This is a genomic window from Asanoa sp. NPDC049573, from assembly GCF_040676615.1.
GTDB lineage: Bacteria > Actinomycetota > Actinomycetes > Mycobacteriales > Micromonosporaceae > Asanoa.
Genome location: NZ_JBFAPI010000010.1, coordinates 232,109 through 279,714 on the forward strand (window position 1 = coordinate 232,109; position 47,606 = coordinate 279,714).

At 72.5% G+C, this 47,606-nt stretch carries 45 protein-coding genes and 1 pseudogene (1 of these 46 cut by a window edge); 28 read left to right on the top strand and 18 right to left on the bottom strand.

Annotated features, from left to right (window positions below):
• Together AB0J74_RS23135 and AB0J74_RS23140 are read left to right on the top strand one after the other, a co-directional pair.
• Positions 1 to 552, top strand: partial view of a sortase gene (locus tag AB0J74_RS23135; RefSeq protein WP_363451160.1) — the 3' portion only. Its footprint begins 72 nt before the window's first position; only the last 552 of its 624 coding nucleotides appear in the window; its start codon lies beyond the left edge, outside the window; the stop codon is at positions 550 to 552.
• Positions 549 to 1,040 carry an LPXTG cell wall anchor domain-containing protein gene (locus AB0J74_RS23140; protein ID WP_363451162.1) on the top strand — a complete coding sequence of 164 codons (492 nt, stop codon included), beginning with the start codon at positions 549 to 551 and terminating at the stop codon, positions 1,038 to 1,040. Before AB0J74_RS23135 ends, AB0J74_RS23140 begins: the two co-directional genes overlap by 4 nt.
• A 124-nt stretch (positions 1,041 to 1,164) precedes the next feature.
• Here AB0J74_RS23140 and AB0J74_RS23145 read toward each other — a convergent pair whose 3' ends face one another.
• From AB0J74_RS23145 to AB0J74_RS23155, 3 genes are read right to left on the bottom strand one after another with little or no spacing between them, the layout of a single operon-like run.
• The gene (locus AB0J74_RS23145) at positions 1,165 to 1,941 is read right to left on the bottom strand and encodes an ABC transporter permease (protein ID WP_363451164.1); all 777 of its coding nucleotides are present in this window, start codon (positions 1,939 to 1,941) and stop codon (positions 1,165 to 1,167) included.
• Positions 1,938 to 3,440, bottom strand: a complete 1,503-nt coding sequence (locus AB0J74_RS23150; RefSeq protein ID WP_363451166.1) for an ABC transporter permease subunit — start codon at positions 3,438 to 3,440, stop codon at positions 1,938 to 1,940. The genes AB0J74_RS23145 and AB0J74_RS23150 overlap by 4 nt, the downstream gene beginning before the upstream one ends.
• Positions 3,437 to 4,366 (bottom strand): ATP-binding cassette domain-containing protein, encoded by a 930-nt coding sequence (locus AB0J74_RS23155; protein ID WP_363451168.1) that lies wholly within the window; start codon positions 4,364 to 4,366, stop codon positions 3,437 to 3,439. Before AB0J74_RS23155 ends, AB0J74_RS23150 begins: the two co-directional genes overlap by 4 nt.
• Positions 4,367 to 4,501: 135 nt before the next feature.
• Between AB0J74_RS23155 and AB0J74_RS23160 the strand changes: the two genes are divergently transcribed.
• From AB0J74_RS23160 to AB0J74_RS23180, 5 genes and pseudogenes are all read left to right on the top strand, one after another.
• Complete coding sequence (locus AB0J74_RS23160) at positions 4,502 to 5,608, top strand: histidine kinase (protein ID WP_363451170.1); 1,107 nt, start codon at positions 4,502 to 4,504, stop codon at positions 5,606 to 5,608.
• Positions 5,605 to 6,282, top strand: a complete 678-nt coding sequence (locus AB0J74_RS23165; protein WP_363451172.1) for a response regulator transcription factor — start codon at positions 5,605 to 5,607, stop codon at positions 6,280 to 6,282. The genes AB0J74_RS23160 and AB0J74_RS23165 overlap by 4 nt, the downstream gene beginning before the upstream one ends.
• Positions 6,283 to 6,451: 169 nt before the next feature.
• Positions 6,452 to 6,814: a hypothetical protein gene (locus tag AB0J74_RS23170; protein WP_363451174.1), complete on the top strand. Its 363-nt coding sequence runs from the start codon at positions 6,452 to 6,454 to the stop codon at positions 6,812 to 6,814.
• 458 nt (positions 6,815 to 7,272) lie between these two features.
• A pseudogene (locus tag AB0J74_RS23175) lies at positions 7,273 to 7,503 on the top strand (diaminopimelate decarboxylase); the annotation flags it as partial.
• Between the two features lie 52 nt (positions 7,504 to 7,555).
• Positions 7,556 to 7,699, top strand: coding sequence for a hypothetical protein (locus AB0J74_RS23180; protein ID WP_363451255.1), 144 nt, complete (start codon positions 7,556 to 7,558; stop codon positions 7,697 to 7,699).
• Here the strand turns inward: AB0J74_RS23180 and AB0J74_RS23185 are convergent.
• Positions 7,696 to 8,118, bottom strand: a complete 423-nt coding sequence (locus AB0J74_RS23185) for a hypothetical protein (protein WP_363451257.1) — start codon at positions 8,116 to 8,118, stop codon at positions 7,696 to 7,698. The two genes, AB0J74_RS23180 and AB0J74_RS23185, sit on opposite strands and share 4 nt — an antisense overlap.
• Positions 8,115 to 8,684 (bottom strand): sigma-70 family RNA polymerase sigma factor, encoded by a 570-nt coding sequence (locus tag AB0J74_RS23190; protein WP_363451176.1) that lies wholly within the window; start codon positions 8,682 to 8,684, stop codon positions 8,115 to 8,117. The genes AB0J74_RS23185 and AB0J74_RS23190 overlap by 4 nt, the downstream gene beginning before the upstream one ends.
• Positions 8,685 to 8,775: 91 nt before the next feature.
• On the opposite strand from AB0J74_RS23190, the gene AB0J74_RS23195 reads away from it, so the two are divergent.
• Positions 8,776 to 9,405, top strand: a complete 630-nt coding sequence (locus AB0J74_RS23195; protein ID WP_363451178.1) for a LysE family translocator — start codon at positions 8,776 to 8,778, stop codon at positions 9,403 to 9,405.
• Positions 9,406 to 9,465: 60 nt separating this feature from the next.
• Here the strand turns inward: AB0J74_RS23195 and AB0J74_RS23200 are convergent, their stop codons facing one another.
• Positions 9,466 to 10,437, bottom strand: coding sequence for a LysR family transcriptional regulator (locus AB0J74_RS23200; protein WP_363451180.1), 972 nt, complete (start codon positions 10,435 to 10,437; stop codon positions 9,466 to 9,468).
• Positions 10,438 to 10,480: 43 nt separating this feature from the next.
• Here AB0J74_RS23200 and AB0J74_RS23205 point away from each other — a divergent pair, with 43 nt between their 5' ends.
• The 4 genes from AB0J74_RS23205 to AB0J74_RS23220 all read left to right on the top strand — a co-directional run bounded on the left by AB0J74_RS23205 (position 10,481) and on the right by AB0J74_RS23220 (position 13,573).
• The gene (locus AB0J74_RS23205; RefSeq protein WP_363451182.1) at positions 10,481 to 11,368 is read left to right on the top strand and encodes a serine hydrolase; all 888 of its coding nucleotides are present in this window, start codon (positions 10,481 to 10,483) and stop codon (positions 11,366 to 11,368) included.
• 74 nt (positions 11,369 to 11,442) lie between these two features.
• Positions 11,443 to 12,402, top strand: coding sequence for an MBL fold metallo-hydrolase (locus AB0J74_RS23210; protein ID WP_363451184.1), 960 nt, complete (start codon positions 11,443 to 11,445; stop codon positions 12,400 to 12,402).
• The gene (locus tag AB0J74_RS23215; RefSeq protein WP_363451186.1) at positions 12,399 to 12,947 is read left to right on the top strand and encodes a DUF4232 domain-containing protein; all 549 of its coding nucleotides are present in this window, start codon (positions 12,399 to 12,401) and stop codon (positions 12,945 to 12,947) included. Before AB0J74_RS23210 ends, AB0J74_RS23215 begins: the two co-directional genes overlap by 4 nt.
• Positions 12,944 to 13,573 (top strand): LysE family translocator, encoded by a 630-nt coding sequence (locus AB0J74_RS23220; protein ID WP_363451188.1) that lies wholly within the window; start codon positions 12,944 to 12,946, stop codon positions 13,571 to 13,573. The genes AB0J74_RS23215 and AB0J74_RS23220 overlap by 4 nt, the downstream gene beginning before the upstream one ends.
• A gap of 10 nt (positions 13,574 to 13,583) precedes the next feature.
• On the opposite strand, the gene AB0J74_RS23225 is transcribed toward AB0J74_RS23220, so the two are convergent.
• Positions 13,584 to 14,372, bottom strand: coding sequence for a class I SAM-dependent methyltransferase (locus tag AB0J74_RS23225; protein ID WP_363451190.1), 789 nt, complete (start codon positions 14,370 to 14,372; stop codon positions 13,584 to 13,586).
• Positions 14,373 to 14,740: 368 nt separating this feature from the next.
• On the opposite strand from AB0J74_RS23225, the gene AB0J74_RS23230 reads away from it, so the two are divergent.
• From AB0J74_RS23230 to AB0J74_RS23245, 4 genes are all read left to right on the top strand, one after another.
• Positions 14,741 to 17,818: a family 16 glycoside hydrolase gene (locus AB0J74_RS23230; protein WP_363451193.1), complete on the top strand. Its 3,078-nt coding sequence runs from the start codon at positions 14,741 to 14,743 to the stop codon at positions 17,816 to 17,818.
• Between the two features lie 16 nt (positions 17,819 to 17,834).
• Positions 17,835 to 19,022 (top strand): multicopper oxidase domain-containing protein, encoded by a 1,188-nt coding sequence (locus AB0J74_RS23235; protein ID WP_363451195.1) that lies wholly within the window; start codon positions 17,835 to 17,837, stop codon positions 19,020 to 19,022.
• A 35-nt stretch (positions 19,023 to 19,057) separates the two neighbouring features.
• The gene (locus AB0J74_RS23240) at positions 19,058 to 23,044 is read left to right on the top strand and encodes a ThuA domain-containing protein (protein ID WP_363451197.1); all 3,987 of its coding nucleotides are present in this window, start codon (positions 19,058 to 19,060) and stop codon (positions 23,042 to 23,044) included.
• Positions 23,045 to 23,147: 103 nt separating this feature from the next.
• The gene (locus AB0J74_RS23245) at positions 23,148 to 24,287 is read left to right on the top strand and encodes a multicopper oxidase domain-containing protein (RefSeq protein ID WP_363451199.1); all 1,140 of its coding nucleotides are present in this window, start codon (positions 23,148 to 23,150) and stop codon (positions 24,285 to 24,287) included.
• 3 nt (positions 24,288 to 24,290) lie between these two features.
• On the opposite strand, the gene AB0J74_RS23250 is transcribed toward AB0J74_RS23245, so the two are convergent.
• Complete coding sequence (locus tag AB0J74_RS23250) at positions 24,291 to 25,424, bottom strand: anhydro-N-acetylmuramic acid kinase (protein ID WP_363451200.1); 1,134 nt, start codon at positions 25,422 to 25,424, stop codon at positions 24,291 to 24,293.
• 93 nt (positions 25,425 to 25,517) lie between these two features.
• On the opposite strand from AB0J74_RS23250, the gene AB0J74_RS23255 reads away from it, so the two are divergent.
• Positions 25,518 to 26,069 (top strand): peroxidase-related enzyme, encoded by a 552-nt coding sequence (locus AB0J74_RS23255; protein ID WP_363451253.1) that lies wholly within the window; start codon positions 25,518 to 25,520, stop codon positions 26,067 to 26,069.
• A 68-nt stretch (positions 26,070 to 26,137) separates the two neighbouring features.
• Complete coding sequence (locus AB0J74_RS23260; protein WP_363451202.1) at positions 26,138 to 26,980, top strand: NmrA family NAD(P)-binding protein; 843 nt, start codon at positions 26,138 to 26,140, stop codon at positions 26,978 to 26,980.
• On the opposite strand, the gene AB0J74_RS23265 is transcribed toward AB0J74_RS23260, so the two are convergent.
• A complete protein-coding gene (locus tag AB0J74_RS23265; protein ID WP_363451204.1) occupies positions 26,943 to 27,458 on the bottom strand; it encodes a hypothetical protein in 516 nt (171 codons plus the stop codon). The genes AB0J74_RS23260 and AB0J74_RS23265 overlap by 38 nt on opposite strands.
• 217 nt (positions 27,459 to 27,675) lie before the next feature.
• Between AB0J74_RS23265 and AB0J74_RS23270 the strand changes: the two genes are divergently transcribed.
• The 3 genes from AB0J74_RS23270 to AB0J74_RS23280 all read left to right on the top strand — a co-directional run bounded on the left by AB0J74_RS23270 (position 27,676) and on the right by AB0J74_RS23280 (position 31,080).
• Entirely contained in the window at positions 27,676 to 29,187 is a 1,512-nt protein-coding gene (locus tag AB0J74_RS23270; protein ID WP_363451206.1) for a M1 family metallopeptidase, read from the top strand.
• A gap of 64 nt (positions 29,188 to 29,251) precedes the next feature.
• A complete protein-coding gene (locus AB0J74_RS23275) occupies positions 29,252 to 29,767 on the top strand; it encodes a sigma-70 family RNA polymerase sigma factor (RefSeq protein ID WP_363451208.1) in 516 nt (171 codons plus the stop codon).
• Positions 29,764 to 31,080, top strand: a complete 1,317-nt coding sequence (locus tag AB0J74_RS23280) for a hypothetical protein (RefSeq protein WP_363451210.1) — start codon at positions 29,764 to 29,766, stop codon at positions 31,078 to 31,080. The genes AB0J74_RS23275 and AB0J74_RS23280 overlap by 4 nt, the downstream gene beginning before the upstream one ends.
• A gap of 12 nt (positions 31,081 to 31,092) precedes the next feature.
• On the opposite strand, the gene AB0J74_RS23285 is transcribed toward AB0J74_RS23280, so the two are convergent.
• The gene (locus tag AB0J74_RS23285; RefSeq protein ID WP_363451212.1) at positions 31,093 to 31,461 is read right to left on the bottom strand and encodes a hypothetical protein; all 369 of its coding nucleotides are present in this window, start codon (positions 31,459 to 31,461) and stop codon (positions 31,093 to 31,095) included.
• Between the two features lie 117 nt (positions 31,462 to 31,578).
• On the opposite strand from AB0J74_RS23285, the gene AB0J74_RS23290 reads away from it, so the two are divergent.
• Genes AB0J74_RS23290 through AB0J74_RS23305 form a run of 4 tightly spaced genes read left to right on the top strand, consistent with a single transcriptional unit; the run spans position 31,579 to position 35,623 of the window.
• Positions 31,579 to 33,111, top strand: a complete 1,533-nt coding sequence (locus AB0J74_RS23290; protein ID WP_363451214.1) for an arylsulfotransferase family protein — start codon at positions 31,579 to 31,581, stop codon at positions 33,109 to 33,111.
• Positions 33,112 to 33,161: 50 nt separating this feature from the next.
• Positions 33,162 to 34,334 (top strand): glycoside hydrolase family 3 N-terminal domain-containing protein, encoded by a 1,173-nt coding sequence (locus AB0J74_RS23295; RefSeq protein ID WP_363451216.1) that lies wholly within the window; start codon positions 33,162 to 33,164, stop codon positions 34,332 to 34,334.
• 18 nt (positions 34,335 to 34,352) lie between these two features.
• Positions 34,353 to 35,096 (top strand): phosphotransferase, encoded by a 744-nt coding sequence (locus AB0J74_RS23300; RefSeq protein ID WP_363451218.1) that lies wholly within the window; start codon positions 34,353 to 34,355, stop codon positions 35,094 to 35,096.
• 29 nt (positions 35,097 to 35,125) lie between these two features.
• Positions 35,126 to 35,623: a YcxB family protein gene (locus tag AB0J74_RS23305; protein WP_363451220.1), complete on the top strand. Its 498-nt coding sequence runs from the start codon at positions 35,126 to 35,128 to the stop codon at positions 35,621 to 35,623.
• 7 nt (positions 35,624 to 35,630) lie between these two features.
• Here AB0J74_RS23305 and AB0J74_RS23310 read toward each other — a convergent pair whose 3' ends face one another.
• The 8 genes from AB0J74_RS23310 to AB0J74_RS23345 form a co-directional block, all read right to left on the bottom strand.
• A complete protein-coding gene (locus AB0J74_RS23310) occupies positions 35,631 to 36,641 on the bottom strand; it encodes a Gfo/Idh/MocA family oxidoreductase (protein WP_363451222.1) in 1,011 nt (336 codons plus the stop codon).
• A 74-nt stretch (positions 36,642 to 36,715) separates the two neighbouring features.
• Positions 36,716 to 38,551: a xylan 1,4-beta-xylosidase gene (locus AB0J74_RS23315; protein WP_363451224.1), complete on the bottom strand. Its 1,836-nt coding sequence runs from the start codon at positions 38,549 to 38,551 to the stop codon at positions 36,716 to 36,718.
• Entirely contained in the window at positions 38,548 to 40,086 is a 1,539-nt protein-coding gene (locus tag AB0J74_RS23320) for a glucoamylase family protein (RefSeq protein ID WP_363451226.1), read from the bottom strand. Before AB0J74_RS23320 ends, AB0J74_RS23315 begins: the two co-directional genes overlap by 4 nt.
• Before the next feature lie 8 nt (positions 40,087 to 40,094).
• Positions 40,095 to 40,946 carry a carbohydrate ABC transporter permease gene (locus AB0J74_RS23325; protein WP_363451228.1) on the bottom strand — a complete coding sequence of 284 codons (852 nt, stop codon included), beginning with the start codon at positions 40,944 to 40,946 and terminating at the stop codon, positions 40,095 to 40,097.
• Positions 40,943 to 41,902 (bottom strand): sugar ABC transporter permease, encoded by a 960-nt coding sequence (locus AB0J74_RS23330; RefSeq protein WP_363451230.1) that lies wholly within the window; start codon positions 41,900 to 41,902, stop codon positions 40,943 to 40,945. The genes AB0J74_RS23325 and AB0J74_RS23330 overlap by 4 nt, the downstream gene beginning before the upstream one ends.
• Position 41,903: 1 nt before the next feature.
• A complete protein-coding gene (locus tag AB0J74_RS23335) occupies positions 41,904 to 43,169 on the bottom strand; it encodes a sugar ABC transporter substrate-binding protein (protein WP_363451232.1) in 1,266 nt (421 codons plus the stop codon).
• A gap of 27 nt (positions 43,170 to 43,196) precedes the next feature.
• Complete coding sequence (locus tag AB0J74_RS23340) at positions 43,197 to 44,267, bottom strand: LacI family DNA-binding transcriptional regulator (protein ID WP_363451234.1); 1,071 nt, start codon at positions 44,265 to 44,267, stop codon at positions 43,197 to 43,199.
• 64 nt (positions 44,268 to 44,331) lie between these two features.
• Complete coding sequence (locus AB0J74_RS23345) at positions 44,332 to 45,258, bottom strand: endonuclease/exonuclease/phosphatase family protein (RefSeq protein WP_363451236.1); 927 nt, start codon at positions 45,256 to 45,258, stop codon at positions 44,332 to 44,334.
• Between the two features lie 121 nt (positions 45,259 to 45,379).
• Between AB0J74_RS23345 and AB0J74_RS23350 the strand changes: the two genes are divergently transcribed.
• The 3 genes from AB0J74_RS23350 to AB0J74_RS23360 all read left to right on the top strand — a co-directional run.
• Complete coding sequence (locus AB0J74_RS23350) at positions 45,380 to 46,198, top strand: ABC transporter ATP-binding protein (protein ID WP_363451238.1); 819 nt, start codon at positions 45,380 to 45,382, stop codon at positions 46,196 to 46,198.
• Positions 46,195 to 47,169 carry an iron-siderophore ABC transporter substrate-binding protein gene (locus AB0J74_RS23355; protein ID WP_363451240.1) on the top strand — a complete coding sequence of 325 codons (975 nt, stop codon included), beginning with the start codon at positions 46,195 to 46,197 and terminating at the stop codon, positions 47,167 to 47,169. Before AB0J74_RS23350 ends, AB0J74_RS23355 begins: the two co-directional genes overlap by 4 nt.
• On the top strand, positions 47,169 to 47,606 hold a 438-nt coding region (locus AB0J74_RS23360), incomplete at its 3' end, for an iron chelate uptake ABC transporter family permease subunit (protein ID WP_363451242.1). The genes AB0J74_RS23355 and AB0J74_RS23360, both read left to right, overlap by 1 nt.

The window sequence follows — 47,606 nt, forward strand, 5'->3', positions numbered from 1 at the left end:
CCTGCGACCGGGCGCGGGCGCGACCTGGCCGCGACACAGCGGGCCCTCGACGCCCGCCTGACCGCGACACAGCGGGCCCTCGACGCCCGCCTGACCGCGACGCCTGCGCGTCCCACGACCGGCGCGCCGTTCGCCCGGCTTTCCATCCCGAGGCTCGGCCTGCGGTGGGCGGTCGTCCAGGGCGTGGACCCGGCCGAGATCGAGGACGCGCCCGGCCACTACCCGCAGACCGCGCTGCCCGGCCAGGTCGGCAACTTCGCCGTCGCCGGTCACCGCGTCAAGGGGCTGTTCTGGGACCTCGACCGGCTCGTGCCGGGCGACGAGGTGTCCGTCGAGTACGGGCCGCACACCTTCACCTACGCCGTGACCCGCACCCGGGTGGTCGCGCCGACCGCGGTCGAGGTGCTCGCGCCGGTGCCGGGCGCGCCGGCCGAGAGGGCCACCACGGCCGCGCTGACCCTGACGACCTGCGAGCCCAACTGGGCCGACGACCGCCGACTCGTCGTCACCGCCGCGCTCCGCGACACCACCGACCACCCTGGAGAGACATGAGCCTGCTGCGTACGGCGGTCGCCCTGGGCGCCGCCGCGGTCACCCTCGGCCTGACCGGCGCCGCGGCCTCGGCGGTGGACATCACCACCCCGGTCGGCGGCGCGACCGCCTCGGGCGACGAGGTCCTGGTCACCGGCACCGCCGCCCGGCCCGGCTCGACGGTGGTCGTCACCGCCGCCGCCGGCACCGGCCCGGACATCGACGTTGCCTCCTGCGACGCCCCGGTCGGCGACGCGGGCACCTGGTCGTGCGCGCTGACCGGTCTCGCACCCGGCTCCTGGACGCTGAACGCCGCCGGCACCAACCCCGACGGCGCCGCCGAGACGACGCCGCTGCGCGGCTTCCGGGTCGGCCCGGGTGCCCAGGCCGACGCGCCGCCGGCGCTGGCCACCACCGGCGACGCCCTCAACACCCCACTCGCGACCGCCGGCGCCGCGCTGCTCGCACTCGGCGCCGGCCTCTTCTACCGCGGCCGCCGCCGCGCCTAGGCGTCTCGCGGCCGCGCCTGGGCCGCCACGCGGCCGCCGCCGCGCCTAGGCGTCTCGCGGCCGCGCCTGGGCCGCCACGCGTCCCGCCGCCGCGCCTGGGCGTCCCGTAGCCGCGCCTGGGCCGCTACGCGTCCCGCAGCCGCAGGAGCAGCCCGCCGAGCAGGAGCGCGCCGGCTGACCAGAGGGCCAGCACACCCAGCCCGGCCCACGGCCCGATCGGCAGGTCGGCGACGCCGATCGTGTGCTGGATGGACAGGCCCGCGTTGCTCGGCGTGAGCTGCCGCAACCGCTTCTCCCAGTCCGGGTCCGAGACGACCGTGATCAGCACCGGCGCGAGGTAGAGAACACCGAGCACCGTGCCGACGCCGGTGGGCGCGTCACGTACCGCCGCCGCCAGGCCCAGGCTCATCAGCGCGACCAGCGTCAGGTAGAGGACCGAGCCGGCCACCGCCCGCAGTGTCGCACCGTCGGTCAGCGACAGCGGGGGGTAGCCGTGCGCGGCGGTGAACCCCCGGCCGGGCAGCATCAGCCGCCCAGCCAGGTAGGCACCGAGCACGCCCGGCACGGCCGCCGCCAGCGTCGCGCCGGCCACCACCGCGCCCTTCGCCGCCAGCACCGTCACCCGGGACGGGACGGTCGCGAGCGTGGTGCGGATCAGCCCGGTGCGGTACTCGTCGCCGATCACCAGCACCGCGAGCACCGCCACGATCGCCTGGCCGAGTTGGACGCCGGTGAGGCTGGTCCGCACCGCGTCCTGGCCGCAGCCGGTCGCGGGGCACTCGGCCGCAGCGACGGCCGCCACGCTCAGCGCCGCCGTCAGCGCCGCCGCCCCGACGACCAACCACAACGGACCGGCCACCGTACGCAGCTTGGTCCACTCGGCGTGCAGCGCGCCCGTCATGCGTCCCGCCTGCGGAGGAGTACGGCGGCGATCGCGAGCGCGGCCGCGGTCCAGCCGCAGAGCACCGCGAAACCGCCCCACGCCGACAGCGGGAAGTATCCGAACGCCGGGGTGTAGGCCTGGTAGACCTGCGGCCAGACGTGCAGCGTCTGCTGCACCGCGAACGCCGCCGCGGGGGTCAATCGCAACACCCATTGCGCGGGTACGGCCGGCAGCACCGCCGCCACCGAAAGGATGTAGGGCAGCGTGATCAGGACGACGACGGCCGCGACGGCTCCCGCGCCCCGCCGCAGGATCGTGCCGATCGCGAGAGCGAAGACAGCGGCCACGGCGAGCAGCGCCGCGGTGCCCACCACGAGGCGCACCTGGGTGCCGACCGTCGCGCCGTAGTCCTCGCCCAGGATCGCCTTGCCGAGCAGCAGCGCGCCGGTCGAGGCGACCAGGCCGACGGCGAAGGTGATGGCGCCGAGCACGACCGCCTTGGCGGCGAGCACCCGGATCCGGCCCGGCGTCGTGGTGAACGTGGTGCGCACGAGGCCGCGCCGGTATTCGGTGGTCACGAACAGGACCCCGAGCACGGCCACGACGGTCAGCGCGGCGAAGCTGCCGACCAGCGTCTGCTCCAGCTTGGGTCCGGGGCCCCCGGTGGCCGGCGCGACGTCGCCGCTGCCCTGCACGGTGAAGGTGTCGCCGTCGTGCTCGGACAGCAGCGGCGGCGCCTGCGGGTCGTTCTCGTTGGCGACCGCCCTCGTCTCCCAGCCGGCACCGGGCCGGCCGCCGGCGATCACGAGGTTGTCGAAGGTGCCGGTGGCGATCACCTTGCCGCCGATGCTGCTGGCGCCGCCGGGGTACTGGTCGAACTCCTCGTGCCCGGGCGTGGCGACGAAGATCCCGGCCGTCGCTTCACCGGCCGCGAGCGCCGCCGTGCCGACCTGGGTCCAGGCGGTGCCGTCGGCCGACGCGTACCCGGTGACCGTCCCGCCCGCGCGGACCAGCCGCAACCAGCGGGCGTCGGCCGGCCCGGCGGTGTCGTGGACGAAGTCGTGCTGCATGCGTACCCCGTGCCCGCCGGTGACCATGACCGCCGCGTAGGGCGAACCGGGCGCGGTGCCCGACTTCACGATCAGGCCCGCCTTGGCCCACGGCTCGGGTGCCGCGGTTGGCGGCGCGGCCGGCCGCTCCGGCGCCGTGGGAGCGGCGCCGTCCTGGGGGGGCTCCGGCGGCTCCGAGCCGACCAGCGACGCCACCCGCACGGTGAGCGAGCCGTCGCCGTCGAGCGGCTGGTGCACGAGGGTGAGGCCGTCGAGGACCCGCGTGCCGTCGGGCCCGACCGGCAGCGCGCCACCGCCCGGGCCGTTGCCGGTGTGGCTGTTGCCGGCACCGGCCAACCCGGCGAACAACAGCATCAGGAAGACGGCCAGCCCGCAACCGATCACCCAGCCGCGAACCGAGCGGAACTTGGTCAGTTCGGCGTGCAGCAGTCCGACGAACCCGCTCATCGCGCGACCTCCGTCGGCTCGGCGCGGAACTCGACGGCGTCGCGGGTGAGGTCCATGTACGCCTCCTCGAGCGTCGCCCGGTGCGCGGCGACCTCCGAGAACGGGACGCCGGCACCGCTCAGCACGACCACCACCCGGTCGGCGGGCAGCCCGTCGACGGTCAGCGTGTCGCGGTCGGTCACGGCGACCGTGGCGCCCTCCCGGGCCAGCGCGGTCATCGCCTCGGTCCGGGCACTGGTGCGCAGGGTGACGCGGTCGCCGGAGGCCGCCGCGATCAGGTCGGCGACACTGGTGTCGGCGACCACCCGACCCCGGCCGACCACGACCAGGTGGCCGGCCGTGTCCTGCAACTCGCTCATCAGGTGGCTGGAGACCAGGACGGCGCGGCCCTCGGCGGCCAGCGCGCGCAGGAAACCGCGCATCCACCGGATCCCCTCCGGGTCGAGCCCGTTGAACGGCTCGTCGAGCATGAGCACCGGCGGGTCGCCGAGCAGCGCGCCGGCGACGCCGAGGCGCTGCCGCATGCCGAGCGAGTAGCCGCCGGCCGAACGCCGGCCGACGTCGGCCAGCCCGGTCAGCCGGAGCACCTCGTCGACCCGCTTGCCGCCGAGCCGCTGCGAGTGCGCCTGCCAGAGCAGGTGGTCGCGGCCGCTGCGGGACGGATGCAGGGCGGACGCGTCGAGCAACGCGCCGACGTGCCGCAGCGGTGTGCGCAGGCTGCGGTACGGCCGGCCCCCGATGAGCGCGGTGCCCGCGTCGACCCGGTCGAGACCGAGGACGACACGCATGGTCGTGGACTTGCCGGCGCCGTTGGGCCCGACGAACGCGGTGACCCGACCGGGGTTGACGGTGAACGTCATCCCGTCCAGCGCGACGGTCGACCCGTACGTCTTGCGCAGGCCGTCGACCTTGATGGTGGCTTCCATGACACGTCACGCTACGAAGCGCGGCGCTCCCGGTCGTCCCGCGTGGGAGCCATCTTCGACGTCCCTGGCGGGAGGGGTGCGCACATCCCTGGTGCGAGGGACGACCCCGCTTCGGCCGGCGGCGAGAATGGCAGCGTGACCTCGCCCGCGACCCGCCGCGCGGCCGCCGCCGTGCTGGCGGTGGCCGCGCTGGTCGAGGTGCTCGTCCGGTCGGCGTCACCGCAGGTCACGACCCTGTTCCTGGTCGCCGTCGGTGCGCTCGCGGTGGCGTCGACGGCCCCGCTGGCGTTGCGCAACCCGACCGCCGGCGCGCTACTGGTCACCGCCGCGTCGGTCGTCGCGCTGGCCGGTTTCCGGCTGGCCATCGTGACCGGCCTGCTGGCCCAACTCGTGGCCGGCTACCTGGTCGGGCGCCGGGGTGCGCTGGCGGTGGCGGTGCCGCTCGGGCTGCCGTACCTGGTGCTGGCCGTCTTCTTCCCGGTCGCGGTGGTGCTGGCCGGCCTGCTGCCGATGTGCGTGCTGGCCGGCGCGGCCCTGCGGGTCAGCCGCGCCGACGCGGCACACCTCGCGGCCCGGGACGCGTTCGCCGGCACCCTGGTCGAGCACACCGCGCGCGGCGAACGGGCCCGGATCGCCCGGGAGTTGCACGACGTCGTGGCACATCACATCTCGATGATCTCGGTGCAGGCGGAGAACGCGCGACTGACCACGGCCGGGTTGCCGGAGGCGGGCGCGCAGCGATTCGAGGCCATCGGGGGTACGGCACGCGCCGCGCTCACCGAGATGCGCCGGCTGCTGGGCGTGCTGCGCTCGGACGCCGACGTCGGCGTCCCGGAACGGCGGCCGCAGCCTGGGTTGCGCGAGTTGACCGCGCTGCTCGACGAGGCCCGCGACGCGTCCGGGTCGGGCACCCGGCTGATCCTGCGCGGTGCGCCGGTCTCGCTGGACCCGGGCGTGGAGTTGGCGGCCTACCGGATCGTGCAGGAAGCGCTGACCAACGCCCGCCGGCACGCTCCGGGTGCCGCGGTCGACGTCGAGATCACCTATCGTGCTGACGCGCTGTGCCTGCGGATCCGCGACAACGGGCCCGGTCCGGGGCCCGGCGGTGCCGGCCACGGCCTCTCGGGCATGCGCGAGCGGGCCGCGGCCGTCGGCGGCGAGTTGCGCACCGGCGCCGGCGGCGCCGCCGGCGGCTTCGTCGTCGAGGCCACCCTGCCCACCTGCGTCCAGGAGGACCGATGATCCGCGTGGTGGTGGCCGACGACCACGAGGTGGTGCGCGGCGGGTTCGCCGGCCTGCTGGCCACCCAGCCCGACATCACCGTGGTCGGCACCGCCGCGGACGGCGCCGAGGCCGTGCGGGTCTGCGCCGGGACCGCGCCCGACGTGGTGCTGATGGACGTGCGGATGCCCGGCGTCGACGGCATCGAGGCGACCCGGCTGCTGACCGCGTCGCCGGCACACCCGCGGGTGCTCATCCTGACCACGTTCGACCTGGACGAGTACGTCTACGACGCGATCCGCGCGGGCGCCAGCGGCTTCCTGCTCAAGGACGTGCGGGCGGAGTCGCTGTTCGACGCCGTCCGGGTCGTCGCCGCGGGGGAGGCCCTGCTCGCGCCGACCGTGACCCGCCGGCTGATCAGCGAGTTCGCCCGCCAGCACCGCCCGTCGGCACCCGACCCGGTGGCGTTGTCGGCACTGACCCCGCGGGAGACCCAGGTGCTGCGCCTGGTCGCCGAGGGCCTGTCCAACCCGGAGATCGCCGCCCGGCTGGTGGTGACCGAGGAGACGGTCAAGACCCACGTCAGCCGGATGCTGACCAAGCTCGGCCTGCGCGACCGCACCCAGGCGGTGGTCGCCGCCTATGAGACCGGTCTGGTCGTGCCGCGGGCGCGTGGCGACGGGACGCGACCGTGACGACGGATCTCCGGCATCGGCGGGACGCCGCCGCCGGATTCGGTCGAGCGGTCCGTTCGGGTGCACCGGGGCGCCGATCGGGCTGACCCCTGACGACGGGGCGTACAGGATCGCGCACAGGTTTCTAGACTCCGGGCCGGTTGATCATGATGCAGAAAGGCGTACGCAAATGGCCCTGCGCGACAAGCTCATCCAGCGGACCCAGCCGCTGCTCCCCAACGAACGGATCCACCAGATCTTCCTCGCCCAGTCGGGCGCCTCGCCGTGGCTCGGCGGACTCACCGGCCTGCTCGGCCAGGCCGCGGTCCGGCGCCGCATCGTCGCCGTCACCGATCAGTCCATTGTGGTGCTGAACGCCAACTTCAACGGCACCACCCCGAAGGAGGTGCTGCGCCGGCTGCCTCGCCAGACCGTGATCGGCCCGGCCAAGGGCATCTGGGCGCGGATCAACGTCGGCGACGAGAAGACCTGGTCGCACGCCAAGTTCCGCAAGGAGATCCAGGCCGCCGACGCGGCCCTGGGCCACCGCTAGCCGGCCCGGGGTGAGGCCGAGCGGTCGCCACCCCGAGCCACCGGCGTGATCGCGGCCGAAGAACCGAGCCGGCGTCAAAAACGAGTCACAGGCGGGCGCGACGGCGTATCGACCGCGTCAAGGGCGGTGCATCCGCAGCCCGGGCGGGTCCACGATCGGTGGCATGAGCGGAGAGACCGAAGCGGTGGTCCTGGTGCTGGTCGGCCTGGACTGTTACGTCGGCTCGCAGATCAGCCGGTTCGGCGGTTACGAGCGGGCGATCCAGCGACTGGTCCAGGTGGCCGGATATCGGCCGTACGACGGGAATCGTGGTCCGGGAGATCAACATCGGTGGGGGTTGCCCCGCCCCCGCCGTCGACGGCGAGTCCCCCTTCGCCGTCGCCGCGTTCGCAGGCCGGGCCCGGGCGGTCCTGGGCCTGGCCTGCGAACGCCAGGGCGTGCCGGAACCGGGGCTCGTGATGACACCGGGCCGGGCGGTCGTCGCCCGGGCCGGGGTGGCCCTGTACCGGGTCGTGGCGGTTCGCCGCGAACCGGAGGGCACCCAACTCGTCGCCATCGACGGAGGGCTGAGCGACAACCCCCGGCCAGCTCTCTACGGAGCCCGGTATACGGCCGTCCTGTTGGGCCGGGCCGGCACCGGTCCGGCGGTGTCGAGCACGATCGTCGGTCGTCACGACGAGGCCGGCGACGTGCTCGCCCGGGCGGTGCCGCTGCCCGCCGACCTGCGCCCCGGGCGACTTGTTGGCCGCACCCGGTGCGGGTGCCTACCACCTGCCGTCGGCGTCCAACTACAACCTGGTCGGGCGACGACCGCTGATCGCGGTGCGCGACGGCGCGGCCCGCGTGATCGTACGGCGGGAGACGATCTGCCGGGACGTCGCCTAGATCGTGATCCATTCGGTGACCACGACGGCGTCGCCGGCGCGCAGGTGCAGCCGGAACATGCCGCGCGGCAACGGGCCGAGCACGAACCAGCCGACGTCGTCGACCTGCGCGACCGCCACCACCCCCGAGCGGTCGCGCAGTTCGATCTCGCCGCGCTGGGGCGGCACGACCTGGCCGTGCAGCGCGTCGTCGGTGACCTCGACCTCGATCGTGAGGTCGCGGGCCGCGAAGGTCAGCGCCCGGACCGCGGCCGGTTCGGCTCGGGCGCCGACCGCCGGGTCGGGGGTGAGGGCGGCCAGTTCGGCGTCGACCGTGCGCCAGGCGAACGCGGACCGCCCGATCTCGCGGATCCGCTCGGGCACCGAGGTGGCCGACCTGCGGGCCGCGGCGAGGGCGGCCAGGATCTCGTCGTCGTTCATGGCCGCTCCGCTCCGGCGACCGCGGCCAGCACCGGGTCGCTCCGCAGCTTGTCGAGGCAGCGCCGGCGGGTCGGCCCGATGGCGCCGACCGGGGTGCCGGTGCTGCTGCTGATCTCAGCATAGGGAGCGGGCGGATCGTCGAACAGCAGCGCGAGCAGCCGCCGGCAGTGCTCGGGTAGGTTGCCGAACGCGGCCCGCAACGCGATGTGCCGCTCCTCGGTCACCAGCAGTTCCTCGAAAGCCGGGTCGTCGACGGTGTCGAGCCCGGCCTCGTCGCCGACCAGCACCTGCCGCCGCCGGGAACGAAGCAGCGCCAGGCACTCCCGGCGCACGGTGGTGGCGAGCCAGCCCGGCAACGCGGCCGGCTCGCGGATCGTGTCGAGCCGCTCGACCAGCCGCAGCCACACGCACGCGGCGACGTCTTCGGCATCGGCGCCGGCCAGCCCGTAGCGCCGGCAGATCGCCCACACCAGCGGCGCGTAGCGCTCGACCAGATCGTCCCAGGCCCCGGCGTCGCCGTGCCTGGCCTTCTCGACCAGCCCGACGACGGTGGGATCGTCTCGCATGGTTCCTCCAGGTGGCCGAGTGGACGCCGCCGCTCGACACACAGACACATTAACGGTCGCGGTTGATACACCCGCGGCTATATTTTCCGAGGTGGACACTCACCTCCTGCTCGCGTTCGTGGTCGCGAGCGCCCTGTTGGCCATCGCGCCGGGCCCCGACCTGTTGTTCATCGTCGCCAACGGGGTGGCCGGCGGTCGCCGGGCCGGGGTTCTCGCCGCCCTCGGCATGTCGACGGGCCTGGCCATCCACACGGCGGCGGCGGCATTCGGCCTGGGCGCGCTGATCCGCGCCGCGCCCGAGGCGCTGTCCGCGGTCCGCATCGCCGGCGCGCTGTTCCTGCTCTACCTGGCGGTGACGACGTGGCGCAACAGCCGGGCCACCGCGTCGCCGATCGAGCTACCTGCCCGGCGCTCGCTGCGCCGCACCTACCTGATGGCGACGCTGACCAACCTGGCCAACCCGAAGGTGATCCTGTTCTATCTGGCGTTCCTGCCGCAGTTCGTCGGCACGGGCGCGGGCGCGTGGCCGGTCACCGCCCAACTGCTCCTGCTCGGGTTGGTCTTCATCGTGGTCGGCCTGGCCGTCGACGGAACCGCCGGCCTCCTCTCGGGCACCCTGTCCGAGAAGATCGCCGCCCGGCCCGGCTTCCGGCGGCGGATGGAGCGCGCCTCCGCGGCGGTCTTCGCCGGCCTCGCGGCCCGCCTGGTCGTCGACAACTAGCCGGGGTTCCGCCACACCGACCCGCCCCCGGTCAGGAACCCATGCGGTCGGGCCGGTTGTTCAGACCGCGTCGGCGCCGGGGGTTCGAGGGTCGAAGACGACCGCCCAGGGTTGAGGGGTCGCGGTCGGTGGTGCAGTCGGAGCCGGGCCGGCCAGGATGCGAGCGGCCACCGCGCTGAAGGTTTCCGCCGCCGGGTGTGGTGAAGCGGCCGGCCAGACTGCCGACGTCCGGCGGGCCAGCGGCGCGCCGGTCAGGGGGCGCCACGCCACTCTCGGCTCGCGGCGGGCGGTGGATTCCGGCTCGAAGGCCACGCACCGGCGGGCCAGCACCAGGCCGAGCAGGAAGTCGGGGTTGTGGGCGTGGCGGATCCGGGCCGGGGTGAAGCCGGAGCGACGGCAGTGGTCGAGGATTTCGTCGTACCAGGCCGGGGCCGTCGCCCGGGGGAAGATGGCCAGGTCGTGGCCCGCCAGGTCGGCCAGGTCGAGTTCCCGGAGTTGGGCCAGCGGAGACGCCCGGGGTAGGACCACGCCCAGCCGGACGCTGACGGCCGGGCCAGCGAGCAGGCCGTCGGACAGGTCGACCGGGTGGTGGACCAAACCGACGTCGAGCCGCGCCTCGGCCAGACCCCGCAGCTGCTCGGCGCTGGTCAGTTCGTGCAGGTCGACGTCCAGCCCGGGCGCACGCTCGGCGATCCCGGCCAGCAGCGCCTGCAGGGTGACCGCCGGCAGCTCGGGGGGCACGCCGGCCCGCAACGTGCCGAGCTGGCCGTCGCGCACCTTGCGCATCACCACGCGGACGCGGTCCTCCGCGGCCAGCATGGTGGCCGCCTCCGCCGTCAGCAGGCGGCCGGCGACCGTCAGGGTGATCTGCCGGCGGGACCGGTCGAACAGCGCCACACCCAACTCGCGTTCCAGGCGTTGGATGGTCTGGCTCAGTGGCGGCTGCGCGATGCCGAGCCGCTCCGCGGCGCGACCGAAGTGCATCTCCTCGGCTACGACGAGGAACTGCCGCAGGTGTCGGGCCAGGTCCATCCGGCCGAGGATATGCGTTCGGATATCGGTAGCCTCGGTCACCGTGTCAACACCGCAGCGGATCGCCGGCATCTTCGACGCCGTCGGGGTCGACGCCCACCTGCACGCCGTCGACATCGACAGTCGGGCGGAAATCGGTATCAAGGCGGACGAGCACGTCGTGCTGGCCTCCATTTTCAAGATCCTCCTCGTGCTGGAGTTCGCCCGGCAGGCCGCCGCCGGGCAGCTCGACCCGACCGAGCGGGTCGTCGTGCGGGCGGCGGACCGGCTCGGTGGGTGGGGGACCGGGGGCTGCGCCGACGACGCCGAGCTCTCGTTGCGCGACCTCGCCTACTTCGCCATGGCCTTCACCGACAACACCGCCGCCGACCTGCTGATGCGCCGGGTGGGTGCCGATGTCCTGCCATTGCTCGCGGCCGAGCTCGGCCTGACCGCGACGCGGATCACCGGTGGGCCGCGGCAGCTGCTCGAGTCGATGTATGCCGACGTCGGTGCCCGCGACGACGCCGAGTTCGTGGCCATCTTCCCGACGCTCACCGAGGAGCGGGTCCGCGCGCTGAGCGTCTTCGACCCGGCCCGGACCACCTCCAGCACGCCCCGTGAGGTCAACCGGCTGCTCGGAATGATCTGGCGGGACGAGGCCGGCCCGCCCGCGGCGACCGCGATAGTGCGCGGCCTCTTGGCGCGGCAGATCTTCTGGACCCGGATCCAGTCCGGCTTCCCACCCGACGTCCGCGTCTACGCCAAGACCGGCACGCTGCCGGGGCTGCACATGGAAGCCGGCGTGGTCGAGTACCCGGACGGCGGCCGCTACGCCCTGTCGATCTTCGCCCGGGCCCGCTCGGGCCAGCAGGCCCGCCGGATCGACATCGACCTTGCCATGGGCGAAGCCGCCCGGACAGCCGTCGAAGGGCTGCGCGACCAGCACTGATACGCGTACGCCTATCAGCGATTTTAGATCTTGGTCTTGGACGCGGGCCGCCCGGTGATGATGGGCTGCACCTCATGACTGACACCCGCATCCACCGCCGAGGACTGCTGCGCACCGCCGCCGCCGCGACCGGACTGGCCGCCGCGGGGGCGGCCGGATTGACGAGCCCCGCCGACGCCGCGCCGCGCCCATGGAACAAGGGGGCGGCCACCTTCCGCTGGTTCGGCACGGCCGGCTGGCGGATCGACATCGGCGCCCGGACGGTGCTCGTCGACCCCTACCTGAGCCGCTACCGGACCGGGCTGTTCGACGGCGCGATGGACCCCGCCACCCCGCTGACCGTCAACGCCGCGACCGTCGACGCCCACGCCGGCCGCCCCGAGACGGTGCTGGTGACCCACTCGCACTGGGACCACTTCAACGACGTGCCGCACATCGCGACCACCACCGGTGCGCGGGTGCTGGGCACGCTGACGACCTACCAGCTCGGCCTCGCGTCCGGCATCCCGGCCGCCCAGCTCGGCCCGCTCAAGGGCGGCGAGGTGCTCGACTTCGGCGACTACACCGTCGAGGTGGCCGCGTCGCTGCACAGCCGCAACGCCGGCTACTCGGTCGGCATCCCGGGTGTGCGGCTCAGCCAGCCGCCGCGACCGACGACGGTGGCCGACCTGCCGGAGGGTGACACGCTCGCCTTCCTACTCACGATCGCCGACGGGCCGTCGGTGTTCTTCATGGGCGCCAGCGACTTCGTCGCCCGCAACGTCGACGGGATGCGGCCCGACATCGCGATGGTGGCGATGGCCTCGAGCACCGCGACCCACGACTACGTGCCGCGGCTGCTCGACGCCCTGGGCCACCCGGGCGTCGTGGTGCCGGTGCACTGGGACAACTTCGAGACGCCGCTGACCAACCCGCCGGCGGTGGCCCCGGCCGACCGCGAGCGGCTGTCTGCGATGATCAACGAGATCCGGCGGGTCGCGCCGCGGACCCGGATCGTCGTCCCCGACTACCTGACCCCGTACACGTTCGCATGACATCTCGCACCACCCGGGCGTTGCTCGCCGCCGCCAGCCTCGTGCTGCTGGCGGCGTGCGACGCCGCGCCACCGCTCCCGCCGCCCGAGCCGCCACCGGCGTCGCCGAGCGAGCCGGCCTGCCCCGACGGCTACCAGATCTCCGGCGACCAGGTCGAGGCCGCAGCCGGCCTGCGCGCGCTCGGCATCACGTTGCGCAACTGCGGCACCAGCCCGTACCAGGTCGACGGTTTCCCGGTCATCACCATGCTCGACATGTACGGCCGGCCCATGAAGATCACCGTCGGCACCGGCTCGGAACCGGTGAGCTCGCCCGACGTCTGGGACCGCCCGCCCAGGCCGATCGACGTCGCACCCGGCGAGACCGTCCGGGCCCGGGTGCTGTGGCGCAACACGGTCACCGACGGCGAGTCGGTCACCGGCGCACACCTGACCGTCGCGCCGGCGAAGGGCGCGCGGGCCCAACTGCTGACACCCGACGGCGGGATCGACGTGGGTACGACGAATCGCCTGGCCGTCAACGCCTGGACTAGGGTCGACCGGTGAACTGGGGTTCCTACGCGTCCTTCGTGGTGTTCGCGCTGATCCTGATCGCCATACCCGGCGCCGACTTCGCGGTCACTGTGCGCAGCACGCTGGCCGGCGGCCTGCGCCAGGGCCAGTGGAGCGCGGCCGGCATCGCCACGTCCAATGTGGTCCAGGGGTTGCTCGCGGTGGCCGGCCTGGGCGCGGTCATCGTGCACATCGAGCCGCTCTTCCAGGCCGTCAAGTGGGCCGGCATCGGCTACCTGCTCTACCTGGCCGCCCAGTCGTTCCGGTCGGCCTGGCGGGGCGAGTACGCGTCGCTCGGCGGCACCGCGTCCGGCGCCGCCGGTAGCGCCTGGACCGGCTGGCGGCAGGGCTTCCTGTCCAACATCACCAATCCGAAGGTGCTGGTCTTCTACCTCGCCGTGCTGCCGCAGTTCCTCGGCTCCGGCACCCCGGTCGTGGTGCTCCTGGCGTTCGCGCTGACCCACGCCGCCCTCGGCCTGCTCTACTCGCTGCTGGTCGTCGCCGGGCTGCACCGGGTGCGCGGGGTGCTGCGCCGCCGCCGCGTCCGCCGCGCGATGGACGTGGCCACCGGCACCGCCCTGACCGCGTTCGGCGCGAGGCTGGCCGCCGAGAACGTCTAGCTCCTCTCGATCACTCGGGACCCGGCCTGACGGGGCGACCCCACACGACCGTCGCGATCGTCGGCAACGACAGCGTGCCGTCGGGTAACACGTGGTCGCGCACCAGGCCCTCGATCGCCGCGTCGAAGGCGCGGGCTTCGTCAGCCGGCATAATCTCCCTGGCCAGCGACGATGTTGAATGGAACTGCTCGATGTAGGCCGCGACATCCTGCACGAACGGTGTCGGCGGCGTGTCGTGTCGTCCGATGATTTCCCAGTGGCCCTGCCGGGCCAGCTCGGCCGGCAGCGAGAAGCCGCGGTCGTAGGCCTGGTTGCGCGAGTAGCGGGCGATGACCGGGACCAGCGCCTCCTGCCACGGCAACCGGTGGTAGGACTGCTCGACCACCGCCAGCACCGCGCCCGGTGCCAGCACCCGGCCCAACACCGCGAAGGTCCGCGGCCAGTCCATCCAGTGCAGGCTCGCCCCGGCGGTCGCCAACCCGAACGGCCCGTCCAGCGACTGCGACTCGACGGCCGTGACGTGCCAGACGGGGAGGTCACCGCCGGACCGGGCGCGCCCGGCCGCCACCATCGCCGCCGAGATCTCCAGCGCGTCCACCCGGTCCACGAGGGACGCCAGCGGCCGCGCCAGGGCACCCTCGCCGGCACCGAGGTCGAGCACGACCCGCGGCGACCCGACGACCAGCGAGGTGAGCAGATCGAAGACCGCGGGCGGGTACGGCGGCCGGTGTGCATAGGCGGCGGCGACGCCGGCGTGCTGGAACGACGCCGCGAACAGGCTCCTGTCGGCCGAGGTCACGGGTCCACTGTGCCAGATGGACGTCGGATGAATCCTCCCGACGGATGCTAACGATCGACGAGGGCCCCACTTTTGTCGGTGAAGATGAAAGTCTGCTCTAGACAATCGAAAGATGTGGACATGTTGATGATCAGCGATTAGGGTCGGCTCCAGACCACGTTGTTTCATCGATGTGACGAACGTGTGAGCAGTGCACCTCGCGCGCCGTCGCGGTCCGTCCCCGACCCCCCACCAGACATCGCCGACCCGCAGCCCGGGTGGGTGAGGTCTGCCTTGCCATGTCCTCTGTCGGTCGACTTGCGGAAGGTATGCCGGACATGCCCATTTTCTCCAGGCGCAGTTCCGTGCGACGTGGCACGCGAACGCGTTTGCTCGCCCGCCTCGTCGGCGGTCGGTTCAGCCGGCCCTCGGCGGCGTTCGCGGCCGTCACCGTCATGCTCGCCAGCGGGGTGCTGGCCGGGCTCCTGTCGGGCACCGGCCCGGCCGGCGCCGACCCGAAGGCCGCCGCCCCGGCCCAGTTGCAGGCCCAGGTGCTCACCTGGACGGCCGCCGACAGCTTCCAGGCCTACGCGTCCGTGCCCACCACCGCCGTCGCGGGCCCCACCACCATCGTCTTCGAGAACAGCGCGGCGACCGGCAACACCACGGGGATGCAGCACACGCTGACCTTCGACACCGGCGACCCGCGCTACAACAACGACGTCAACATCAACATCGTGGCCGATCCGTCCGACGGCAGCGGGGGCCGGCACACCGTCGACGTGGTGCTGACACCGGGCACCTACCACTACTTCTGCTCGATCCCCGGGCACGGCCAGATGACCGGCCTGCTGGTGGTCACCGGCGGCGGCGGCGACACCACCGCGCCAACCGTGTCGGCGCAGGTCGCGGGGGAGCGCGACGGCGACGGCAACTACATCGGGGCGGCAACCGTGACGGTCGACGCGACCGACGCCGACTCGGGCGTGGCCCGGGTCGAGTACGCGCTCGACGACGGGCCGTTCGGCACCTACTCGGCGCCGGTCACCGTCAACAGCCCGGGCGCGCACACGGTGCGGTTCCGCGCGACCGACGTCGCCGGCAACACCTCGCAGATCGGCTCGACCCAGTTCACGGTCGTGCAGCCGAACGACGACACCACCCCGCCGACGGTGACCGCGGCGGTCGACGGCGACCAGGACGAGAACGGCGCCTACATCGGCACCGCCACCGTCACGATCACCGCCACCGACACCGGTTCCGGTGTCGCCACCGTCGAATACTCGCTCGACGGCGGCGCCTTCGCGGCCTACACCGCGCCGGTCACGGTCAGCGGTGCCGGCCAGCACACCGTGCAGTTCCGTGCCACCGACGAGGCCGGCAACACCGCCAGCCCGCAGTCGGTCGCGTTCGCCGTGGTCGACGCTCCCGGCCCGGACGACACCGCGCCCGAGGTGACCGCCACGGTCGCCGGCGAGCGCAACGACGACGGCGCCTACGTCGGCACCGCGACGGTCACCGTCGCCGCCACCGACGCTGACTCGGGCGTCGCCACGATCGAATACTCGCTCGACGGCGCGCCCTACGCGGCCTACACCGCGCCGGTCGCGGTCACCCAGCCGGGCGCACACACGCTCAGCGCCCGCGCCACCGACGAGGCCGGCAACACGTCGGAACCGGAGACGGTCACCTTCACCGTCGCCGACACCACCGGCCCCGACACCACCGCGCCGACCGTGACCGCCGCGGTCACCGGCGACCAGAACGAGAGCGGCGCCTACCTCGGCAGCGCGACCGTCACGATCACCGCCGCCGACGCGGAGTCCGGTGTGGACATCGTGGAGTACGCGGTCGACGGCGGTTCCTACGCCGCCTACCTGGCACCGGTCACGGTCAACACGGTCGGCCAGCACACGGTCACCTTCCGGGCGACCGACGAGGCGGGCAACACCTCGGCGCCGGGCAGCGTGCGGTTCGCGGTGGCCGACGCGCCCAACCCCGATAACACTCCGCCGGCGGCCACGGCGACCGTGACCGGCACCCGCGACACGGCCGGCGCTTACGTCGGCGCGGCCACGGTGACCCTGGCGGCCACCGACGAGGGCTCCGGCGTCGACAGCATCGAATACTCGCTCGACGGCGCGCCCTACGCGGCCTACACCGCGCCGGTCACCGTCAACCAGGTCGGCGCGCACACCCTGAGCTACCGGGCGACCGACAACGCCGGCAACGCCTCGACGCCGCGGACGGCAACCTTCACCGTGGTCGCGGTGCCCAACCCGGACACCACGGCGCCGACCGTCAACGCCGCCATCGCCGGACAGCTCGACGGCAGTTGGTCCTACGTCGGCAGCGCCACCGTCACGCTCACCGCCAGCGACACCGAGTCCGGCCTGCTGCGCGTCGAATACGCCCTGGACGGCCGCGGCTACCTGGTCTACACCGGCCCGGTCACGGTCAACAGCGCGGGCGTGCACACGTTCAGCTACCGGGCCACCGACCGGGCCGGCAACGTCTCCGGCACCGCGTCGACCACGTTCACCGTGGTCGAGAGCGGCCCGCCGGCGCCGACCTGCACGGTCGCCGACAACCGGACCACGGTCTGGATGGGCACGCATAACACCGGCGTCGCCAACCGGGTCGTGGAGCGCGGTTGCAGCATCAACGACCTGGTCCTCGACGAGTCGCCGTGGGCCAGCGCCGCCGAGTTCGTCGCGCACGTCACCGAGCTCGCCGACCGGTTGCACAGCCGGGGCTTCATCCCGCTCAAGGACCGCAACGGCCTGGTCAGGGGTGCCCGGGAGAGCAACGTGGGCAGGTCCGAGGCGGTGCAGGGCTACACACCGCTGCTCGACACCAAGGCGGCCTCGTTCAAGCTCTGGGAGCAGGTCGGCGCCGGTGGCTTCCGCCGCAACGCCGACGGCTCGATCAGCAGCCAGCCGGTCGACGGCCTGGGCATGCTCTGGTTCCCGGTCCGCACCTACGGCGACTTCTCGCTCAAGCTCCAGTGGCGCGACGACGCACCCGGTGAGGGGCGCGCCAACAGCGGCGTCTTCGTCCGCTTCCCGCAGGTGCACCAGCACCCGCAGGAGCCACGGCCGGAGTGGGTGGCCATCAAATACGGCCACGAACTGCAGATCTTCGACAGCCCGAGCGGCGACCAATACAAGACCGGCTCGGTGTACGGCTTCGACCAGGTCAACCTGGCCGACGCGGGAGTGACGGCCAAGGGCACCTGGAACGACTACGAGGTCCGGGTCGTCGGGCAGCACTACTCGGTCTTCCGCAACGGCAAGCTGATCAACCAGTTCACCAACGGCCCGGGCCAGCTCTTCAGCCCGCCGCGGGCCGACGACCCGGGCACCGACGGGCGGCAGAACGCCGAGGGCTACATCGGCCTGCAGAACCACAGCGCGGCCGACGCGGTCAGCTTCCGCAACGTCCGCATCGCACCGCTCACCCCGTAGGCAAAGGACAGGACCAGTGGAGAAGGAAACCTCACGTCTGGGTTCGGTGGGCGGTCCGCGGCTGATGGCCGTCGCGATCCTCGCCGTGACGCTGGTCGGCGCGGGGGTCCTCCGGTTCGGCGGCCTGTCGGCCGCCGCGCCGGGGGCGCCCGCCGCGGTCCCAGCGGTCAGCGCACAGCAGAAGGCGGAACTCGCGGCCCTCGCGCCGGGCGACCGCCCGGACGGCTGCGTCCAACCCGACCGGCGCATCCAGCTGTACGCGGTCGAGTTGCCCCGTGACAACAACCAGATCCGGCTGGGCTACGGCCTGACACCGGAGACCGCCTCGTACCCCGGGCCGCTGATCGAAATGATCGAGGGGGAGTGCCTGGCGATCACTTTGCACAACGACGTCCCGGCGGCGACCCTGGAAGCGCTCCGCCAGGATCCCAACCACCCGCTCGGTGTCTCGCTGCACACCCACGGCGTCAAATACACGCCGGCCTCCGACGGCACCATCCACACCGACTCGTGGGTGCCGCCGGGCGGGCAGCGCACCTACATCTGGTTCGCCAAGCCCCGCAACGCGACCACCGGATCGCAGGGCACGGCCGGCTACTGGTGGTACCACGACCACATGGTCGGTGGTCCACATGGGACCCGCGGCCAGGGTTCGGGCCTGTTCGGCGGGCTCGTCGTGCGCCGGCAGGGCGACCTGCGGCCCAACCGCACCTACGTCACCGCGTTCGGCGACCTCCAGTCGATCAACCTCAAGCGCGGCGCGGCGACCGACACCTGCGACCCCGCCAACCCGGTGCCCGGCCCCACCTGCCTGATCGCCGAGCCCGGCGAGCGGGTCGAGTTCCTGGTCATCGGCATGGGCAACGACATGCACACCTTCCACCTGCACGGGCACTCCTGGGCCGACACCCGCACCGGGATGCTCGACGGCAGCAACAAGGCCCTGGCCGACTCGGTGCCGGTCATCGACAACAAGGCCCTCGGGCCCGGCGACTCGTTCGGCGTGACCGTCGTCGCCGGCGACTCCGTCGGAGCCGGCAACTGGATGCTGCACTGCCACATGCAGTTCCACTCCGACCAGGGCATGGCCACGATGCTGCACGTCCTGCAGCCGGACGGCACGCTCGCGCCGCACAGCGCCGACCACGTGCCGGCGGCGGACGCGGCGGACACGACCGCGGCGCACGCAGGACATAACCAATGACCACAGGATTCCGCGAGCCTCACGAAGGAGCAGGAATGGCCTACCGAAAGCGGCGTCGGGTCGCCGCAACGGCGCTGCGTCGCGCGTTCGCGCTGACGTCGGCCGCCGTGCTGACGCTCGGCATCTTGTCCGGGCCGGCATCCGCGCCGGCCGCCGCGGCAGCGGCGCCGACCTGGGGTGCCAGCGCGGTCAACGTGCTGGTCTTCCACGGCCCGTCCGACCAGCAGGACGACCCGATCGCCAAGGCGGTCGCCGCGGTCCGCAAGCTCGGCACCGAGAACGGGTTCACCGTCAAGGAGTCCAGCGACCCGGCCGTGTTCACCGCCGACAACCTGGCCAGATATCGCGGCGTCGTGTTCCTGTCGGCCAACGGCGTCACGCTCGACGACGGCCAGGAAGCGGCGTTCCAGGCGTACGTCAAGGGTGGCGGCGGTTTCGTCGGCGTCCACGACGCGGCCCGGGCCCAGCCCGCGTCCGAGTGGTTCACCGGCCTGATCGGCAGCCGGCCGGCGCCGAGCCTGCCCAACGCCGAGAAGGTCGTGGAGCGCGCGGCCAGCGGCGAGAACGCGCCCAACGAGGGCATCGCCCAGCTCTTCGACGGCTCGACCGGCACCAAGTGGCTGGTCCGCACCAACACCGGCTGGGCGCAGGGCAAGCTGGCCGCCCCGACCGTGGTCAACCGCTACGCCCTCACCTCGGCCAACGACTTCCCGGGCCGGGACCCGAAGAACTGGAAGCTCCAGGGCTCCAACGACGGGCAGAGCTGGACCGACCTCGACACGCGTACGAACGAGGTCTTCCCGCAGCGGTTCCAGACCCGGCAGTTCTCGTTCACCAACACCACCGCCTACCAGTACTACCGGCTGGACATCTCGGCCAACAGCGGTGAGCCGCTGATCCAGCTCGCCGAGCTGTGGCTGATCGGGCCGGACGCGGGCCCCCCGCCGGAGAGCAACGTGCAGCAGGCGACGGTCAGCGTCACCGACCGGCAGCACCCGGCCAACAAGGGCCTGCCGCTGACCTGGACCCGCTCGGACCAGTGGATCAACTGGGACCCGAACCCCACCGGCACGGTGCAGACCATCGCCCAGGTCCAGGAGAACACCTACAACGCCGGGCTGAGCGGCAACGGCGCCTTCCACCCGATCTCCTGGTGCCGCGACTACGACGGCGGCCGGTCCTTCTACACCGGCATGGGACGCACCGAGGCGAGCTACACCACCGACACGAAGTTCCTCGGCCACCTGCTGGGCGCGATCCAGTGGACCACCGGCCTGGTGCGCGGTGACTGCCAGGCGACCATCGCGTCCAACTACAAGGTCGAGCGGCTGACCGCGGCCAACCAGCCCGGCCAGCTCGACCAGATCGGCGAGCCGCACGGCCTGACCATCGCGCCGGACGGCACCGTCTTCTACATCGGCAAGGCGGCCTGCCCGAGCGGCCCCGTCGTCGACTGGAACGACCCCAACGTGGGCCTCGGCTGCGGCACGATCCACTCCTGGGACCCGCGGACGAAGCAGGTCAAGCTCCTCACCACGCTCAAGGTGATGGGCAACCGGGGCAGCGGCAGCGAGCTGGTCAAGAACGAGGAAGGTCTGGTCGGCATCACGCTCGACCCGAACTTCACCGACAACGGCTGGTTCTACGTATTCTGGATGCCGCACGAGTCGATCGACCGGGTCAAGCGGGTCGGCCAGCGGACCGTGTCCCGATTCACCTACGACAAGGCCACCCAGAGCATCGACCAGGCCACCCGCAAGGACCTGCTGCACTGGGACACCCAGATCCACAGCTGCTGCCACGCCGGCGGCGGCATGACCTTCGACGAGTCCGGCAACCTGTTCATCGGTTCCGGTGACAACAACTCGTCCGGCGGCTCCGACGGCTACTCCGGCAACAACTGGACCGAGGAGTTCGCGGGGCTGTCGTTCCAGGACGCCCGGCGCACCGCCGGCAACACCAACAACCTCAACGGCAAGATCCTGCGGATCCACCCGGAGGCGGACGGCACCTACACGATCCCCGACGGCAACCTGTTCACCGGCCAGGAGGGCGGTGGCGGCAAGGCCCGCCCGGAGATCTACGTGATGGGTGTGCGCAACATCGCCCGGATCGCCTGGGACAAGGTCAACCACTGGCTGACCGCCGCGTGGGTCGGCCCCGACGCCGGGGCGCCGAGCCCGGAACTGGGCCCGGCCAAGTACGAGACCGCGACGATCATCACGCAGCCCGGCAACCACGGCTGGCCCTACTGCATGGGCAACCGGCAGCCCTACCGCGACCGCAGCAACACCGACGCGACGGTCCTCACCGGCTGGTACGACTGCGACAACCCGAAGAACGAGTCGCCCCGCAACACCGGTCTGGTCAACCTCCCGCCGGTCCGCGACAACATGATCTGGTACTCGCCGCAGGGCGGTGGCCCGGTCTTCCCGAAGCGCTCCGACGGCAGTGGCCTGCCGACCTACGTGCAGTCGCAGACCACCTACACCCAGCCCTACCTCAGCGGCGGTGGTCAGGCCATCATGGACGGACCGACCTACCACCGCTCGCAGGTCGACGTGAACAGCGGCGTCGCCTGGCCGGCACACTGGGAAGACAAGTGGTTCATCGGTGACGAGTCCAACGGCAACAACCGCGTCGCCATCACGGTCGACCCGGCCACGGCCAAGCAGGCCGGCGCGCCCGCGTTCGCCGAGGACCTGCGCCGGATCATCCCGCCGGGCACCAACGGCACCACCCAGCTCCAGTCCTGGATGGACGCCAAGTTCGGCCCGGACGGCGCGCTCTACATGCTCGACTACGGCGGCGGCTTCTTCACCCTGCACGGCAACCAGAAGCTGATCCGGATCACCTACCAGGGCGGCCAGGCGACCCCGAACCCCAGCTTGGCCACCGCGATCTCGGCGACCCCGGGCACGCCCCGCACCATCGCGTTCTCGAGCAACCGGGTCGGCGGCGTCGCCTGGCAGTGGGACTTCGGTGACGGTACGGCGGGCTCCACCGCACCGCACCCCAAACACACCTACAAGCGCTACGGCACCTTCGAGGCCACGCTGAAGGTGACCTACGCCGACGGTGAGGTCGTCACGTCGAAGATCCCGGTCACCGCCGGCTGCACCGCGCCCGACGCCCGGCCGACGGTCTACATGCTGGAGACCGACACCGGTGTGGCCAACCGCCAGGTCGGCGGCGGCTGCACGATCAACGACCTGATCGACGACGAGACCACCTGGCCCAACCGGGGCGCCTTCGCCGACCACCTCGAGACGGTGATCGCGGAGCTCACGGCCGCGCATGTCGTCGACACCAAGGAGGCCAACACGCTGCGGCGGGTCGGCACCCAGTCGCCGATCGGCGCGACCAACGGCTACCAGACCCTCTTCGACGGCACGGCCTACTCCCTGGCCGGCTGGCGGCAGGCGCCCAGCGGTGGGTTCGGCCTGCGGCCGGACGGTTCGATCCGGAGCACCGGCGGGCTCGGCATGCTGTGGTACGCGAACCAGCAGTTCGCCGACTACTCCATCCGGCTGCAGTTCAAGGACGTCGCACCGGAGGGCTTCCGGGCCAACGGCGGTGTGTTCATCCGGTTCCCGGACCCGCGGACGCCCTTGGAGCAACGGCCACCGGGCAGTTGCGGCACGGTCGGGTCGGCGCGTTCGTCGCAGGCCTGGGTGGCGATCTACTGTGGACACGAGATCCAGATCTACGACGGTGACACGGGCGAGCCGCAGAAGACCGGCTCGGTCTACAACTTCGACCCGAACACGCTGGCCCAGGCCGGCGTGACGGCGAAGAACGTCTGGAACGACTACGAGATCCGGGTGGTCGGCCAGCACTTCACGATGATCCGCAACGGCGTGGTGATCAACGAGTTCGACAACACGCCGGGCAAGCAGTCGTCGCGTGCCGGCGACCCGCCGACCGACCTGCGCCAGTTCCTCAGCGGCTACATCGGTCTGCAGAACCACAGCAACAACGACCTGATCGAGATTCGCAACGTGCGGGTGCGCACCTACTGATCCAACACCGGTGATGGCCGGGTACGGGCGACGCCCGTACCCGGCCATCTTGCCGTCGGCGCGGCAAACGGTGCAGGTCAGCGGCGTCGTCGTAGGCTCGGACGTGGCACGTGCGCAGAAGGAAATCTCACGTCTGGGATGGGCGAGCGCGCCCCGGCTGCTGGCCGTGGCGACCCTCGCCGTGACGCTGGTGGGCGCGGGGGCGCTCCGCTTCGGGGCTCAACCGGCAGCCGGGCCACCCGCCGGGGTTCGGGCTCGACAGGCGGTCGCGGCGGCGCCGGCCGCCCAGCCCGACGGCTGCGCCAAGCCGACCCGGACGATCCAGCTCTACGCGGTCGAACTGGCCAAGGACCCCACCACCAGGCAGGTCCGGTTGGGCTACGGCCTGACGGCGAAGACGGCGTCCTATCCCGGGCCGACGATCGAGATGACCGAGGGGGAGTGTCTCGCGGTCACCCTGCACGACAACGTCTCGTCGGCCACGCTGGAGTCGCTGCGCGGTGACAGCGTCCACCCGCTCGCGGTGTCGCTGCACGCCCACGGCGTCAAATACACCGCGTCGTCCGACGGCACCCTCGGGACCAACTCCTACGTCGCGCCGGGCGGCCAGCGCACCTACTACTGGTACGCCAAGCCGCGCGACCCGGCCACCGGCGCGCAGGGCACGGCCGGCTACTGGTGGTACCACGACCACATGGTCGGCGGTCCACACGGGACGGCGGGGGTGGGAGCGGGCCTGTTCGGTGCACTGATCGTGCGCCGGCAGGGCGACGTCAAGCCGGCCCGGACCTACGTGACCGCCTTCGGCGACCGGCAGACCATCAACCTGCGGCGCGGCTCCGCGACCGACACGTGCGACGCCACGAAGCCGGTCGCCGGCCCGACCTGCCTGATCGCCAAGCCCGGCGAGCGGGTCGAGTTCGTGGTCATCGGCCTGGGCAACGACATGCACACCTTCCACCTGCACGGGCACTCCTGGGCCGACACCCGCACCGGGACGCTGGACGGCACCGACAAGGCGCTGGTCAACGCGGTGCGGGTGATCGACAACAAGACCGTCGGCCCCGGCGACTCGTTCGGCGTCCAGGTGGTCGCCGGCGACTCGGTGGGCGCCGGCAACTGGATGCTGCACTGTCACATGCAGTTCCACTCCGACCAGGGCATGTCGACGATGCTGCACGTCCTCAACGCGGACGGCACGGTCGCGCCGCACAGTGCCGACCACGCGCCGTCGCACCTGTGACGGTCATTCCATCTCCAGCCGCCGGGGGAGTGTCGCCAGCGGTGCCGGAAGCCGCAGCGGCACGGCGCCGGGGGTGATCGCGCCGAGCAACCGCCCGCCGGTGGCGCCGGTCGCGGCCGGCACCGCGCCCGGCAGCCCGTGCCAGGTGAGCCAGCCGATCAGCGCGAAGAGCACCGCCTCCTTCGCGTCGGCCGGCAGACCCAGGTCGTCGGAGGGCACCAGGGTCACCCCGGGCGCGCGGGCGGCGAGGCGGGCCAGCAGCGTGCGGTTGCGTACGCCGCCGCCGGAGACCAGCACACGGTCGAGCCGGTGGCGGCGGATCTCGGCGCCGACCGTCTCCGCGGTCAACTCGGTCAGCGTGGCGAGCAGGTCGGCCGGCGGGTAACCGCCGGCACCGTCGAGATAGGCCGCCGAGAACAGTTCCTTGCCGGTCGACTTCGGCGGCGTACGCGCGTAGTAGGGCTCGACCAGCAACCGGTCGAGCAACTCGGTCCGCACGGTGCCGCTCGCGGCCAGGGCACCGCCCCGGTCGTAGGGCTCGCCGGTGACGGCCAGCGCGGCCGCGTCGATCAGCGCGTTGCCCGGCCCGGTGTCGTAGGCGCACGCCTCACCCGGCACCGCGACCGTGAGGTTGGCGATCCCGCCCAGGTTGACCGCGCCCCACCGCCCCTCCCGGCCGGCGAGCAGCATCAGGTCGAGCACCGGCACCAGCGGCGCGCCCTGGCCCCCCGCGGTCACGTCGCGCACCCGCACGTCGGCCACCACCGGCAGCCCGGTGCGCTCGGCGATCCAGGCGGGCTGGCCGAGTTGCAGGGTGCCGTCGGTGGCCGCGTGGAACAGCGTCTGCCCGTGCGAGCAGATCAGGTCGGCCGGCCCGGCCGCGTCGAGCACCGCTGTCGCCGCTCGGGCGAACGCCTGCCCGAGCATGGTGTCGAGCGCGCAGACATCCCCGAGGCGGACCTTGCCGGGTGGCAGTGCGGCCCGGATCGCCGCCCGCAACCCCGGCGGGTAGGGCGCGGTCGCGTGGTGCAGCAGCCGGGCGCGTAGTGCGTCGCCGCCCGGTGGCACCGAGAACGCGACCAGCGCCGCGTCGATGCCGTCGTGCGAGGTGCCGGAGCTCAGACCCAGTACACGCATCGACCCACCCTGTTCCCCCTCGGTGCTGCGCGTCAATCGGTCACGGGCGGAGAATGGGCACCGTCAGCGTGCCGGCCGGAGGAGAGTGACGTCATCGCACACATCGACCTGGGTTTCGACGAGAAGCAGGCGCCCGGGATCACCGGGCTGCTGCGCTACCGGCCGGAGACCGCCGGGCCGCTGAACGCGCTCGCCGACGCGCTGCTGCGGGCGCCCAACTCGCTCTCGCGGGGCGAACGGGAGTTGATCGCCGCGCAGGTGTCGGCCCTCAACGAATGCGCCTTCTGCCGCGACTCGCACTCCGCGTTCGCCGCGGCGCAACTCGAGCCCGGCATGGCACTGGTCGAGCAGGTGCGGGCCGATCCCGACGCGGCACCGATCTCGGCCAAGCTGCGGGCCCTGCTGCGGATCGCGGCGGCGGTGCGCGACGACGGCCGCGCGGTGACGCCGGCGCTGGTCGCCGCCGCGCGGGACGCGGGGGCGACCGACGTGGAGATCCACGACACCGTGCTCATCGCGGCCGCGTTCTGCATGTTCAACCGCTACGTCGACGGGCTGGGCACGTTCGCGCCGGACGACCCTGGCGCCTATGCCGCGTCGGCCCAGCGGATCGTCGAGTTCGGCTACGTGCCGCCGCCGGCATGAGACGCCCGCGTATGCGGGCGAGCGTCTGAGCCATTCAGGCGCGCGCCCGCGCGGGCTGTACTCGACGCATGACATTTCTTGTGATCGGCGGAACCGGCAAGACGGGCCGGCGGGTCGTGGACCGGCTGACCGACCGCGGCGTCGCGGTGCGGGTCGGTTCGCGCACCGGCACGCCCCGCTTCGACTGGGCCGAGCGGGACACCTGGGCACCAGCGTTCGCCGGCGTCCGGGCCGCGTACGTCACCTTCTATCCCGACCTGGCCGTGCCGGGCAGCCCGGCGCTGATCGGCGACCTGGCCCGGGTCGCGGCCGCGGCCGGCGTCGAGCATCTCGTGCTGCTCTCCGGGCGCGGCGAGGAGGAGGCGCAGGCCAGCGAGGCCGCCTTCGCGGCGGCGGTGGAAGGCACCGGCACGGCGTGGACGGTCGTGCGGGCCAGTTGGTTCATGCAGAACTTCAGCGAGGCGTTCATGGCCGACGGCGTGCGCGACGGCACGCTCGTGCTGCCCGCCGGCGAGGTGCCCGAACCCTTCGTCGACTGCGACGACATCGCCGACGTGGTGGTCGCCGCCCTCACCGGTGACGCGCCGGCGGGCCGGGTCTACGAGGTCACCGGGCCGCGGGCGTTGACCTTCGCCGAGGCGGCGCGGGAGATCGCGAAGGCCGGCGGGCGCGAGGTGACGTTCGTGCCGGTGCCGCTCGACGCCTACGCGGGCGAGTTGCGCGGGTACGGCGTACCCGAGGAGGAGATCGGTCTGATCGTCTACCTGTTCGGTGAGGTGCTCGACGGCCGCAACGCACGCACGACGGACGGCGTGCGCGACGCCCTGGGCCGGGCGCCGCGCGACTTCGCCGACTATGCCCGCGACGCGGCGGCTAGCGGTGCGTGGGAACCGGCGACCGCCGGCGGGTGAACAGGAGCGCCAGCCCGCCGGCGAGGGTCAGTGCCGTTCCGGCCAGGAGGGTCGGCCAGACCGGGCCGCCGGTGACCGGGAGGCCGGCGGCGCCCTCGTACGCGTAGACCACCGAGGCCGATCCCGTCGGCGTGGTGACGAGGAGTTGGGTCTGGATCCGCGAGCACGGCGGAGCGGTGAAGGTGAGCTGGTTGCCGGCCTGGTCGACCTCGACGTCGGCCGGTGGAATGTCGACGTCGCAGAGGCGGACGCCGGTCTGGCCCGGCACGAACCCGACGCCGTCGACGGTGATGACGAAGCCGCCCCGGGCCGACCCGAAGTCAGGGTCGACCATGTTGATGCCCACGATGGGTTCGGGCGACGCCGAGGTCGCGGACGGGGTGGGGCCGGGATGGGCGGCGGCCGCGGCCGCCGGGCCCAGGCTGGTGAGTGTGAGCGCCAGCAGGGCGGTCGACAACGCCCGCCTGAAGTTCCTCATGGTTTCCCCCGTTGTGTCAGGCCGAGTGCTGCTGACCGGAACAACGAGGAGGTGAATGCGGACGTTACGGGCAATTCGCGCCGCCCAAAGCCCCAGCTCACCGGGGTAGGGATGTCCCTCGTCCTGGCCCTCGACCGTCCGGCTGCGGGCAACCGGCCGCGCCACCCGGCGGGTTCCCTGGTTGCACGGACCCAACACCCCCCATGGGAGGACGTCTATGCACAGGCAGCGCACCAGGGCCGTCGCGGCTGTCGCCGCCGGCCTGCTCATCGCGGCCCTCGCCGCACCAGCGTCCGCGTCGGCCGGGCCGCGCTTCACGCCCGGCGCACCGGGCGTCGGTGATCCCTACTACCCGACCTACGGCAACGGCGGGTACGACGTCAGGCACTACGACCTCGACGTCCGCTACGACCCGGCGACCGACCGGCTCACCGGGCGGGCGACGATCCGCGCCCGGGCCACCCAGAACCTCTCCTCGTTGAACCTCGACCTGGTCGGCCTCACCGTCGACGCGGTCAAGGTGGACGGTCGCGTGGCGACCTGGTCGCGGGACGGCCACGAGCTGACCGTCCGGCCGCGTAGCGGCCTGCGCGACAACCGCCTCTTCTCCGTCGAGGTGCGCTACCACGGCGTACCCGAGACGTTCACGCTTCCCGGCACGCCCTTCGAGGCCGGGTTCATGCACACCGACGACGGTGCGGTGATCGCCGGCCAGCCCGAGGTCGCCGCCGCGTGGTTCCCGGTCAACGACCATCCCCGCGACCGGGCCACCTACTCCTTCGCGATCACCGTTCCCGCGGGCCTGGAGGTGATCTGCAACGGCCTGCCGCTCGGCGACACCACCCGCGGCGGCTGGACCACCTCGCGGTGGGTGCAGCTGACTCCCATGATCAGCTATCTGGCGACGGCCACGATCGGCCGGTTCGACGTGGACACCACCTGGCACGACGGCCGGCCGACGATCATCGCGATCGACTCCGACCTGCCGCCCGGGTTCGCCGACGACGCGGTGGGCCGCACCGACGAGATCACCAACTTCCTGGAGACGAGGTTCGGGCCGTACCCGTTCGAGTCCAACGGCGCGATCGTCGACGACCACCCGCCGCTCGCGTTCGCGCTGGAGAACCAGACCCGCTCGATCTACGCCGCGAGCTGGTTCGCGCCGGGCGTCGACCCGTTCGAGACCGTGGTGGTCGCGCACGAACTGGCCCACCAGTGGTTCGGCGACCTCGTCGCGGTCGACCGCTGGCAGGACATCTGGCTCAACGAGGGCTTCGCGACGTACGCCGAGTGGCTGTGGCTCGACCACCTCGGCGCGGCGACGCCGCAGGACATCTTCGACGACCTCTACGCGGCGCCGCTGTCGGCGGCCTACTGGGACCCGCCGCCCGGCGACCCCGGCATCGACGAGCTGTTCGACGACTCGGTCTACACGCGCGGCGGGATGACCCTGCACGCGCTGCGGGTCACCGTCGGCGACGACGCGTTCTGGCGGATCGTGCGGGCCTGGCTGGCGAAGAACCGGCTCGCGACCGGCAGCACGGCCGAGTTCATCGCGCTGGCCGAACGGATCTCCGGTCGGCAGCTCGACGCGCTGTTCGACGCGTGGTTGTTCCAGCCCGGCAAGCCGCCGCACCCCGGTGGGCCAGCGACGGCGGCACGCAAGGCCGAAACCGGCGCGGCCGGATACGTCGAGCGGCTGCTGTCCGGCGGGCGGCGCGCGCACTGACGTGGGTCGGGCGGTGCCCCCAGCCGGGCTCGGGGGCACCGTCGCCGATTTCCACTGCCACCATGTGCAACGAAACCCGACGCTCGGGCGACTATGCGAGGTGGTGGTGGAGACCAGTGCGCGGGCCGACGTGTTCGACACGGTCTACGCGGCGCACTATGCCTCGTTGATCCGGCTCGCCTACGTGACGATCGGCAGCATGCCGGCGGCCGAAGACGTCGTGCAGGACGTCTTCGTCGAGTGGTACCGGCGGATCGAGCATGTCGACTCGCCGGCCGCGTATCTGCGTCGTTCCGTGGTCTTCCGGTGCTCGTCGTGGATTCGCCGCCGGGTCCTCGAACGCCGGCACGCCGGCACGTTCGACCAGCCGGCTGTGGTGCCGCCCGACCCGCGAGCGGTCGCCGTCCGCGCAGCGCTGGCGCGGGTGGCGCCGCGCTACCGGATGGCGCTGTTTCTGCGCTACTACCTGGACCTTTCCGTGGCGGAGGTCGCCGAGACGCTCGACTGTCCGCTCGGCACGGCCAAGTCGCTCCTCCACCGCGGCCTGGCACTCATGCAGGAACACCTGGAGGACAGATGATCTCCGAAGACCGGGTCGCGGAGAGCATCCGGGCCGCCGTCGACGCGATTCCGGTCGAGCCGCCCCCGGCCGGAGCCATCCGGGCCCGCGCCACTGTTCGACGCCGCGCACCGCGCCGGACCGCGCGGATGTGGCCGGCCGCGGTCGCGACCGCCGGCGTCTTCGCGATCGTGATGGCGGCGACGGTGGCCCTGTCGGGCCCGGCGACCGCGCCCGGCCCGGCGACCGGTTCCAGCGCCTACCGGCTGCCGCGCAGCGTCACCGGAGCGGCCGAGACGGCGCCGGTTTCGACGGATCCGCCCGGCCGCGCCATCGTGCTGTTCGTCCGGGGCGGTCAGAAGGTCGTGCTCGCGACCGACGGGGTCAGCTTCCGCCGCCTCGACGTCGCCGACGAGAACCAGGCCGCGCTGCTGTCGCCCGACGGCCGCGCGGTGGTGCTCAGCGACCCGACGGCAACCACCGGGAGGGTTGACGTCGTCGATCTCGGCACCGGCGCGGTCACGCGGTACGCCATCGCCGATCCGCTGGCTCTGCGTCCGTTGGCGTGGTCGCCCGACGGTCGCCGCGTCGCGTTCGCGACGCAGGTCGCGCCCCCCTGGAACGGCGCGGGGCCGGCCGGTGTGAGCGTGCTCAACCTGGACACCCGGGCCATGGTCGCGGTCGCCGACCCCCGACCGGATACCGGCCTCGGCCATGTCTACGGGGCGTTCACCCCGACCGGCACGGGCGTGCTCGTCTCGGCCGGGGCCGAGCCCGGCTGCAGGCTTCGGCTCTATCGGGTGGACCAGCCGATGCCGGCGGATCCGATCGCGGTCGAGGCGCTGGACGACCGGTGTGGCGAGGTGGCGGCCTTGAGCGTGCATCCGGCGCCAGACCGCGCCGCGACCGACGGCGTGCCGCCGATGACGGTGGTGGTGGGTGAGTTCCTGGGCAACACCCGGCGGCTCAGCCTCCGCGACATGCCGTTCGGCATGTCGGCGGCTCCGTCGGCGACGATCGAGCTCGGCCCGGATGACCGGGTGCTCGGCTGGGACGGCAGCGACGGGATCTATGTGGCCTCGACGAGCGAGGTGACCAGGGTCTCCGTCGACGGCCAGAGCCGCACGACGCTGGTCGTCTTCCCCGCCGACCAGGTCAGCGGCTTCCAGGTCGCCGTCGAGCTCGTGCCGCAGAGCACGCCGCTCGTTCCCGAACCACAGCTCCTGCCGTTGTCGCCGCTGCGGACGGCCGCGATCATCGTCCTGGTGCTGGGCCTGGCCGCCCTCGTGGTGCTGACCCTGCTGTGGCGCCGGGCGGTGCGGTGGACGCGCTGACCCTTCGCGGCTTCAGCTCGCGTCGACGATCGCGGCGAGCAGTTCGGCGCCCGAGCGCATCCGGGCCGCCGCGTCGACCTGACCGAGGCGCTCGTACTGCGCGGCCGCCGCCATCCGGTCGGCGGCCTCGGCCCGGACGATCCGCAGCATCTCCTCGGTGTCGAGCTCGCGCCGGGGCACCTCGGCGGCGCCAACGCCGGTCACGCCGAGCGGCTGGCTCGACCGCACGCCCAGCGACACGCCCGGCACCGATTCGGCGTTGTCGATCGCCGCGATCGCCGAGCGGAGCGCGCCCGCCGCCACGGCGTCGCGGGCCCGCAGGGCGTCGCGGAGGGTGCGGCGGAGCCGCTCGCGCAGGGCGCACGGTTCGGTGGTGGGCACGGCGGTAACGCTAAGCCACTTCGGGGCGCGGTGCTATGCCGGTCCGGTGGCGGCGTTCAGCCAACGGACAGGTTCTCCCCGGCTTCCGGTCAGCCGGGGGCGGCAGTGTGTGTTCCGATGACCGACAACGCACGCCCGCCGGTGACCCGGCGCCGGCTTCTCGCGGGAGGCGGTGGCCTCGTAGCCGCGGCGGCGGTGGGTGGCGGCGGCTTCGCCTGGGGCCGCTCCGGCCGCACCGCCACCGCCGACCCGTCCGCACCCACCGCCGCGCCGCACGCCTTCCATACCCGTCCCGACCTCGCCATCCCCGTCGTCGACGTGCGGACGACCGGCCCGACCGCCGGCGGACTGGTCTTCCTGACCCCCGCCGCCGGCGGCGGTGGGCGCGGCCCGCTGCTGGTCGACGGCGCCGGCCAGCCGGTCTGGTTCCGCCAGGTCACCGGCCCCGGGGTGATCGCCGTCGACGCGCGGGTCCAGCAACTCGGCGGCGAGCCGGTGCTGACCTGGTGGGAGGGGACGATCGACCCGAAGTACGGGATCGGGTCCGGCGAGTTCGTGATCGTCGACCGGGCCTACAAGGAGATCCGCCGGCTGCGGTCGCCCGGGCCGACCCCGGCCGACCAGCACGACCTGCTCATCACCGCCCGGGGCAGCGCGATCTTCTTCTGCTACGAGCCGGTGGGCGCCGACCTGAGGTCGGTCGGCGGGCCGGCGGACGCGGCGCTGGTCGACTGCGTGCTCTACGAGGTCGACGTGGCGACCGGCAAGATCCTGTTCCGCTGGCGTGGCCGCGACCACATCGGCGTCGACGAGTCCTACGCACCGGCGCCGTCCGGCGCGACCGCCCGGGTCCCGTACGACTATCTGCACGCCAACTCGCTGACCGTCGACACCGACGGCACGCTGGTCATGTCGGCCCGGCACACCTGGACCATCTACAAGATCGACCGCGGATCGGGCGCCATCCGGTGGCGGCTGGGTGGCAAGCGGAGCGACTTCACGATGGGGCCGGACGCGGCGTTCGCCTGGCAGCACGACGCCCGCCGGCGCTCCGACGGCACGCTCAGCCTCTTCGACAACGAGGCCGGCGTCACCACCCGGTCCTCCGCGTCGCGGGGCCTGATCCTCGCGGTCGACGAGACGGCCCGCACGGCCACGCTGGTCCGCGCGCTGGCCCATCCCGACGCGCTGCTCGCGCCGAGCCAGGGTTCGGTGCAGGAGTTGCCCGGCGGCGGGTCGCTGGTCGGTTGGGGACAGCAACCCCGCTTCACCGAGTACGCCGCCGACGGCACCCTGGTCGCCTCCGGCGCCCTGCCGGCTGACAACGGCTCGTACCGGGCGTACAAGTTCGACTGGTCCGGCACCCCCGACGATCGGCCGATGGTGGCCGCCGTCCGCGGCACGGGCGAGGCGGTCACGGTCTACGCGAGCTGGAACGGCGCGACGGCGGTGCGCCGCTGGCGGGTCCGCGCCGGGACGCAGCCGGACAAGCTGGCGGTCGCGGCGACCAGCGGCCGCGACGGCTTCGAGACGGCGCTGTCCCTCACCGGGCCGGCGGTCTTCGTCGCGGTCGACGCCCTCGACGCGAACGGCCGTACCATCGGCTCGTCCCCGGTCACCGCCGTCCCGCCCGCGGCCGCCGCCGGCTGAGCCCATCGATATGCGCGCTTGGCCCGAAGATCGGCCGTAGCGTGGATCGGGTGAGGAATGTCTCCGTGACCCGCCGGCGCCTGCTCACCGGCGTCGGCTCGGCCGTCGTAGCCGGTCTGGCGGGCTGCGGTGCCAGCACGGCCGAAACGCCGCCGCGGCGGTCGACGCCGTCACCCACACCGAACCGCGTCTCCGACGAGGCCGCGCTGCGACGCAAGATCGCCAGCCTGCTCGTGGTCGGTTTCCGCGGCCAGACCGTCGACAGCAACGACTGGATCGTCAAGGCGATCCGGGACGGCCTCGGCGGCGTCATCCTCTTCGACAAGGAGATCGCGACCGACGCCCCGCGCAACATCACCTCGCCGGCACAGGTCACCGCGCTCGTGAAGAGCCTGCGGCAGGCGTCACCCGGCCGGCTCATCGTCTCGATCGACCAGGAGGGCGGGCAGGTCGCCCGCCTCAACCCGAGCAACGGCTTCCCGGCGACCCAGTCGGAGGCCGAGATCGGTGCGCAGAACTCACCCGCCGTGACCCGGGCCTGGGCGCAGCAGATCGTCAGCAGCCTCACGTCGGTCGGCGTCACCCTCAACTACGCGCCGGTCGTGGACCTCAACCTCAACCCGAACAACCCCGCGATCGGCCAACTCGGCCGCAGCTTCTCCGCCGACGTGGGCGTCGTCGTCAGCAACGCGACGGAGGAGATCCAGGTCCACCGGGCGGGCGGCGTCAAGACGTCGCTCAAGCACTTCCCGGGCCTCGGCACCGCCACCGCCAACACGGACTTCGACGTCGTCGACGTCAGCAGCACCTGGACGCCGAAGGAGCTCCAACCGTTCCAGCAGCTGATCAGCAACGGCAGCGCCGACTCCGTTCTCGTCGCACACCTGCTGGCCAAGCAACTCGACCCGAAGCTCCCGGCGTCGCTGTCGAAGGCGGTCGTCACCGACCTGCTGCGCGGCCAGCTGGGCTTCAAGGGCCCGGCCGTCAGCGACGACATGCAGGCCGCCGCGATCACCCGGCAGTTCGGCCTGGACCAGGCGGTCGCGCTCGGCCTCGAGGCCGGCCTCGACCTGCTCGTCTTCGCCAACCAGCAGGTGTACGACCCGAACATCGTCGGCGAGACCCTCGACAACGTGGTGAACCTCGTCCGCACCGGCCGCCTCACCGAGGCCCGGATCGACCAGGCGGTGGCGCGGGTCGACACCCTCCGTCCGCCACGCTGACCCACGCCCGCCCGTAGCATGTGGCCGGTGGGCTGGGAGGCACTTGATCGGTGGGGTGACGACGTCGTCCGGATCCAACCACTGACCGGCGGGGTCGCCAACGACGTGTGGAGCGTGCGCGTCGGCGGGCGTCCCGCGGTCGGTCGGCTCGGTGCCCGCAGCGACGCCGACCTGGCCTGGGAGACCGGGTTGATGCGGTTCCTCGACCGCGCGGGCCTGACCGTGCCGGTGCCGATCCCGACCACCGACGGCCGGCTGTTCGTCGACGGTCTGGTGGTGCTGACCTATCTGGACGGCGGTCCGCCGGAGACGCGGGCCGACTGGCGCCGCGTGGCCGGCACCCTCCGCGAACTGCATTCGTTGACGCGCGACTATCCGCAGCGCCCGGGGTGGCGATCGTCGACCGATCTCCTGCACGCCGAGACCGGCACGAAGGTCGACCTCGGCGCGATGCCCGCCGAGGGCGTCGCCCGCTGCCGAGCGGCGTGGGCACGGCTGACCGGGCGGCCGACCTGCGTCGTCCACGGCGACTCCAACAACGTGGGAAACGTGCGGATGACCGCGCACCAGGTCGGTCTGATCGACTGGGACGAGGCGCACGTCGACGTTCCCGACCTCGACCTCGTCCTGCCCGACAACGCCGCCGGGCTCGACGAACGCGCGTACGACGTCGCCGCGCAGGCGTCGGCGGCCTGGGAGGCCGCCGTCTGCTGGGACGACGATTACGCGGTCCGGCGGCTCGCCGAGGTTCGCGCCGTCTGAGCGATCCGCGGTGGCACTATCGTTCTGACGTGCACATCCGTTTTGACGTCCCGGCCGATCCGGCCTACCCGGGCCGGGTGGCCGCCGCGCTCGGCAGCGCCGGGCTGCGCAAGTACTTCTACGTCGGCGCCGTGTTGACGCTGGTCGGTGTGATCTTTCTTGCCCTCGCACAGGGTTCCGGCTGGGGCGAGCGGATCTCGCCGCTCTACATCGCGATGATCGTGGGCGGCGTGGCGGCGATGCTCTTCGGTCCGTTGGTGCGGCTGCGCGCCCGCCGCCGCTCCGGTCGCTACGCCGTCGAGGGCGGCTACGACATCACCGACGACAACATCATGATGCGCAGCGGCACCGAATCCGGCGGCATCGCCTGGGACGGCGTCACGCGGGTGACGCAGACACCCGAGTTCTGGATCGTCTACGTCGGCCGGATGCCGGCGACCGTGATCCCGCGCCGCCTGATGTCCGCCCAGGACGACGAGACGCTACGAACCTTCCTCGCCGAGCGTGAGCTGCTCGAACCTCGCTGAGATCGGGTCAAAGGCTGATCGTGGTGCCGGTCGCGGCGCTGACCCGGGCCGCGTCCAGGACCTCGGTGGCGCGCACGACGTCCCTCGGGTCGACGGGGACCGCGGCGTCGCCCCGGACGGCGGCGGCGAAGGCCGGGTAGTAGGTGTCCCAGCGGCCGCGTTCGGTCGGCACCGGCTCGCCTGGGCCGCCGCGGTGGAGGCGACCCCAGCGGCTCTCCGGCTCGGCGCCCCACCGCTCGCCCTCGGTCGCGGGCGTGCGGCCGGCGACGAGTGCGGCCTCCTGGCCGTCGACGCCGTCGACGATGTAGGTGCCGGTCGTGCCGGTGACCCGGAATCGTGGGCCGGGGGCGCCCTGGACCCAACTGCCCCAGAGGTGCGATTGGACGCCGCCGGTGTGTGCGATGGTGACGAAGAAGTCGTCGTCGAGCCGGTGCCGGGCGGCCATCCGCGCGTAGACATGGTCCGCCGGGCCGAACAGCAGCAGGGCCTGGTCGACCAGGTGCGCGCCGAAGTCCCGCAGGGTGCCGCCGCCGGCCGCGGGCGGCCCGGGGTCGGGGGAGAAGCGTTCGAACCGTGACTCGAAGCGGCTGACCTCACCCAGCGCCCCGCTCTCGATCAGGCGCCGCACGGTCAGCAGGTCGGAGTCCCAGCGCCGGTTCTGGTAGACGCTGAGCGCGACTCCGGCCCGCTCGGCCGCGTCGATCGCGGTGCGGGCCTGCGCGGCGTCCATGGCGAAGGGCTTGTCCACCACGACCGCCATCCCGAGCCCGATCGCCTCGAGTGCGAGCGGAATGTGGGTGTCCGCCGGGGTGGAGATCGCAACGGCTCGGACACCGTCGGCGGCGAGCGCCGGCAGGGAGTCGTATGCCGCGACGCCGGGATGGTCCGTCTCGAGCTCGGCCCGGCGGTCGACCGACCGGGTCACCACGCCGGCGAAGTCGATGCCGGGGGCCGACATGAGCAGTGGCGCGTGGAAGTAGCGGCCACCGAACCCGTAGCCGACCAACCCGAATCGCATGTGCGAGCTCCGTCCTCGAACCCCGCGTACGCGACACCCGAGGGGCTCGGGCGTCGCGTACGCGGGTGCACAACTTAGCGTGGCGTCAGCTCGACGTAGGCGATGGAGGGGTTGGGCAGGTCGACCGAGATCTCGATCACGCCGCCGGTCGCCTCGACCGTGGTCGCCGGCTCCGACTCCGGGAGGTGGTCCTCCGCCTGCAGCGTCGCCCACTGCGCCTCGGTCGGCCAGTCGCCGCCGCCCATCGACCGCCAGCGCGCGGCCACGTTGCCGTGCGTCGCGTCGACCCGCCACCGGCGGACCTCGTAGCGCTCGGCCGGCAGCCCGTCGACGCGGATCGTGACGGACCGGTCGAGATCCGCCGACCCGTCACGCTTCGCGTGGTCGAGCGAGCCGTTCCAGACCAGGGCACCGATCGTGCCGTCCGCGGACCGCGCGGTCCACGACTCGACCAGGCTGTCGGCACCGTCGCCGGACAGGGAAGCCGGCACCGCGGTGTCGCCGAGTTTCTGGGCCAGCCACAGCGCCCAGAATTTCGGCTTCGCCAGGTTGCCGACCGTGAGCAGGCCGAAGCCACCGTGTAGGAAGCGGGGCGGGCGGCCCAGCTCCTCGAAGTGGTCGGAGGCGACCCACGGCGCGAGGGACTCGATCCGGCCCGCGGCCGAGCGCATCCCGCGGAGCAGGAACGTGGCGGCGAAGACGGTGTCGTTGACCTCGTTGCCGTGTGTCGCCGTCACCCCCCACTCGGTCCACCACAGCGGCCGGTCGGCGTCGATGCCGCGCAGGTCGAGCGGCGGGCTGCCGTAGATGTGGGTCGACAGGAAGTCGACCGGGGCGTCGACGTCGAGTTGCTCCGACACCCAGCCGACCGCCGCGGTCGCCGGGCCGCCGACCCGCAGCGCCGGGTCGACGTCCTTGACCGCCCGCGCGGCCACCTCGTAGAGGCGCCAGTATTCGGCCGGCGTACCCGACCAGAACACCGACAGGTTGGGTTCGTTCCAGACCTCGAAGGCCCAGTTGTCGCGCACCTCGGCCAGCCCGTAGCGCGAGACCAGGTGCGACACCAGGGCCCGGACCAGGTCGCCCCACGCGTCCCAGTCTTTCGGTGGCGAGATGATGCCCGCGTAGGTGAAGACCGTGCGCGACGGGTCGCTGGCCAGGTCGCGGGGCATGAAGCCGAGTTCCACGATCGGCCGCATGCCGAGTGACAGCACGGTGTCGTAGACCTGGTCGATCCCCGACCAGTCGTAGACCGGCGCCCCGGAAACCAACCGGTAGACGCCCAGGTCGTCACAGAGGATCCCGTGCGCGCGTACGGTGCGCACCCCCAACGCGGAGTGCGTGCGGGCCAGCGCCTCCCGCAGCTCCGACCCGATCTCCCGCCCGCCGGTGCGCTCGGTCGACAACAGGTGCGACAGGTGCTCGGACCCGACCATGAAACGCCACGGCCGGTCCAGTGCACCGGCCGAATCCCCGGCGGAAACCGACAGCAGCAACGGTGCCACCGACGAGCCCGGCCCGACCGCCGCACCCGGCACCGGAGTGCACAGTGGACCCATCGCGGTCACGGTGGCCAGCGGCGCCACCGCGTACCAGTACTCGCGTTCGGGCTCCACGGTGGTGTCGGCATACGGGCCGTGCGGCACGGCCAGCACGTCACCGCCGCCGTGGTCGACGACCGCGAACGGGCCGGTGGGGCTGGTGGCGCGGTGCACGGCGTACCCGATGGCACCCTCGACCGGCTCCCAGTGCAGGGTGACCTGGCCGCGGCCGGTGAGCGCGACGAGCCCCGCCGGCGCGGGCAGGTCGGCCGCGTCGGGCTCGCCGGGTGCGCGGTCCTGCGCTCCGCCGCTGCCCATCAGGGCGACCCACTGTGCCCGCGCCTGCGTGGCGATGTCGCCGACCGTCATGCGCCCGCCCCACGCAGCTGGGGCAGGGGCTGGTCGGCCGGTACGTTGAACGTCTCCTGCCCGATCAGCGGCCGGATCCGCTGCTCGAACCGCTTGTCGACGAACGAGCGGCGGATCAGGTCGTTGGAGAGCTCGTTGCCGAGCGCGCCCATGATCATCGCCTGGTCGAGCGAAAGGTAGCGCCTGGCCACGGTGCCGCTGCCGACCGCGATCGCGTCGTAGAAGCCACCGGGGCCGTACGAGTCGAAGTTGGCCTTCAGCCTGGCCAGGTTGTCGACGACCGGACCCTTGGCGTAGGGCAGCGCGAGGAACGCCGCGTGCGGTGTCACCACGCCGTCGCCGTAGTCAGGTGCCGGGCCGGCCGGGCGGCACTCGCCGAAGCCGGCGTCATACTTGGAGAACTCCATGTCGGACGGGTAGCCGTCGGTGTCCATGCCCATCGCGTCGACGCCCCATGCGGTGTAGCCGCCCTTCGGGTTGCTGGCGGGGGAGAAGCCCCAGTAGCCGTAGCCGGCGTCGTTCAGGCCGTGCTCGATCTGCCCGGCCACCGTCGCCCGGTGGTTGCGGCCCCAGCTGTTGGGCGCCCAGCGCTCCTCCGGCACGAACAGGTCGGGCATCAGTGCCTCGAACATGTCGCCGCCCCAGCTCGGCACGAACTGGATGCCGCGGTACTGGTAGGCGCCCTCGAAGACCCGCACACCCTCGTAGGTGGTGTCGAAGCCGACCGGCTTCATCTCGGGCCAGCTCCAGTCGCAGGTGTCCGGCAGGGTCCGCATGGTGTGGAAGTACGCCTCGGCCGGGATCTGGCCCGCCCCGATGCCGAGATAGGTGGCGATCCGCGGCTCGGTCACCGTGATGTCGTAGTGGTTGCAGGTGAACCAGACTCCGTCGCGCGGCAACGAGCAGCCGGGCGGCGCCGCGTCCCAGAACCCGCCGGCGATCAGGCCGCTGGCACCGAACGGTGTCGAGGCCGCCGGGTTGTAGTAGAAGCCGAAGTTCATCTTCGACAGGATGGCGTCGGCCTTGCCGCGCAACTCCGGCACCGCACCCTTGACCACCCGCAGCGACGCGGCCAGCCAGCCGTTGTCCACACTGGACAGGAACGGGTAGATGGTGCTGCCGTCGTCGGGCCAGACGTGCACGACCGAGCCGTCGCGCGGGTCGTACCAGTTGTAGAACATGCCGGACGCCTCGTGGTGGTCGAGCCGGCCGAGCGTGTCGAGCGTCTTGGCGATCCGGTCGCGGGCCTCCTTGCGCGAGATGAACCCGAGTTCGCGGGCCACCACGGCCGACCACATGTAGCCGCCGATGTTGGTCGGCGAGGTGTAGGTCGACGGGGTCTTCAGGTCACCGGTGATGTTGTCGGCGACCAGCCCGGTGCGCGGGTCGGTCATCGCGACCATCGACCGCCAGGTGTCCTTGGCGTAGGCGGTCAGCGTGCGGTCGGCGCCCTTGGCGCCCGGAGCGGCCACGGCGGCGGAGCCACCGGCCAGCACCAGGGCGAGCGCGACGAGAGGAGCCAGGATGCGTCGCATGAGTCTCCTTACTTGAGTCCGGTGGTCGCGATGCCGCGCATGAAATGCCGCTGGAGGATCAGGAACACGACCAGCACCGGCACGACGACCACGACCGCGCCGGCCAGCAGCAGGCCGAAGTCGGTCTTGTTCTGGCCGATGCTGTAGAGCGCCAGGGCGACCGGCAGCGTGTACTTGTCCTCCGTGCTGGCGACCACGAGGGGCCAGAGGAAGTTGTTCCAGGAGGCGAGGAACGTGAGGATCCCGAGCGTGGCCAGCGCCGGCCGGCACAGCGGGAGGACCACCCGGAAGAAGATCCGGAACTCGCCGGCGCCGTCCACCCGGGCGGCCTCGATCAGGTCGTCGGGGATCGACTGGAGGAACTGGCGCATCAGGAACACGCCGAACGGGCCGACCAGGAACGGCAGGATCAGGCCGGCGTACGAGTTGGTCAGGCCCATGTTGCTGACCAGCACGAACTGCGGCACGAAGGTCACCATGCCGGGCACCATCAGCATGCCGAGCACGGCGAGGAACAGCACCTTCTTGCCGGGGTAGCGCAGCTTGGCCAGCGCGTACCCGACCAGCGAGCAGAAGAGCAGGTTGCCCACCGTCACCGCGACGGCGACCAGGGCCGAGTTGAAGAAGAACAGCGGGAAGTCGAGCCGGGAGAACAGGTCGCGGAAGTTGTCGAGCGTCCACGTCTGCGGCAGCCAGGTTGGCGGCACCGAGCGGATCTCGCCCTCGGGTTTGAGCGACGACAGCGCCATCCAGATGAACGGGCCGACCACGACGAGCAGTCCGATGGCCAGGATCGCGTAGAGCACCGCCTTGGCCACCCGGTCGCGTTGGCGTACCCCGCGGGCCTCCAATGTGGTCATGAGCGCTCCCCCAGGAAGCGGAACTGGATGACCGACAGCGCGACGATGGCGACGAAGAGCACGTAGCTCGCCGCGGCCGCGTAGCCGTAGTTGCCGAAGCCGAACTGGTTGTAGATGTGGTAGGACACCGACAGCGTCGACGAGAGCGGGCCGCCCTGTGTCATCACGAACGGCTCCTCGAAGAACTGCAGATACCCGATGCCGGTGACGACCCCGCCGAACAGCAGGGTCGGCCGCAGCAGGGGCAGCGTGACGTTGCGGAACTGCTGCCACCGGGTCGCGCCGTCGAGGGTGGCTGCCTCGTAGAGGTCGCCCGGGATGGCCTGCAGGCCGGCCAGGAAGATCACCATGAGGAAGCCGAAATTGCGCCAGGCCGCCATCGCGATCAGCGAGGGCAGCGCCAGCTTGGTGTCGAACAGCCAACTCGGTCCGTCGATGCCGACGACCCGGAGCAGGTTGTTGACCAGGCCGACCTCGGGGTCGAGCAGGAACCGCCAGACCACCGCGACGGCCACGATGCTGGTCACCACGGGTAGGTAGAAGCCGACCCGGAACAGCGCCCTGAACCGCAACAGACCCGAGTTGAGCGCCGTGGCGGCGGCCAGCGCGATCACGATGGTCAGCGGCACGCCGATCACCACGAAGACCAGCGTGTTGACCGACGAGCGCAGGAACAGGTCGTCGGAGAAGAGCCGGGTGTAGTTGTCGAGGCCGACGAAGTTGACCGCGAACGGGTTGCGCAGGTCGGTGGAGCGCAGGTCGGTGAAGCTCATCACCAGCGAGACGACCACCGGCACGGCCATGAAGACCAGGAACAGGATGGTGAACGGCGCGGAGAAGGCCCAGCCGGTCAGCGCCCGGCGCAGGCGCTGGCGGCGCTGGACCGACCCGGCGGACCGGTCGGAGTCGATCCCGACCGGCCGCGCCGGCGCCGTCGCCGCGGGGGCGCCGGCCATGTCAGCTCCCGGTCCCGATGGCGGTCGCCTTCTGCTGGATGGCCTTCGCGGTCGCCGCCGGGTCCGCGTTGGACTTGCACAGCTTCTCGATCTCGAGGTCGAACGCGGCCGCGATCTGCTCCCAGGTCGGAATCGCCGGCGGCGCCTTGGCATCCTCCAGTTGCTTGCCGAACACCTTGAGGAACTGGTCGCCGGACAGGCTGCTGTCGTCCCACGCCGACTGCACGGACGGCAGGTCCTTGACCGCCTGGTACCACTTGACCTGCACGTCGGGCTTGCTCAGCCACTGCACGAACTTCCAGCCCGCGTCGCGGTTCTTGGCGTCCTTGAACACGGCCAGGTTGCTGCCGCCGATGAACGAGGTGCCGGTCTTCTTCGTCGGCATCGGCGCCACCGCGAACTTCTGGTCGAAACCGGCGCCGCCCTTCTCCTCCAGCAGGCCGATGTGCCACGGCCCCGAGATGAACGCGCCGATCTTGCCACTGACGAAGTCCGGCTCCAGCGCGCCATCGGGCAGGTCGGTCCCGGACAGGCCGTCCTTGAAGAACGACTGGTAGTAGGCCAGTGCCTCGGTCATCTCCGGCGTGTCGAAGGACAGCTTGTCGGCGGTGGCACCTTCGGCGCCGTTGGACCACGCGAACGGCATCACGGACTGCCAGCTGCCGGTCTTGCCGGGCTGGAGGTGGAACCCCTCACGAACGCCGTTGGCCTTCATCTTCTTGGCCATCGCGGTGAGGTCGTCCCAGGTCTTCGGGCCGTCCGGGAAACCGGCGGCGGCGGCCAGGTCCTTGCGGTAGAAGATGCCGCGGGTCTCGACATACCAGGGCACGCCGTACGAGGTGTCGTCGACGAGGGTGGTGTCCCAGGCGCCGGGGAAGAAGTCGTCCTTCTTGATCAGGTCCGGCGGGGTCGGATCGAGGGCGCCGGTCTTGGCGAACTCGCCCTGCCAGGTCGTGCCGATCATCGACACGTCCGGGGTCTGCTTCGCGGCGATCGCGCTGGCGATCTTCTGGTGCGCCGCGTCCCAGGGCACCGGGGTCACGTTGACCTTGGCGTCCGGGTTCTCGGTCATGAACTCCTTGGCGAACTCGCCGAGTTTCTCGCCCTCGGTGCCCATCGCCCAGACCGTGATCTCGCCGCTGGCCTTGCCTTCCGCGACCGTCTTGGCCTCGTCGTTGCCGCCGCCCGAGTCGCGACCGCAGCCGGTCAGGGCGACCGACGCGGCCAATGCGACCGCCGCCACGGCCGCCAACCTGCTCCTTCTCATGCCGTACCTCCGAGGGGATGGAGTTTCCTACTTGGGGTGTGGCCCGCAGCTGCGTCGCACGACCAGCCGCGTGGGTAGGACCCGGCGCCGCGGCGCGGCGCGTTCCGGGCCCGTGTTGCGTTCGCCGATGCGCCCGTCGAGCCAGCGCGCCGCGGTGGCGCCCAGCTCGCGCATCGGTTGGGAGACGGTGGTGAGGCCGGCGAACCGGGCGGCGAGCACGTCGTCCCACCCGGTCACGGCCAGGTCGTCGGGCACCCGGCGGCCGGCCGCCTCGGCGGCCAGGTGCACGCCGAGCGCGACCTCGTCGTTGGCGCAGACGACCGCGTCCGGCGGGTCGGCCATCAGCTCGGCGCCGACCCGCTCGCCGGCGTCGACGTCGTAGTCGCAGACGCGTAGCTCGGGCCTGGCCAGGCCGTGCGCACGCAACGCCCTCGCCAGGCCCGCGTAGCGGCCGGCGGCGTCGGGGGAGGCCGCCGGGTCACCGACGAAGACGATCCGCCGGTGCCCGTGCGCGACCAGGTGTTCGGCCAGGTCGGCGGCGGTGCGCTCGTTGCGGGTGCGGATGGTGTCGACGCCGTCGACCGGCGGGCGGGCCAGCAGCACCAGCGGCAGGCCGGTGGCGGCGACCGCGCGCACGCTCTCGTCGCCGACGGTGTTACCCATCACGGCCAGGCCGTCGACCCGGCCGGCGAGGTCGAGCACCGCGGCCTCGGCGTCGCGCCGGCCGTGCGTGGTCAGAATCAGCACGCTGCGGCCCAGCTCGGCGGCGACCTCCTCGTAGCCGAGCACGACCTCGGCGTAGTAGGGGCCGGTGAGGTCGGGGAAGACGATCCCGTTGGCCGCGTGCCTCCCCTCGGCCAGCGAGCGGCCGAGCTGGTTGGGGGTGTAGTTGAGGGCCTCGACCGCGGCGCGCACCCGGGCCCGGGTCGCCTCGGTGACCAGATCGGAGTCGCGCAGGGCCCGCGACACGGTGGCGATCGACACGCCGGCGCGCTCGGCGACCTCGTAGATCGTCGCTGCCTTCGACTTTGAAAGCGCTTTCATCGCCACGAGTGCCGAAGCTACCCGCTCGTCATGATCCTGAAACTGCGAGTTCACGATATGAATCTTGCGACAAACCGGTCAGCGCCCGGCGTCGTCACGTTCCATCGTGGACGGTCGCCTAGCGGAAATGAAACCCTGCCACCACGGCCCGATGGTCGGTCGCCGGCGTCCGCACCACAGTGGACGTCGTCGCGGTCAGGCCGCGGTAGAAGATCTGATCCGGCCGGATCAGCGGCAGCGTCGCCGGCCAGGTGGCGCCGGGGCCGCGGCCTGCGTCGCCCTGGGCGTCGCGCACGTGCGCGCGCAGCGGCGCGATCACGCGGTCGGTGATCGCGGTGTTGAAGTCACCGGCCACCACCAGTCGCTCGGCCGGGTCGCCGGCGACCGCGTCGGCCAGCGCGCGCAGTGACCGGTCGCGGGTGGCCGTCACGCCCGGCCGGGCCGAGCCCAGGTGCACGGCGTAGACGGCGACCTCGCCCTCCGGCGCCTCCACCACCGCCCGCAGTGCCCGCTCCCAGCCCAGCGCCGTGTCGACCGGGGCGTAGTCGCGAATCGGGAACCGGCTCCACAACTCCACCGTGGACACCCGCGCGTGGTATTCGTAGTGGTTCGACATCGTCTCGGCGACGGTGTCGCGCAGGTCGTCGGCCACCTCGACCAGGGCGACCACGTCGGCGTCGGTGGCCACCACCGCGCCCGCCGTCGCCGTCGGGTCCGGGTTGGCGGCGTTGACGTTCTGGCTGGCCACCCGCAGTTGGGTGGCGCCCGGGTCGCCCTTGGGCAACCAGGCGCGGCCGAACAGGAAGCCCCACAGCAGCAGCGGCACCACCGCCGCGACCACGGCCGTCCTGGTGCGGGCCAGCAGCGCGCCGAGGATCAGCACCGGCACGGCGAGCAGCAGCAGCGGCGCCGCGGTGTCGAGCACGCTGCCGAAGCCGGCCACGTTGGGCACGGAGCGGTGGAAGGCGAGGGCGACGGTCACGACGAGCGCCACGAAGACCACCGCCGCGGTGACGAGTCGCCGCGGCGTGGGGAGCATCGTCATCACCGGATGACGCTACACGGGGCGGTCACCCGGATCGGGTCGTTCCGACCGTGTCGTCACGCGCAGTGTCCACGCCAGAGGTTAGGTTGACCTTCCTGAAGATTAGGCTAACCTAACCCGCATGTCTCAGGAGTTGCGCGGCATCGATCTCGACCTCGCCTACCACGGTGCGCCGGTCGTGCACGGCGCCTCCCTCACACTGCGTCCGGGCCGGGTCACCGCCCTGGTCGGTCCCAACGGCAGCGGCAAGTCGACGCTGCTGCGCGCGCTGGCCCGGCTGCACCAGCCGGGCGCGGGCGACGTGCTGCTCGGCGACCAGTCGGCGCTGCCGCTCGCACCGCGCGACTTCGCGCGCCGGGTCACCCTGCTGGCGCAGAGCCGCCCGGTGCCGGCCGGGGTCAGCGTGCGCGACGTCGTCGGCTACGGCCGCCACCCCTACCGGGGCCGCTGGCGGGCCGACGACCCCGACGGCCCGCGCGCGATCGCCTGGGCGCTCGACGTGACCGGGGTGGCCGGCATGGCCGACCGGGCGGTCGACGAACTCTCCGGGGGCGAACGGCAGCGCGTCTGGCTGGCCACCTGCCTGGCCCAGGACACCGGCGTGCTGCTGCTCGACGAGCCGACCACCTTCCTCGACCTGCGCTACCAGGTGGAGATCCTCGACCTGACCCGCGACCTGGCCGACGAGCACGGTGTCGCCATCGGGGTGGTGCTGCACGACCTCGACCAGGCCGCCGCGGTCGCCGACGAGGTGGTGCTGCTGTCCGCGGGTCGCGTGCGGGCCGCCGGCGCACCGCGCGACGTGCTGACCGAGCCGGCACTGACCGAGACCTACGGCATCCCGGTCGAGGTGCTCGTCGCCCCGGAGACCGGCCACCTCACCACCCGACCCGTCGGCCGGCACCACCGCCGGTCACGTACCGAAAGAGAATCCGTATGAAGCGCTTCACCCTGCTCGCCGTCGCCGCGGTCGCGGTCCTCGCGGCCGGTGCCTGCGGCACGACCGAGGAGATCGCCGCGCCGTCGTCGGACGCCACGGCCGGTCCGGTCACCGTCAAGGACGGCCGGGGCAAGGAGATCACCCTGCCGAAGCCGGCGACCCGCGTGGTGAGCCTCGAATGGGGCGAGACCGAGATCCTGGCCAGCCTCGGCGTGATGCCGGTCGGCAGCGCCGACAACAAGGGCTTCGCCGTCTGGGACACCGCGGTGACGCTCGACCCGTCGGTGAAGGACGTCGGCACCCGCGGCGAGCCCAGCGTCGACTCGGTCGTCGCGTTGCAGCCCGACCTGGTCGTGATGGAGGCCGAGCGGGGCGCGCCGATCGTGGCCCAGCTGGAGAAGTACGTGCCGGTGCTGGTGACCATCGGCAGCGACGCCAGGCGCAACCTCGACCGGCTGCGCGACGACGTCACGATGATCGCCACCGCGGTCGGCAAGAAGGCCGAGGGCGACGGGCTGCTCGCCGACCTCGACGCCCGGATCGCCTCGGCGAAGACCGAACTCGCGTCGGCCGGCGCCGCCGGCAAGCCGTTCGCGATGGCCGACGGCTGGAAGGAAGGCAGCACCGTCTCCGTCCGGATGTTCGGCCGGGGCGCGCTCGTCTCCGACCTGGGCACCGCGATCGGCCTGCGGAACGCCTGGACCACCGCCGGCGATCCACAGTGGGGGCTCGGCCAGACCGACGTCGAGGGCGTCAAGGCGCTCGACGGCAAGGGTGTCACCTTCTTCTACAACGCGTCCGACGGCGTCGACGTGTTCGCCGACGGCCTGCGGGGCAACGCCATCTGGGACGCGCTCGACTTCGTCGAGGCCGGCAGGGCGCGGAAGCTGCCCTCGGGCATCTGGACCTTCGGCGGCCCGAAGTCGTGCATCCAGTGGATCGACGCGGTCGTCGCGGCGTACCAGGCCTGATGAGCCTGTCCGTGGTGGAGCGGGCGGCGGCCGTCGTCGTCGCCCTGGCCCTGACCCTGGTCCTCGCCGCGATCCACCTCACCCAGGGCACGTCCTCGGTGGGCGCGGCCGACCTGTTGCGGCTGCTCCTCGGCGCCGACGACGCCGGCACGGCCCAGGTGCTGGTCGCGTCCCGGTTGCCCCGGTTGCTCGCCGCGCTGGTGGTCGGCATCGCGCTCGGCGTGGCCGGCGCCGCCCTGCAGTCGCTGGCCCGCAACGCGCTCGCGTCGCCGGACACCCTCGCCGTCAACGCGGGCGCCTACCTCGCCGTGGTCGCCGCGTCGGCGTTCGGCATCAGCCTCGGCGTGCTGCCCTCCGGCGCCCTGGCGTTCCTCGGCGGCCTGGGCGCCGCCGGCCTCGTGCTCGCCCTCTCCTCGGGCGGTCGGGCCGGCCCGACC

Excerpts from the sequence above, each read along its gene's own strand:
- AB0J74_RS23330 (WP_363451230.1), bottom strand. The coding sequence starts at position 41,902 with ATGGCCGGCGCCCCCGCGGCGACGGCGCCGGCGCGGCCGGTCGGGATC.
- AB0J74_RS23270 (WP_363451206.1), top strand. The coding sequence starts at position 27,676 with ATGCACAGGCAGCGCACCAGGGCCGTCGCGGCTGTCGCCGCCGGCCTG.
- AB0J74_RS23170 (WP_363451174.1), top strand. The coding sequence starts at position 6,452 with ATGGCCCTGCGCGACAAGCTCATCCAGCGGACCCAGCCGCTGCTCCCC.
- AB0J74_RS23155 (WP_363451168.1), bottom strand. The coding sequence starts at position 4,366 with ATGGAAGCCACCATCAAGGTCGACGGCCTGCGCAAGACGTACGGGTCG.
- AB0J74_RS23240 (WP_363451197.1), top strand. The coding sequence starts at position 19,058 with ATGGCCTACCGAAAGCGGCGTCGGGTCGCCGCAACGGCGCTGCGTCGC.
- AB0J74_RS23150 (WP_363451166.1), bottom strand. The coding sequence starts at position 3,440 with ATGAGCGGGTTCGTCGGACTGCTGCACGCCGAACTGACCAAGTTCCGC.
- AB0J74_RS23350 (WP_363451238.1), top strand. The coding sequence starts at position 45,380 with ATGTCTCAGGAGTTGCGCGGCATCGATCTCGACCTCGCCTACCACGGT.
- AB0J74_RS23145 (WP_363451164.1), bottom strand. The coding sequence starts at position 1,941 with ATGACGGGCGCGCTGCACGCCGAGTGGACCAAGCTGCGTACGGTGGCC.
- AB0J74_RS23290 (WP_363451214.1), top strand. The coding sequence starts at position 31,579 with ATGACCGACAACGCACGCCCGCCGGTGACCCGGCGCCGGCTTCTCGCG.
- AB0J74_RS23310 (WP_363451222.1), bottom strand. The coding sequence starts at position 36,641 with ATGCGATTCGGGTTGGTCGGCTACGGGTTCGGTGGCCGCTACTTCCAC.
- AB0J74_RS23315 (WP_363451224.1), bottom strand. The coding sequence starts at position 38,551 with ATGACGGTCGGCGACATCGCCACGCAGGCGCGGGCACAGTGGGTCGCC.
- AB0J74_RS23335 (WP_363451232.1), bottom strand. The coding sequence starts at position 43,169 with ATGAGAAGGAGCAGGTTGGCGGCCGTGGCGGCGGTCGCATTGGCCGCG.
- AB0J74_RS23280 (WP_363451210.1), top strand. The coding sequence starts at position 29,764 with ATGATCTCCGAAGACCGGGTCGCGGAGAGCATCCGGGCCGCCGTCGAC.
- AB0J74_RS23320 (WP_363451226.1), bottom strand. The coding sequence starts at position 40,086 with ATGCGACGCATCCTGGCTCCTCTCGTCGCGCTCGCCCTGGTGCTGGCC.
- AB0J74_RS23265 (WP_363451204.1), bottom strand. The coding sequence starts at position 27,458 with ATGAGGAACTTCAGGCGGGCGTTGTCGACCGCCCTGCTGGCGCTCACA.
- AB0J74_RS23185 (WP_363451257.1), bottom strand. The coding sequence starts at position 8,118 with ATGAACGACGACGAGATCCTGGCCGCCCTCGCCGCGGCCCGCAGGTCG.
- AB0J74_RS23325 (WP_363451228.1), bottom strand. The coding sequence starts at position 40,946 with ATGACCACATTGGAGGCCCGCGGGGTACGCCAACGCGACCGGGTGGCC.
- AB0J74_RS23215 (WP_363451186.1), top strand. The coding sequence starts at position 12,399 with ATGACATCTCGCACCACCCGGGCGTTGCTCGCCGCCGCCAGCCTCGTG.
- AB0J74_RS23210 (WP_363451184.1), top strand. The coding sequence starts at position 11,443 with ATGACTGACACCCGCATCCACCGCCGAGGACTGCTGCGCACCGCCGCC.
- AB0J74_RS23165 (WP_363451172.1), top strand. The coding sequence starts at position 5,605 with ATGATCCGCGTGGTGGTGGCCGACGACCACGAGGTGGTGCGCGGCGGG.
- AB0J74_RS23200 (WP_363451180.1), bottom strand. The coding sequence starts at position 10,437 with ATGGACCTGGCCCGACACCTGCGGCAGTTCCTCGTCGTAGCCGAGGAG.
- AB0J74_RS23140 (WP_363451162.1), top strand. The coding sequence starts at position 549 with ATGAGCCTGCTGCGTACGGCGGTCGCCCTGGGCGCCGCCGCGGTCACC.
- AB0J74_RS23250 (WP_363451200.1), bottom strand. The coding sequence starts at position 25,424 with ATGCGTGTACTGGGTCTGAGCTCCGGCACCTCGCACGACGGCATCGAC.
- AB0J74_RS23260 (WP_363451202.1), top strand. The coding sequence starts at position 26,138 with ATGACATTTCTTGTGATCGGCGGAACCGGCAAGACGGGCCGGCGGGTC.
- AB0J74_RS23355 (WP_363451240.1), top strand. The coding sequence starts at position 46,195 with ATGAAGCGCTTCACCCTGCTCGCCGTCGCCGCGGTCGCGGTCCTCGCG.
- AB0J74_RS23190 (WP_363451176.1), bottom strand. The coding sequence starts at position 8,684 with ATGCGAGACGATCCCACCGTCGTCGGGCTGGTCGAGAAGGCCAGGCAC.
- AB0J74_RS23345 (WP_363451236.1), bottom strand. The coding sequence starts at position 45,258 with ATGACGATGCTCCCCACGCCGCGGCGACTCGTCACCGCGGCGGTGGTC.
- AB0J74_RS23300 (WP_363451218.1), top strand. The coding sequence starts at position 34,353 with ATGTGGCCGGTGGGCTGGGAGGCACTTGATCGGTGGGGTGACGACGTC.